Genomic DNA, 56,403 nt, shown 5'->3' on the forward strand with positions numbered 1-56,403 from the left:
GATCCAGGCGGCGCTCGACGCGGCCGTCAACAAGGTCTCCGCCGATCGGGGCGCGGCCTTCCCGACCAGGCTCGCGGTGATCGCGATGGGCCGCCTGGGCGGCCTGGAGAGCTCCTACGCGAGCGACGCCGACGTCATGTTCGTGCACGCCCCCCTGCCCGGAGTCACCGAGCGGGACGCCACGGACGCCGCCCAGGCGGTGGCCGAGGAGATCCGCAGGCTGCTCGCCCTGCCGGCTCCGGATCCGCCGCTCCAGGTCGACGCCGGTCTGCGTCCGGAGGGACGGCAGGGGCCGCTCGTCCGCACGATCGCGTCCTACAAGGCGTACTACGGCCGGTGGTCCGCGCCGTGGGAGGCCCAGGCACTGCTGCGGGCGCGGTTCTGCGCCGGGGACGCCGAGCTGGGCGCGGACTTCATGGACCTGATCGATTCGCTGCGATATCCGGCGGACGGCATCTCGGCCGACGCCGTGAGGCACATCCGCAAGCTCAAGGCGCGGATGGAGGCCGAACGGCTGCCGCGCGGCGCCGACCCGGCCCTCCACACCAAGCTCGGCAGGGGCGGGCTGTCCGACGTCGAATGGGTCGCCCAGCTCATCCAGCTCCGGCACGCGGGAGCCGTACCGTCCCTCCGGACGACCCGCACCCTCGAAGCCCTCCGCGCGGCGGCGGGAGCGGGCCTGCTGGACCCGGCCGATGAGGCGGTGCTGGCGGAGGCGTGGCGGTTCGCCTCCCGCGTCCGCGACGCCATCATGCTCGTGCGCGGCCGGGCCGCCGACAGCATCCCCGGGCTGGTCAAGGAGCGCGCGCTCATCTCGCAGGCGCTCGGCTACCCGCCGGACGGCTCGGAGGATTTCATCGAGGACTACCGCCGCGTGACCCGCCGGGCCCGCGCGGTCGCCGAACGCGTCTTCTACGAAGACTGAGCAGCCACTTCGCCGCTTCTGCCGCGAGGTGCCGCGCGGGTGGTTTGAGCCCTTCTGGTACGGCTTGCGCCGCCCGGCGAAAGCCGTACAGACCGTGATTGTGTGAAGCGTTGCGCTTGCAGCCTGTAACGGTGTATCAACTGGTGCGGGTGATCTCATTGATCTCGTATTACGCGGACCTCGCCATAGGTCTAGTTCTCGCCTTCCTGCTGCTGTCGCTGCTGGTCAGCGGCCTCAACGAGGGCATCGTCAGGCTGCTCGGAATTCGCAGCAAGTTTCTGTGGGCCTACCTTCGCGACACGCTGGACGGCGCGGAGACGGCGGACAAGGTCTCGGCGCCGCTCAAGGCCCTCGACCGGCTCCTCGGGATGCTCAAAGGCCTCGGGCGCAGGCTGCGGAATCCGCTCGTGGACCTGCTGCCGCCCCCGAGCGAGGGGCGCTCCCGGCTGCCCGCGACCGTGCTCGGGGTCTTCGCCAAGCTGCCGTTCGGCAAGGACCCCCGCCCCGACTTCATCGCGCAGCCGGCGCCCGCCGAGAGCCCGCCGCTCGCGCCCGCGCCGGACTCGGTCGCCGCCGAGGAGGTGACGACGCCCGTCACCGAGACGGATGCGTCCGCAGCCCCCGCCGACGGTGTCGTGCCTGATCAGGCTGTGCCCGACCAGCCTGTGCCGGCTCAGCGGGAGCCGGTCGACGACGTTCCGGCCGAGAGGCCGGTCGAGACCGTGGCGATGGGCGTGGCGACGGGCGCGGCGATGGGTACGGCGGCGCGGACCGGCGTCACGGCCCTGGCCGGCACCGCCGACCAGGCGGCCGACCCGGCCCATGGAGCCGACCAGGCCGACGCCGCAGAGGTGGCCGAGGTCGCGGAGGCGGCGGCGGCCGCCGCACAGGGCGACCCGGTGGAGGCGGCCGCGCCCCAGATCGTCCCGGCCGGGCAGGGCAAGTCGATGGCCGAGCTCCTCCACGAGCGGCTGCAGGAGATCGACCACACCAAGCGCGGCAAGACCAGCATCGCCGAGATCCCCCCGGCCCGGTTCGCCGTCGCGCTCCTGGAGATCGCCACCGAACACGGCGGCATCGAGGCGCTGATGAGGGACCTCGACACCCTCAAGAGCCCGCTCTACCGGCCGCTCAAGGCCGTCTGGGACAGGACGAACGACGACCTCGAAGCCTTCCGCAGGGGCGTCGAGGAGTGGTTCGACGGCGAGATGACGCGGCTCACCCTGCTGTACCGCCGCTACGTCCGGTGGGTCCTGGGCATGCTCGCCCTGGTCGTCACCCTCCTGTTCAGCATGGACGCCCTCGAATACGGCAAGACGCTGCTCAACGACAACGCCTACCGGAGCGAGGTGACGGCCTTCGCCCAGTCGGGCCCCGAGGCGCTCGCGCCGTTGAAGGCCCAGTGTGAGCCGGGCCAGGACCCGTACGCCTGCGTGACCGACGTGCTCAGCACGCCGGCCTTCGTCAAGATCTTCACGCATGCGCCGGTGAGCGTGGTCATGCGGGCCGACGCGAGCCCCGCCTGGCAATGGCACGGCGGCGACTGGTGGAGCCGCCTGGCCTCCCCGGGCCACTGGCCGGGGTTCCTGGCGACACTGGTGGCCCTGCTCTTCGGCGCCCCCTTCTGGTGGGACATCCTCCGCCGCATCACCGGGATCCGCTCCCGCGCCGGCGGCAACGCCAAGTAGGCCCCCGTCAGGCGCCGGTGACGCCGTCGGCCATCTCGCGGAGGATGTCGAGGTGGCCGTTGTGCCGGGCCGTCTCCTCGATCAGGTGCATGATGATCCAGCGCAGCGTGACGTGCCTGCCATCCCGGATCGGGCGCTTCGCGGTGGCCTCCAGGTCGTTGGCGGCCACGAGCTCGCGGTAGCGGGCGCACTGGGCCTCGTAGTCGTCCAGGAGTTCGTGGAGCGGGATGTCCACGCCGATGCGCATCTCCCGGTCGGGGTCGTCGTCCGTCCACGGACCCTCGTCCTCCTCGCCGAGGAAGACCACCTGGAACCAGGAGTACTCCACCCACCGGAGGTGGCTGACCAGGCCGGACATCGTCGTGAGCGGCGAGTCCGGCAGGGGAGCGCGGCGGGCGTTCTCCTCCGACACCCCGTCGCACTTCGCGTGCACGGTGGCCCGGACGTAGTCGAGGAAGGTCGTGAGCGTGGCCCGCTCGTCCCAGGTGGGCGGCGTGTCGGTTCGTGTCATGCGCCGCATCCTCCTGGGCGCCGACCGGCCGTGTCGAACGAATAAGTCCCCGGCGTGTCCCCGTCACAACCCCTGGGATTGATCGCTCATCTCGGCGCGGTGCTGCCCGGTTAGAGGCCGGACAACCTATCTCGTCACACGTCGTCGGCTCCGGCCGGGCGAATACGGCTCTTAACGTCTCCCGAAGACTCCCAGCCTTCTGGGACCTCGGACGGAACCAGAACGGTCCTGCGATTGCGGGGACCTCGCTGTCAGGTCCCCGTCTACTGTGTCAGCCGTCAACCTCGGCTCAAGCTCCGTCAAGCCGAAGCCGAGCTGGCTGTACAGCTCCAGCTGATCGAAGTATTCACGGTGTGAGGTGATCTTGCCGTCCTGGACGTGGGTGGCACATGTGGCGCGGAGAGCGACGCGGTGACCCGTTCCGACTATTTCCCGCCCATTCGGCAGGAGGAAAGGTCCCGTATGGGTGCCGGTATAGGTCCATTCCGTGATGGCCGGGTTATCGCAGTCGGAGAGCTCGAACCAGGCTGTGGCGTAAAAGTCGGGGAACCCCCTGAAGAATTGCTCATACATCCACGCGATCTGATCGTGTCCTTCTGCCACGCCTGACGGTGTCACGTACACAGCGTCGGTGCTGTAGCAGGAGAGGATTCCTGATAAGTCGTGAGCGTTGATCGCGTCGCCCAGTCGGTGCTTGAGGTCCCAGTAAGTGGTCATGGGATGCCTTCGGTCGATCGAACCTTTCTGACATTTCAACGTACTCAGCGAGGGGTTTGCCACTGGTCCCGGTGGCGTATTGCCGACGCAAAGGGCGTCCTCGATCTCCGTGCTCGCGCAGGGCCACGCATGACGGCGAGACGCGGCTCACGGACGACGATGGCGCCCGAGCCGGCCCGCGGAAGTTCGAACGCGCAATGCGGAAAGCCCGTGGCAAGGTGCGGGACCTTTCCACGGGCTTCCGTTTCCACGACTTGCGGCACTACCTCGCGTCGCTCCTGATCGTCGGCGCGCGGTACCGATCACACGTCGTAGTAGAGCTCGAACTCGTGCGGGTGCGGGCGGAGCCGGATCGGGTCGATCTCGTTCTCGCGCTTGTAGGCGATCCAGGTCTCGATCAGGTCGGGAGTGAAGACCCCGCCTTCGAGCAGGTACTCATGGTCGGCCTCAAGGGCGTCGAGGACCTCGGGCAGCGAACCCGGCACCTGCGGGACCTGGCGGGCCTCCTCCGGCGGAAGCTCGTAGAGGTCCTTGTCCACGGGCTCCGGCGGCTCGATCTTGTTGCGGATGCCGTCCAGACCGGCCATGAGCTGCGCGGCGAAGGCGAAGTACGGGTTGCACGACGGGTCCGGCACGCGGAACTCGATGCGCTTGGCCTTCGGGTTCGAGCCGGTGATCGGGATGCGGACGCAGGCCGAGCGGTTGCGCTGCGAGTACACCAGGTTGACCGGGGCCTCGTAGCCCGGCACGAGACGGTGGTAGGAGTTCACCGTCGGGTTCGTGAAGGCGAGCAGCGACGGGGCGTGCTTGAGCAGGCCGCCGATGTAGTAGCGCGCCGTGTCGGACAGGCCCGCGTAGCCGACCTCGTCGTAGAAGAGCGGCTCGCCGTCCTTCCAGAGCGACTGGTGGCAGTGCATGCCCGAGCCGTTGTCACCGAAGATCGGCTTCGGCATGAAGGTGACGGTGTGGCCGTACTCGATGGCCGTGCTCTTGATGATGTACTTGTACAGCATCAGATTGTCGGCGGTCTTGAGCAGTGTGCCGAACCTGAAGTCGATCTCGGCCTGGCCGGCGGTGCCCACCTCGTGGTGCTGCATCTCGGTCTCGATGCCGGCGTCGATCAGGTTGCGGACCATCTGCGAGCGCAGGTCGGTGAAGTGGTCCATCGGTGGGACCGGGAAGTAGCCGCCCTTGTACCGGGGCTTGTAGCCCAGGTTGCCGCCCTCGGAGGCCTTGCCCGTGTTCCAGGCGCCCTCGATCGAGTCGATGTAGTAGTAGCCCGCGTTCTGCCGGGTCTCGAAGCGCACGTCGTCGAAGATGTAGAACTCGGCCTCGGGACCGAAGTACACCGTGTCCGCGATGCCGGTTCCCTTGAGGTACTCCTCGGCCTTGCGGGCGACGTTGCGCGGGTCGCGGCTGTAGGCCTCGCCCGTCAGGGGGTCGTGCACGAAGAAGTTGATGTTCAGCGTCTTGTGCTGGCGGAACGGGTCCACGACGGCCGTCGAGGGGTCGGGCAGCAGGAGCATGTCCGACTCGTGGATGGCCTGGAAACCGCGGATCGACGAGCCATCGAACATGAGCCCGTCGGTGAAGACGCTCGGACCGAAGTTCTCAGCGGGAAAAGTGAAGTGGTGCGTCGTCCCCGGCAGGTCCGTGAACCTGACGTCAACGAACTGCACACCCTCGTCCCGGATGAACTTGAGGACGTCGTCGGCAGAGTTAAACACTCTCGAACCTCCCAGGGGCATGGCTAGCAGACCCGAACATAGGCCCATGCCGTTTCGACCCCATGTCTCGTTTGTTTCGCGCGTGTTAAGGGGAGTGCCCTCTCACACTAACCCCGGGTTCGATGTGAAACCGGCGTCCCAGGCGCTCGTTGACTGACTCTTGTCCCGCAATCTGTACGGCGTTCGCCCAGGTCAGGTGCCTGTCGTCGATCGGCATCCGGCGCGGTCGAGATCGTCGTGCCTCCGGTCGTACGGGTCGACCGGTCGTCCGGACGGTTCGACCTTCGAGGGCTCCCCCGGAAAGTCGGGATGGACGAATCCGTCATGGAAGTCGCAATTGATGCCCGACGTGAATCCGCGGGTCTCATCCACCCACACGACGGTCCTGCCGTTCTCCCGAAAGGCCGCGATCTTCGCCGTCTCGTGGGCGACCACCCGCTTCGTGCCGCCGGGGTCTCCCGGACGCCTGACGGCGTACACGAACAGGTAGTCCACCTTGATCGTGACGCCTTTACGGCCGTCGCCGTCCCGCCGCCGGGAAAAGGTCGTCTCCCCGTCGACCTTGATCACATCGCTGGCCGGCTCGGCGGTGCCGGGCTTGAGGCCGAACACCCACGAGCGGGTGCCGCCGTACCGCCCCTTGCCGAAGTGCCGGACGAACCACTTGCGCTGCTCAGGCTCCAGGAGCTTGATGAACTCCGCCGGCTTCTTGCCGCGCACGGTGTCCAGGTCGAGGTAGGCCGCGACGAGCATCTTCCGCACCCGCTTCAGCGCGGCGCCGACCTGCTTCCGGGTCAGCCCGCCCAGCGCCTCGGCCGCGGGCATGACCAGGCCCTTCTCTCCGTTCGCGTACTGCGCCGCCTTCGATCCGGCGAAAGGATCCCAGGTGGGCTGAACCGTGGGCTGAACCGTGGGCTGAACCGTGGGCTGAACCGGGGGGCCGGCTTCCTCGACGGGCGTCAGGACCGGGCCCGGGCGGGCGAACGCGGGAGCCATGCTGTGCTCCGCGACGGGCTCGTCGGCGTCGGCGAACCCGTCCAGCACGTCGGGACGCATGCTGATCAGCAGCCCCGCAGCCACGACCAGCCCGCACAGGGTCAGCACCACGATCGGCGCCTTGTCCCGCACTCCACCCCTCCTCCTGAGGCGCGCCGCCTCCACGCCGAGCCGCCTGATCTCGTCCTCGTCGAACTGGGCGACCAGCGCCTCGAAACGTCCGTCGATATCGTCAGGGTCCGCAGGCCGCACCGATCACTCCAAACGACTGAATAAATGTGAATATCCGGAAAAGGGGAGAGCCGTGCTAAATGATGTACGGCTTGGCCTCCGAGCGGAAGACCGGTGACTGGCCCCGATACGCTGATGGACTATGAGTGACCGGCAGCCGCGATGGACGCAGACCTGGATCGGAGGCTCCCGGGCCACCGGGGCCGACCTCGGCTATCCGGGTGAGCGGCTGGGATTGCCGGAGGAGGGCAGCGGCGCCGTGGCCGGGTTCGGCCGGAGGATCGGCGCGGTCCTCGTCGACTGGCTGGTGTGCACCTGGGCGATCGCCGCAGGCCTGCTGCGCGCCAGGGGACGGGACCAGGGCTGGGTGGGCCTCGCCGTCTTCGCCCTGGAGTACGTCCTGCTGGTCAGCACGCTCGGGATGACGCTCGGCATGCGGCTGTTCGGCATCCGCGTGGCCACGCTAGACGGCGGCCGTCCGGCGTTCGTTTCCGTGCTGATCCGCACGCTTCTGCTGTGCCTCGCCGTACCGGCCCTGATCTGGGACCGGGACCGCCGCGGCCTGCACGACCGCGCGTCCGGCACCGTGGTCGTCAACGGCTAGATCTGGTGTCTCAGGACGTTTGCTTCGTTCCCGTCACGACCGGGGCAGCGGCCCTGCTGGTGGCGCTCCTGGACTCGGCGGCCGCGTTCACCGGGAGCCCTGGGATCTCGGGCTCCCGCGTGAGCGGCTGTGCGTGGCGTCAGCGTGCGAACTTTTCGATGGCCTCCGGGGTGACGGGGGTGAAGAAGTTGACGAGGTTGCCGTCGGGGTCGCGGAACAACAGCGACCGGTTGCCCCAGGGCATCGTGGTGGGCTCGTTGACGAAGTCGGTGACGAAGCCGGTCAGGTTCTGGTGAACGCGGTCCACGTCGCCGACGAGGAACTCGGTGATCACGCTGTGGTTGTCCGCCGGGCGGGCAGAGCCCGGGGCGAACAGCGGGACGGTGCGGGTGCTGGCGATCGCGAGGGTTGCGCCCGCGGTCTTGAGTTCGGCGAAGTCCTCGGTGGCCCGTATCGCCTGCATCCCTGTAGCTCGCTCGTAGAACTCGACGAGGCGTGCGACGTCGCTGGTGATGATGCGGATCGAGACGAAGTCCATGGGAATCTCCTTGGCTGTGCTGGAGGCGTGCACGTCGCAGGCTAGGAGAAATAGTGGACAGAATCGGTCCCGTATTCGCGTTAGGCTGCGAACATGCCACGACCCACCGGCCGCGTGCTGACACTCCTGGAGCTGCTGCAGTCGGGCGGCACCCGGACTGTGGCCGAGCTCGCCGACCGTCTCGGCGTCGAAGGGCGCACTGTGCGGCGGTATGTGGACCAGCTGATCGACCTGGACGTGCCCGTGGAGTCGGTGCGCGGCCGCTACGGCGGGTACCGGCTAGCTTCCGGGTACCGCTTGCCTCCGCTCATGCTCAGCGACGACGAGGCGCTGGCCGTGCTGCTCGGCCTGGTCGCCGGCCGCCGGGCAGGGCTGACGACGACGGAGCGCACCGCAAACGAGACGGCGTCAGCGAAGATCCGGCGGGTGCTGCCCAAGCACATCGCCCGCCGGCTCGACACACTCCTGGAAGCTCTCGCCTTCACGGATCAGCCCGGCGAGTTGGACCACCCGGACGCCGGGCTCCTGCTCACCATCGCCGATGCGGTGCGCCACCGCCGACCGGTCTCGATCCGCTACACCGACCGCGACGGACGGCACAGCGAACGCACACTGCACGCGTACGGGATCGTCGCCCATGCGGGCCGGTGGTACGTCACGGGCACGGACCCTGAGATCGGCGAGGACCGGACCTTCCGGCTCGATCGCATCACAGACGCACGGACCCTGCCCGGCTCATTCGAAACGCCCGTGGGTCCCGATCCGGCACAGCGCGTGTTGTCAGGATTCGCCACGGCCGAGTACCGGCACGAGGTGACCTTGCGGATCCACGGGACAGTCGAGCAAATCCGCGCGCACCTCCCCGCCACCGTCGCGAGCCTGGAGGAGCACGAGTCCACGGCAGACAAGGACCCGGCGGCCGAGCACTGGCTGCGCGTCCAGCTACGGGCGCAGCAGCTCGACTGGTTGCCTCGGATACTCGCCTCACTCGACCGGCCGTTCGTCATCGAGCGCCCCGATGAACTACGCGACCTCGTCATCGCGTTCGCCGATCGCCTCACGTCCTACGCCCGCCAAGCCTGACAGCGAGGAACCAATGTCATGAGACGGCACAGCTAGACCGGCCGCCGGCACTGGAATATCGCGGTGCCGGGGATCAGCCGGCCGCGCAGCGGGCTCCAGCCGCCCCAGACGCCGTTGTGACCCTCTGGCCACTCGGGCTCCATCAGCCCGTCCAGGAGCAGCCCCGAGAAGACGATCGACCCGACCCAGTCGGCCATCGTCCGGTGATGCTCCACATAGGACGGCACGCCGCCGGAGAGCTCGACGTACGGCGACCGGTCGAAGTAGGAACGGTCGGCCGTCAGCCCGCGCGGCCCGGGGTCGTCGGGGAACGCCCACCGGATCGGATGGCTGACCGAGAAGACGAACCGCCCTCCCGGTCGAAGCACCCGCCGGACCTCGGCCAGCACCGCCCCGGCGTCCGCGACGAACGGCAGCGCCCCGAAGGCGGAGCACGCCAGGTCGAACGAGGCGTCCCGGAACGGCAGGACCTCGGCGTCGGCCTGCACCACGGGCAGGCGACGCTCACTGGAAAGATCGATGCGGCGGGAGTGCTGGAGCTGGCGGTACGACAGGTCGAAGGCGACGACGGTCGCACCCTGGCCGGTCAGCCACCGGCCGCACTGCCCGGCCCCGCAGCCGACCTCCAGGACGCGTTTGCCCTTCACCTCGCCCAGGAGTCGGGCGTCGGCCTCGTCCAGGCCCTCCGGGCACCAGACGAAGCCGTCGTCACGCAGGAACTCGCCGTGCTCGGCCTGGTACTCGTCGGCCGCGCCGTCCCACCAGCCGCGGTTGGCCCGTGACGTCTCCGTGCGGGAGACCGGCCGCCTGCCGACGTCCACTGTCCAGACCCCCGTGGTGGATAAGCAGTTGTCAGCGGGCCTTGGGGCCGCGCGGCATCCGGGCACCCCGAGGCAGCGGGCCCTTCGGCAACGGCACGGCCGGGGTCAGCGCCCGCATGCGGTTGTTGACCTCGGACACGGCCGGCTTCTTGAGGTTGCGGGGCAGCTTCATCAGATGCCGCTGGAGCTTCGCGAGAGGAATCTGGCCCTCGCCGTCACCGCACTGGATGTCGTACACCGGGACGTCGACCGCGACCCGCTGCACGCGCTTCTTCTCGGCGACGAGCATTCGCTGGACCCGGCTCGACGGCCCCTCGGAGATCAGGATGACCCCCGGGTAGCCGACGATCCGGAACACCAGGTCCTGGTCACGGTTGACCGCGACCGGCTTGTCCTCCACATGCCAGGTGCCCCGCAGGCCCTGCAGGATGGCGTACGTCGCGCCGGGCTGACCGTCCAGCATCGAGTACTGCGCGCGCTGGGCCAGCCGGCTGAAGACCAGCATGCCGACCAGCAGGGCGGCGAAGACGCCGAAGACGATCCAGCTCCAGCCGAAGATCACGCCCACCACGACGAACACGGCGAGTGTGCCCAGCGCCGATCCGTAGACGATCGGCATCCCCTTGGGATCGGCCTGTTTGATGATCTGGGCGACCATCCGGATCTGCTTGAGCCGTCCGGGAGTCGCTGGGTCTTTCGCCATGGTGTGAAGGATACAAATCCGGGGGCCGATTAATGAAAACGAGACCGACTAGAGCGTCTGGCGCGCGGCGATCGCCTGCTGGTAGAGCCGCCCGGCGCGGTAGGAGGACCGCACGAGCGGCCCGGACATGACGCCGGCGAACCCGATCTCCTCGGCCTCCCGCTGGAGCTCCACGAACTCCTCGGGCTTCACCCAGCGGTCCACCGGGTGGTGGCGCGGGGTGGGCCGGAGGTACTGCGTGATCGTTACGAGGTCGCATCCGGCCTCGTGCAGGTCGCGCAGGGCCTGGGTGATCTCCTCGCGCTCCTCGCCCATGCCGAGGATGAGGTTCGACTTGGTGACCAGCCCGGCCTCGCGGGCCATCGTGATCACCTCGAGCGAGCGCTCGTAGCGGAAGGCGGGCCGGATCCGCTTGAAGATCCGCGGTACGGTCTCGATGTTGTGCGCGAAGACCTCGGGCTTGGCGGAGAAGACCTCCTCCAACTGCTCCCGGTGGCCGTTGAAGTCCGGAACGAGCAGCTCGACGCCGCAGCCGGGGACCATCGTGTGGATCTGCCTGGCGGTCTCCGCGTACAGCCACGAGCCGCCGTCGCGCAGGTCGTCGCGGGCGACGCCGGTGACCGTGGCGTACCGCAGGCCCATCTGCAGGACCGACTCGGCGACGCGGCGCGGCTCGTCCCTGTCGTACTCGGCGGGCTTGCCGGTGTCGATCTGGCAGAAGTCGCAGCGGCGGGTGCACTGGTCGCCGCCGATGAGGAAGGTCGCCTCGCGGTCCTCCCAGCACTCGGAGATGTTGGGGCAGCCCGCCTCCTGGCAGACGGTGTGCAGCCCCGCGCCCTGGACCAGGGACTTGATCTCGTTGAAGTTGGGCCCGTTATGCAGCCGCGTCTTGATCCACGGCGGCTTCTTCTCGATGGGGGTCTGGCTGTTGCGCACCTCCAGGCGGAGGAGCTTTCGGCCTTCTGGTGCAACCGTCACACATTCAGCTTATTACCTGGGCTCAGGTGATCTGGGACAGCTCCCCCGGTCCGGAAAGGCGTCGTCAGGTCAGGTCTTCTTCGTACAGGTCGTACGGCTCGGCTCCGAGGGCCTCGGCCAGCCGCTTCTCCGCGAAGGGGATGACCTCCTCGACGGTGATGCGGCGGCCCGTCTCGGCGGACAGGGACGTCACGCCCGCGTCCGCCACGTCGGCGGGCATGATCCGGTTGTACCAGCTCAGGTCGTTCACGCAGTTCAGCGCGAAGCCATGCATGGTCACGCCACGGGACACCCGGATGCCGATGGTGCCCAGCCTGCGGTCGGGCAGGCCGTGAGCCGGGTCTCCCGGAACCCAGACCCCGCCGCGACCTTCGACGCGGCGGGCGACCAGCCCGAAGTCGGCGCAGACCTGGATCAGGACTTCTTCCAGCGTGCGGACGTAGGAGACGACGTCGTCGATCCGGATGATGGGGTAGCCGACGAGCTGCCCGGGGCCGTGCCAGGTGACCTTCCCGCCGCGGTCGACGTCGATGACCGGCGTGCCGTCGGCCGGCCGCTCACCGGGGAGGGTCCGCGTGCCCGCCGTGTAGACCGGCGCGTGCTCCAGCATGATGCACAGGTCGGAGATCTCGCCCGCCACCCGCCGGCTGTGCGCCACCCGCTGCGTCTTCCATGCCTGCTCGTACGGTACGTCGACGCCCATGCGGACGATGGCCAGCCCTTTCACGGTTCAAGGGTAGACGTCAGCTGGCGGGGCTCGATACGGAACTCCTTCACCTTGGCCCCGTCCCGCTCGACGCGGTAGGCGTAGCCCTCCGGATTGACGCTGACCGCCTGGATGAACTCGGTGCCGACGTAGTGGAGCGCCACGCCCTCGTCGGCGGCGTACCCGTCGGGCAGTTCGCCCGAGGCGACCGACGCGTGCAGGAGCCTGCGGCGCTGCGCGTCGGAGTTGTAGTGGACGCCGCAGGAGTAGGGCAGGAGGGCCAGGCCCTCGGCCCAGGGCCGCAGCGTGGGCCCGAAGGAGTCGGTGTTGCCGCCGACGTGCCAACACAGGGCTCCGGCGCTCTGGCCGGACAGGACGACGCCCGCCCGCCAGGCCTCGGCGAACGCCTCGTCGAGCCCGTGGAGCCGCCACAGCGCCGCGAGGTTGGCCACGCTCCCGCCGCTGACGTAGATGGCGTCCTGCTCCAGGATCCACTCTCCGGGGTCGTCGACGTTGGGCATTGGGAAGACCGTTAAGTGGCTCACCTCGACGTCCCACCGGGCGAACGCGCCGTACATCTTGAGCAGCCAGTCGGCGTCGTCGCCGGTCGCGGTCGCGAGGATGCCGAGCTTGGGCCGGTCCTCGCCGGTGAGATCGAGCACGTAGCGCAGCAGCGCCGTCGGCTCGATGAACCCGTACCGCTCCGTCTGCCGGAACGACCCCCCGCCGATGGCGACGATGTGCGACTGTCCAACCCGGCTCATTGTTCACTCCTGTGTCAGGACGAAGGACTCACTAGAGTACGGCGGCCAGCGCGTCTTCGAGGGCGGGATGGGCGAACCGGTGACCCGCGTCCAGCAGCCGCCGGGGCAGCACGCGCTGACCGGCCAGAACGCCCTCGGTGGCGAACTCCCCGAGCGCCAGGCGGAGGGCGAACGCCGGTGTGGCGATGGGCATCGTGGGCCGGTGCAGGGCTTTGCCGATGGCCCTGGTGTACTCGGCGTTGGTCACGGGCTCCGGCGCGGTGACGTTGACCGGGCCAGACATGGCCGACATTTCCTGATTGTTCAGGAGGAACCGGATCGCGGCCACCCAGTCCGGGAGCGAGATCCACGACACGTACTGCTTCCCGCTCCCCAGGACGGCGCCCGCCCCGAGCTTGAATATCGGGAGCACCTTGGCTAGCGCGCCGCCCCGGCCGCTGAGCACGATGCCCGTGCGAAGCCGTACGACCCGGATGCCGGCCTCCTCGGCGGGCGCGGCGGCCGCCTCCCACTCCCGCACGAGACCGGCGAGGAAGCCCGCGCCGGACGGGGAGGACTCGTCGACCGAGCGGTCGCCGGTGTCGCCGTAGAAGCCTACCGCCGATCCGGACAGCAGCACCCTGGGCTTGCCGGCCAGCGCGGCCAGCGCCTCCGCGAGGGTCCGGGTGCTGTTGACCCGGCTGTCCACCAGCTCGCGCTTGTACGACTCCGTCCACCGGCGGTCACCGATCCCCGCCCCGGCGAGATGGACGACGGCGTCCACCCCCTCCAGCACGGCCGGGTCCAGGACCCCTCTCGCAGGGTCCCAGAACGCCTCGTCCGGCCCCGCGGGCTCGCGCCGTACGAGCCTGAGGACCTGGTCCCCGTCGGCTCGCAGGGCGCGGACCAGGGCCGAGCCCAGAAGGCCGGAGGAACCGGTCACCACGATGGTCATGAGGCCACGCTAGTTGACCGCCCGCGAAGACGGCGGAAGCCGCCCCGCGTTGATGCGGGGCGGCTCCGTCGTCGACGCGGCCGTGTCTCCGGGGACGTCTCCGTCTACGGGACGTCTACGCGACGTCTCTGGGTCCTCTCCGGGTCGCTCCGCTTACGCGAGCCCGAGCTGGCCCTCGAAGCGGCCCTCCTCCAGACGGCGCTTGATCGTGGTGAGGAAGCGGGCGGCGTCCGCTCCGTCGACCAGGCGGTGGTCGTAGGTCAGCGCCAGGTAGACCATCGAGCGGACCGCGATGACCTCGCCCTCGGGGGTGTCCACCACGACCGGGCGCTTGACGACGGCGCCGGTGCCCAGCATGCCGACCTGCGGCTTGTTGAGGATCGGCGTGTCGAACAGGGCGCCGCGGCTGCCGGTGTTGGTCAGCGTGAACGTCCCGCCGCCGAGCTCGTCCGGGCCGATCTTGTTGGTGCGGGTGCGCTCCGCCAGGTCGGCGATCTTGCGGGAAAGTCCGGCGATGTTGAGGTCGCCCGCGTTCTTGATCACCGGGACGATGAGGCCGCGCTCGGTGTCCACCGCGATGCCGAGGTTCTCGACGTCGTGGTAGGTGACCTCGCTCGTCTCGTCGTTGATCACGGCGTTGAGCTTCGGGTGGATCTTGAGTGCCTCGACCGCCGCCAGCGCGAAGAACGGCATGAACGACAGCTTGACGCCCTCACGGGCCTCGAAAGCGCTCTTGGCCTTCGCGCGCAGGGTCGCGATGCGGGTCACGTCGACCTCGACGACGGTCGTGAGCTGCGCCGAGGTGTGCAGCGACTCCATCATGCGGTCGGCGATGACCTTGCGCAGGCGCGACATCTTCGCGGTGGTGCCCCGCAGCGTCGTGTCCACCTGGACCGGCTCGGGCGCCGCCACCTGGGCCGGCGCCTGGGCCGGCGCGGCCGCGGCCGGAGCCGGAGCGGAGGGAGCCTCCGGGGCCGGCGCGGCCGCCGCGGCGGCGGCCTGCTCGCGCTGGACCCGGGCCGCCTCGATGACGTCCTGCTTGCGGATGCGGCCGCCCACGCCGGTGCCGGTCAGCGAGTCGAGGTCGACGCCGTGCTCGGCGGCGAGCTTGCGGACAAGCGGCGTGACGTACGGGCTCTCGCCCGACGACGGCAGCGGCGCGGGCTCGCTGGCCGGCGTGGTGGCGATCGGCGAGACCTGGGCCGGAGCGGGAGCGGCGGCCTGGACGGGCGCCGGAGCCGGGGCGGGCGCCGGAGCGGGCGGCGTCACGACGGAGGGCGCGGGCTGCGGGATCGACGAGATCGGCGACGGCTGAGCGGGCGCCGGAGTCGGGGCCGGAGCGGCGGCCTGGACCGGAGCGGGCTCAGGCTCGGGCTCGGGCTCGGGAGCCGGCTCGGGGGCGGGAGCCTCGGCCGCGGCCGGAGTGGCGCCCGCGCCGTTCGAGTCGATCAGCGCGAGCTCGGCCCCGACCTCGACGGTCTCGTCCTCAGCGACGATGATCTTGGTCAGATAGCCCGCGGACGGCGAAGGGATCTCGGTGTCGACCTTGTCGGTCGAGACTTCGAGGAGCGGCTCGTCGGCCTCGACGTGCTCGCCTTCCTTCTTCAGCCAGCGGGTGACGGTGCCCTCGGTCACGCTCTCGCCGAGCTGGGGCATGGTTACGGAGACCGGCATGGTTCTCTTCTCTCGCGTTTCCTTGGAGGGCTTCAGTTGTGTACGTGGAGCGGCTTGCCGGCCAGGGCCAGCATCGCCTCGCCCAGAGCCTCGGACTGGGTCGGGTGCGGGTGGATCAGCTGCGCGACGTCGGTCGGCGTGGCCTCCCAGTTGAAGATCAGCTGAGCCTCCGCGATGAGCTCGCCGACGCGGCTGCCCACCATGTGCACGCCCAGGACCCGGCCGTCGCGCTCGGCGACGACCTTGACCTCGCCCTGAGTCTGGAGAATCTTGCTCCTGCCGTTCCCGGCCAGGTTGTACGAGAGCTCGACGACGTCGTGGCCGCGCTCGCGGGCGACGGCCGAGCTGATGCCGACCGACGCCACCTCCGGCTCGGAGTAGGTGATGCGCGGCACGCCGTCGTAGTCGATCGGAACCGGGTTCAGGCCGGCGATGTGCTCGGCGACCAGGATGCCCTCGGCGAAGCCGACGTGGGCGAGCTGGAGGGTGGGGATGAGGTCGCCCACCGCGTAGACGCCCGGCACGTTGGTCTGGCAGTACCCGTTGACCGGCACGTAGCCGCGGTCGACGGTGACGCCCGCCTCCTCGTAGCCCAGACCGGCCGAGACGGGGCCGCGGCCGACGGCGACGAGCATGAGCTCGGCGTCGAGGGTCTTGCCGTTCTCCAGGGTGACGACCACACCGGTGCCGGTGGTCTTGACGCTCTCGAAGCGGGCGCCCAGCTCGTACTTGATGCCCCGGCGGCGGAAGGCGCGCTCCAGGAGCTTGGAGTTGGACTCGTCCTCGAGCGGCAGCAGGTGCGGGAGCGCCTCGACGATGGTGACCTCGGCGCCGAAGGAGCGCCAGACGCTGGCGAACTCGACGCCGATCACGCCGCCGCCCAGGATCACGACCGAGGACGGCACGTGGTCGAGGACGAGAGCGTGGTCGCTGGAGATGACCTTCTCGCCGTCGATCTCCAGGCCGGGCAGCGACTTGGGCACCGAGCCGGTCGCCAGGACGACGTGGCGGCCCTCGAAGACCTGGTCGCCGACGACCACCCGGTTCGGGCCGGCGAGGCGGCCCTCGCCCTCCACCACGGTGATCTTCTTGCTCTTGATCAGGCCGGCGAGCCCCTTGTAGAGCCCGGTGACGACCTTGTCCTTGTAGGAGTGAACCCCGGGGACGTCGATGCCCTCGAAGCTGGCCCGCACGCCGAAGGTCTCGCTCTCGCGGGTCTGGTCGGCCAGCTCCGCCGCGTGCAGAAGGGCCTTCGTCGGGATGCAACCCCGGTGCAGGCAGGTCCCCCCGACCTTGTCCTTCTCGATGAGGACGACGTTCATGCCGAGCTCGGCCGCCCGGAGGGCGCAGGCGTAACCACCGCTACCGCCACCTAGGACGACGATGTCGAAGGGGCCGCTGCCTTCAGCCACTGGAATGCTCCTTGCTGGATTCACACGCCGCCGGATGGACCCGACAGCATCTTTTCACTTGTCTATGAGGTTCGGGTGCCTATGCAGTTCTGGGGTTCAGTTGTCCGCGTAGCGCTCGGCGATGCCGATCAGCGTGCGGGTGATCGCGCCGGTGCCGCCCTTGGGCGTGTAGCCGTGCGGCTCGCCCTTGTTGAAGCCGGGCCCCGCCATGTCAACGTGTGCCCAACGAATCCCGTCCGGAACGAATTCCCGCAGGAAGATACCGGCGGCGAGCATGCTGCCCCAGCGCTCGGGGTTGAGGTTGGCGATGTCCGCCACGGGGGAGTCGAGCCCCTTGCGGAGCTCCTCCGGGAGGGGCATGCCCCACGCGCCCTCGCCCTCGCCCCGCGCGATCTCGACGACCTCCTCGCGGAGCGCGTCGTCGTTGGCCATCACGCCCGCCGTGCGCCAGCCCAGCGCGACGATCTGGGCGCCCGTCAACGTCGCCACGTCGACGATCAGGTCCGGGTCGTCCTCCGCGGCGCGGGCGATGCCGTCGATCAGCACCAGACGGCCCTCGGCGTCGGTGTCGAGCACCTCCACCGTCTTGCCGCTGTAGGTGTGGAGCACGTCCGAGGGGCGCTGCGCCGTACCGGAGGGCATGTTCTCGGCGAGGCAGAGGTAGCCGACGGCGTTGACGGCGAGGCCGAGCCGGGCGACGCCGAGCAGCGCGCCGAGAACGGCTCCCGCGCCGCCCATGTCGGACTTCATCCAGTCCATGGACGCGGCGGGCTTGAGTGACAGGCCGCCGGAGTCGAAGGTGATGCCCTTGCCCACGAACGCGATTGTCCGCGCGGCGCCGGGGTGGCTGTAGGCGAGGCGGACCAGGCGGGGCGGGTTGGCCGAGCCCTGGCCGACGCCGACGATGCCGCCGAAGCCGCGCTCCTTGAGCTCGACCTCGTCGAGGACCTCGACCGACAGGCCGGCCTCGCCGCCTGCCTCCTGGGCGATCTCGGCGAACCGGGCGGGCCACAGGTCGGAGGGCGGCGTGTTCACCAGGTCGCGGACCAGTGTGACCGATTCGGCGACCGTCGCGGCGCGCTGGACGGCCTCCTCGGCCCCCGGCGCCCTGGACAGCACGACGAGCTCGCCGACCGGTTGCCTGCCGTCGCCGTTGGTCCGGTAGCGCGTGAAACCGTACGCGCCGAGCAGGCCGCCGATCGCGACGGCCCCGGCCTCCTCGGCCGTCGTGGCCGGCAGGGCGATCACGGCCGACGCCGTGCCGGCGAGCGACCGGATGGCGACTCCGGCGGCTCGGCGCAGGGTCTCCAGGTCGTAGCCGTCCTCAGGGCTGTCGCCCAGGCCGACGGCGACCACCACCGGGGCGGGCAGCGCGCCGAACGTCGGGATCTTCGCGATCTCCTCCGCCTTGCCGGTGAAGCCCACCGCGGTAAGGGACTCGGCGAGCTTGCCGTTCAGGGCCTGATCGAGGTCGTCGGCGCCGGGAGCCGTCCGCGGGCCCTCCGGAGAGGTATGGATGCCGACGACAAGGGCACCGGTCTCGATGGAGACCGTGTCAGATGCATTGACGCGCACTGTGGTCACGTGAGCCGATGCTAGCTGGGCTCCATCCCCTACGCATAAACGAGGGGTCATCCTACCAATCAGTAACCATAATGGTGCCAATAGCGCTAGCACCATATGTACTCTTTCCCGATATGGTGCTAATGTCGCTAGCATCATGTTGCTGAAGCTTGATCTCAACGATCCCCGGCCCCTGCATGAGCAGGTGACCGCCGCCATCCGGCGGGCCATCGCGGACGGGCAGGTCGCCCCCGGGGAGCGGCTGCCCCCCGCGCGTGACCTCGCCGACGCGCTGGGCGTCAACGCCAACACGGTGCTGCGCTCCCTGCGCGACCTGCGGGACGAGGGGCTGCTGGAGTTCCGCCGTGGGCGCGGCGTGTCCGTCCTGCGGCGGCCCGACGCCCGCGAGGCCCTCAAGGAGAAGGCGCGCGACCTGCTCGACCAGGCCGCCCGGTACGGCTACCGCCCCGGCGACGTCGTCGAAATCATCACGGAACTCTCACGAATTGGAGGCCCGGAATGAGGTTCCGGACCCGTTTTGTACTGGCCGCCTCATCCTGGAGCGCCCTCGTGTCCGCCGCGCTCGTGGCGGTGCCTTCGGCCTTCCGGGACCGCCTGCCCGACCCGGTCGCGTCGCACTGGGGGCCGTCGGGCGCACCCGATGGCGCCATGTCCTTCGGAGGATTCGTCACCTTCCATGTTGTTTTGTGGGCCGCCATCGCCGGGGTCTGCCTGAGCATCGCCGTACGTGCCGGGGCGTTGCGGCGGCGGTACGCCCGCGGGCGGATCGGAGCGGCTCTCGGGGCGGGCGCCTGCCTAGCACTCGGACTCCAGGCGTTGTCCCTGAACGCCAACCTGGACCGGGCCCGGTGGGAGCAGGCGGGAACGGTCGGCTGGCGGGTCGTCCCCCTCATCGCCGCCGCCCTCCTCGCCGGATGGATCGGCCACCTCGCCGCCCGGCCCGGGCCCGACGAGCGCCCGGAAGGCGGCGAACCGCCGCTGGCGCTGCACCTCGATCCCGGTCAGCGGGCGGTGTGGGTGTCGTCGGTGTCCGCCCCTTGGGCGAGCGCGATGGCCATCGTGGGGCTGGTCGCCGCCGGCGCGATCGCGCTGGGCGCGGTCCTCGGACTGCCGGGCGCCCTGTGGATCACGGCGGCGGCGCTCGTCGTCATCGGGCTGGCCGGGCTGGCCCTGTCCTCGGTGCGCGTGAAGGTCAGTCCCGAGGGCCTGCGGATATCGTTCGGCCCGCTGCGGTGGCCCTCCCGGCACGTGCCGCTGGAGAAGATCGAGAAGGCGTGGGTGGAGCGGCGCCGCCCCTCGGAGGTCGGCGGCTGGGGCTTCCGCGGCCTCCCGGGGAGGGCCACGATCATGCTGCGGGGAGGGGAATGCCTGGTCGTCCGCTACACCTCCGGGGGCGAGCTCGGCATCAGCATCGACGACGCCACCACAGGAGCCGCCCTCCTCACCGCCCTGAAAACCCCCGCCCCCCCTCCCGCGTGATCATGCATAACTTCCCGGGCTTTGTGGCTGACCTGCGCAGCCTCCGGCCGTGATCATGCGCGCATTCCCCAGGAAGCCACGCCACCAGCGAAAGCAGACCCGTCTCGCCCTTCAGCCGAACCGCGTCAGGACGGGCAAACTCGTCGCGGCGGCCCGGCTCGGCGTCCCGCTCGTCGTGCTGGCCGCCGCAGGGGTGAGCGTCGCGGTGGGCGCGCTGAGCCTCGTGGGCTGGGCCGTACTCCTGGTCGTCGTGGCGGCGCTCTGGATCCCGTACGGCTCACGCGGGCGCGCCGGCGGCTCGCCCTGATCTGTCCGGTCCGTACGGCTCTCGCCGCCGCCGTCATCGGTCCACGGGTCAGAATCGGGTCCAGCGGGTCAGAGGAGCGCGCAGACGAGCAGGGCAGCCGTCGTGGCGGTCTCGACGAGCGCGCCGAGCACGTCGCCGGTGATCCCGCCAAGCCGTCGTACGGCACGGCGGCGCACCAGGGCGGCGGCCCCGAGTCCCGCCGCCATCGCCAGGAGCAGCACGAGCACGGTGCTGAGGGGCGTGCTCAGGGACGTGCTCAGGAACGTGCCCGCCGGCGTTACGTCGAGCCCGCCGATCAGGGATCTGCCGGGGAGATGGACGTTGTCCTGAGTCGATATGGGGAGCGATGTCCGGCCCCCTCCTGGCCATGGCTGGAGGGCCCAGAGTGCCGTGGCGGATCCGAGCAGGGCCACGGCCAGGGCCGCCAGGGCGGTCGCGGTGATGGCACGGCTTCGCCGTACCGTGCCCGCCACGAGCGCGCCGAGACCGCCGGGACGGGCGGCGGGGACGCCGTCGCGGCAGGCCCATGTGACGGCGAGCCGGCCGGTGGCGCACGCGGCCACGAGAGCGGCGGGGGCGAGGGCGGGGGCCGCCGACAGCGCCGCGATCTGGGAGAGCAGCGTGAAGACCAGCGTCACGACGCCGAACGGGCCGATGTCGGAGCGTTTCATGATGTCCAGGGCGGCCGTGGCGGGCTTGCCGCTGCCCAGCCCGTCGGCCAGGTCGGCCAGGCCGTCGAGATGGAGACCACGCGTCAGCCATGCCAAGGTCCCGACGGCCAGCACGGCGGCCAATAGAGCGGAGCCCGACAACCAGTGGACGGTCACCAGGACGGCGGCCGGCACGAGCCCCAGGATCACGCCGACGAACGGCGCCAGCACCATGCCGCGGCCCGCGACACGGCGATCCACCCCGCCATCCGTGTCGCCGGGCCTGATCGGAAACACGGTGAACATCCCGATGGCGAACCGCCACGCGGCGCGGAGACCACTTAACGGGGACGTTCCGGACACAGCCGAGGATCGTACCGGCGCGGGTTCGGATCGGCAGCGGCGTCACCCGCCCCGGAACCACGCCCGCCCCATCCTCCGGTGAACCTTGACGCGGCGTGGCGGCGGCTCTGACGTGGCATGTCCCGGACCGAACGGAGGGCCGTACCGGCGCGGGTTCAGATCGGCAGCGACGTCACCCGTCCCGCGACCACCAGCGCCACATCCTCGGACTCGCGGGCGAGCCGCTGGTTGAGACGCCCCAGCGCGTCGCGGAACAGCCGCCCGCTGGCGGTCGCCGGGACGACTCCGAGGCCCACCTCGTCGCTGACCGCCACAACCGGGCCGGGTGCGCGCCGCCAGGCGTCCACCAGCTCGTCGCATCGCCGGGCCACTCGATCGAGCGGGGACATGTGATCGAGTGGGGGCGCGCCGCCGTCATCCGATGTCGGGATCGGAGTGTCGCCGGGGTCGCCGGGCCACGCGCCGCACTCGTCGAACACGGCGGCCAGCCAGGTGCCCAGGCCGTCGATCAGGAGCGTCCCGGGCGGATCGCGGAGGAGGGAGGTCAGATCGACGGTCTCCACGGTTCGCCAGTGCGCCGGGCGGCGGTCCCGGTGGGCCTTCACCCTGGCCAGCCACGACGGGTCGTCTCTTCCAGACGGCCCGGTCGCCACGTATGTCACGTCAGGGTCGGCCGCCAACCGCAGCTCGGCCTCCTCCGACTTGCCGGATCGGGAACCGCCGAGCAGCAAAGTCCGCCGGGCACGGCGTCCGAGGGGCTCTACGGGCTCCAGGTTGGGGGCCGCCGTGAGAACGGTCCCGTCCGGTACGGCTCTCGCCTGCCAGAACCCCAGCCTCCGGGCGAGCTCGCCCTCCGAGGGCACGCGGTGATCGAGATGGACGGCGATCACCTGCGTGCGCGACGTCACGAGGCCGCGGCGCCGGAGGTCGCCGAGGCGTTCCGGCCGGTCGAGCAGGTCGATGAGCACCAGGTCGTACGGCTCCGCGGCGTACGGCTCCACGGCGTACGGCATGGTCTCGCGGGCGATGGGACGGCCCCGGCTGGCCCGGAGAGCGCCGGGATCGTCTCGGCCGGGGGTGGCCTGGAGGGCGCCGGGATCGTCTCGGCCGGGGGCGGCGCCAGGAGCATACGGGGCGACGCCGTCGCACTCATCCGGCCGGGAGAGGACCCGGGGCGGGGTCGCGGCGTGACTGGGAGCGGCCCGTACGACCCCGTGCGTGGCGTAGAGCAGCCGCCCTCCGGCAGGGTCGGTGATCTCGCACCCGTCGGGGCCGTGCCGTAAGACGTATCCCCCCGGAAGGCCGGGTCCGCTGGGAAGGCCGGGTCCCCGGAGAATGCCGGGTCCCCCGGGAATGCCGGGCCCGTCGGGAATGCCGGGCCCGTCGGGAGGCTCGGGCATGGCTGGGATGGCGGCCATGTGGGGTGGCTCGTCGGCGGGCGACAGCCGTACCTGGCCATTCAGGACGAGAGACGTCGGGCGGCGGTGTCCGGGTGGAAGCCGTCCGCAGGAGGCACACGGGCAGCCGGGGGCGGGCCAGCCGTCCGGCCCGGCGGCGCCCTCCAGGAAGACCTCCACGTCACCTCCACGATCGTCCGGCCAGAGACGCCCGACATTAACGCGTTGCCCTGACATCCGCGGCGCGGGGTTATGGGTATGCGAAGGGACGGCGAACCGAAGCCCGTACGCATGATCACGAAAGGTGGAGGCGCAGGTCGCGGCCCTCGTGCTGGAAGGCGTGCATGATCACGATGCGGGATGGCGCAGGTGACGAGGCCCGCGCGGGAAGGTGTGCATGATCACGCGGGGGTGGGGTGGCGGATGTAGGGTAGCCCGGTCCGGTGGCGGGCAATGACGTGGATGAAACCGCTCACAAGGGGTGCATGGGCATGACGTGGCGTTGGCGTTATGAGGATGCGAACGGTGGCGAGGTGACGGATCGTCCGCTGCCGCGCGAGATCTTCTCCAACCAGGCCGACGCCGAGTCCTGGCTTGGGGAGACGTGGCGCGACCTGCTCGAATCCGGCGTCGAGCAGGTCACGCTGATGGAGGACGAGCGCGTCGAATACTCCGGGATGTCGCTGCGCCCCGAATGAGCCCACAAATGAGCCCACAAATGAGCCCCGGAATGAGCCTCGGAATGGGCCCCGAATGGGCCCCGAATGAGTGACGGGCGTTACGGGCGCCGGGCGGGGCTGATCGTCCTCGCGGGGTCGCGCTCGATCACGGGAGCGAGCACGTCGTCGATCCGCCGCAGAGTCTCCGCGTCGAGTTTCACGCCCGCGGCCTTGACGTTGTCCCGCACCTGATCCGGGCGTGACGCGCCGACGATGGCGGACGACACGTTGGGGTTCTGCAGCACCCAGGCCACGGCGAGCTGGGCCATCGTGAGCCCGTGGTCGGCCGCGACGGGCTTGAGGTCCTCGACTCGCCGCAGCACGTCGTCGTCCATCAGCCGGCTGATGAAGCCGGCGCCGGCCTCGTGGGTGGCCCGCGACCCGGCGGGCGCCGGCTGCCCAGGAAGGTACTTGCCGGTGAGGACGCCCTGCGCGATGGGCGAGAACACGACCTGGCCGACCCCCTCCTTCTCGCACAGCGGCACGACCTCGGCCTCGATGACCCGCCACAGCATGCTGTACTGCGGCTGGTTGGAGACGATCCGGTCGAAGCCCATCTCGTCGGCGATCTTCAGAGCCCGCGCGATCTGGTCGGCCGTCCATTCGCTGACCCCGACGTAGAGCACCTTGCCCTGCCGTACGAGATCGTCGAAGGCGCGGAGAGTCTCCTCCAGAGGTGTCTCCACGTCGAAGCGGTGGGCCTGGTAGAGGTCGACGTAGTCGGTCTGGAGCCGGCGAAGCGAGCCGTTGACGGACTCGACGATGTGCTTGCGGGACAGGCCGCGGTCGTTGTGGCCCGGCCCCGTGGGCCAGAAGACCTTGGTGAAGATCTCCAGCGACTCGCGTCGCACGCCCTTCAGCGCCCGCCCGAGCACCTCCTCGGCCCGGGTTCCCGCGTAGACGTCCGCGGTGTCGAACGTGGTGATGCCCTCGTCCAGGGCCGTCCGCACGCACTCGCGCGCGGCGTCCTCCTCCACTTGGGAGCCGTGAGTGATCCAGTTGCCGTAGCTGATCTCGCTGACCATGAGGCCGCTGCGGCCGAGATGGCGGAATTCCATGATTCCGACCCTAGGACATCCCGGTTACATGTGACTGTGGTCATGTTGGGCGCCACTTTTCATGGCACCGCCCATGTGGAGCGCCATGATCCCGGGCGGGTAGACCACGAGCGGCCGCATCATCCCCTCGTCCTGGTGCTCCAGCAGATGACAGTGGTACGCGAAGCGTCCGGTCGCGCCCTCGAACCGCCCCGCGACGGTGACGACCTCGTTCTCCCCGACGAGGATGACGTCCTTCGCTCCCTGCTCACCGGGCGTGAGGACGCCCGCCTGCTTGTACGCCATGGGCTTCAGGGTCGTCCCGAGCGTGGCGTCGAAGCCGCTGACGTCGTAGATGTCGCGGGAGATGGCCTGGAAACGCATCAGATGGATGTGCATCGGGTGCGGGAAGTCGGTGGCGTTGATGAACGTCCACAGCTCCCAGGCGCCCAGCTCGGCGAAGTAATTCACCACGTCGTCCGGCCCGTTGGCGATCCGCCGGTAGGTGAGGACGTTGCCGTCGGCCGTCTTGAGCTGGACGACGCCCTCGCTGGGAATCTTCACGGAGTCGGGGTGCACCTTCTCCATCTCCCACATCTCCGAGTGCCTGCCGCCGCCGACCTTGGTCAGCACGATCCGGTGGGTCCGGTCCGGCGGGAGGCTGTCGTGCGTGGTCCGTACGAACGAAGGCGAGACGACGGCCGGCAGCCTGAACGCGTCACCCCCCTCGGCCGCTTGGCCGCCCACCCGGAACTGCATCACCTCCGGGTGCGGCATGCCCGGCGCGGGCAGGCCGGGCGTGCCGTCGGCGGCCGTGTTCACCAGGCGGAGCCGTCTCCCCGCGTGGCCGCCGAAGTCGATCAGCACGTCCGCGCGCTCGCCCGAGGAGAGGGTGAGGAACTCCAGCGGCACGGGGGCCGGGAGAAGGCCGCCGTCCGTCCCGATCTGCTTCACGGCGCCCGTCACCGTCTTCCCGGTCGCCTCGTCGATCAGCGCCAGCCGGAACGTCCGCGAGTTGGCCGCGTTCAGCACGCGGAACCTGTACCACCGGGGCTCCACGTCCAGATAGGGCCAGATGATCCCGTTGACCAGCGTGTACGGGCCCTCGAACGGCCGGGTGACCCGCTGGATCTCGTTCCGGAAGGTCACCTTGTGCAGCAGCCGGCCGGTGAGCCGCCCCGCGGCGTCCGTCTCCAGGTTGCGGTCGCACAGGATCAGCGGCATCTCGTACGGCCCGCTGGGGAGGCCCAGCGCGTCCTCCTCGTCGTCCCGGATCCAGTACATGCCGAACAGCCCGGCGAAGATCGTCCAGGTCGAGGTGTGCATCGTGTGGTCGTGGTACCACAGAGCGGCCGACGGTTGCCGGTTCAGGTACTCCGAGATCTGCACCTCTCCCGCCACGTGGCCGTTCTCCGACCAGCCGTCCTGCCCGCCGCCGGTGACCGCGCCGTGCAGATGGACGACGAGCCACGGTGGGATGCCCGCCACGTCCGCCCTGGGCACGGCGCCGCCCCGGCCGGGGAGCGTGTTCGGCGGCGTGATCGTGCCGACCGGCGCGTACACCTGCACCGCCGTGACCGGCACGTTCTCGCCCTCGATCCGGTTGGTCCAGTAGACGCGCAACCGCCGGCCCCGCCGCACCTCGATCGTCGGGCCGGGGACGTGCCCCTCGTAGGCCCACAGCGTGGTCGGCGGGAGCTGGGAGTGGAGCCGCCTGGCCACCGACCGCATCTCGATCGTCAGGTCGCCCTCCGGTCTGATCACGGGCGGCACGCGGAGCGCGTCGGCGAACGGCGTCAGCGTGGCCGTCACCGGCTGGTCCACGCCCGCGAGGTCCGGTACGTCGCCTCCCGAGGGGCCCTGCCCGGCCCGCCGTCCTCCGGCGCTCTCCCGCGCGGCCTCCGGGGCCGCTCCGGCTTCCTGGGACGCTCCGGCCCGCTGCGCCGCTCCGGCCTTCTGCTCTGTTCCGGCCTCCTTCGCGTGGGCCTCTCCGGCCCAGGCGGGTGTCCCCGTGGCGGACGCCGAGCCCGTGACGGCCATGGCCGCGGCCAGGCCCAGGAACCTCCGTCTGCTGGTCTCCATCGTTCAGCCCCTTGTCGAGATCGTTTCGCGCCCCAGCGATCCGACGGCGATCCCGGACGGTAGCGGCCGAAGCCCGCAAGATCATCGGGACACCCCGGTGCGAGGCCGCCGTTGGCCGAAGCTTGACCTTGGGATGGGGGCTTCCGCTCATCCGCCACGGCTGTGGGCCCGGATCGCGATAAAGTGCCCGCCGTGCGCCGGTTGATCACCTCTCATCCCGTACGGCTGGCCCTCGCGGCAGCGCTCGCCTTAGCCGCCGGCGTCGCCCTGGGAGTGGCCGTCATGCGGCGCCGTACGGCCTCCCGGCCCGCGGCGGGTTTCCGGGGGGCGGCGGATTTCGGGCGGCCGGAGGGCGTCCAGCGGTCGGCGAGCTCCGTTCTCCCCGGCGGGCTCCCGGAGACGCCTGGACGCGATCACCAGGCCGCCCGGCAGGCCGAGCCGGGGACCACACCTCCCGAACCTCCGGAACCTTACGCGGAGCCCGTGCTGGGGCTGCCCACGGCCGAGGACCTGAAGCGCTACGACCGGCCGGAAGGCGGAGCGCTGATCGCCCGGCTGGTCGCCGCCCGGGCGGGCCGGGAGCCGCTCTCGGAGCGCTTCGCCGCTCTCGACGCCACTACCCGCAGACGGACGATCCGCTGGGCCCAAGTCGCCATCGCGCTCGGCGTGCTGTTCCTCGCCTCCCAGGCACTGGACTCCGCGACGTTCGGCGGCGACTCCATGAGCTGGCTCGGGCTGGGCACCGGGCCAGAGTCCTCTTATCCGGATTCGCCGGAATCTGAGGCCGAGTCCTCGGAAGACGCCTATTACGGACACGACCTCCCGGGGCAGGTGCCGTACGCCGGAAACTGCGGCGACCCGGCGGCCGGGCTCTGCGACGACGACGACATGAACGACGACGTGGGCGAGGACGGCGACTCGGGCGGGTGGTCGCTCTCGGGGCCGGAGCCGATCCCCTTCTCGTACGCCGAGGTGCCTGACCCGGCGGAATCCGGTGACCCGGTGAATCCGGCCGGCTCGACCGACGTGGCCGCGGCGCCCTCACCGGCTGCCGAGATCGCTCAGTCCGATCCGGGATGTGAACCGCCAAAGGCGGGGAAGAAGCCGGTGGTCCGGCCGATCGATCCGCGTGTCACCGCGGCGGTCAACAGGCAGTGGCGGCGCATCGAGAAGTGGCTGAAGGCCCACGCGCCCGAGACGTACAAGCGGCTCACCCGCCCCGCGAGCGCCCGGGAGATCGCCGAGGTGGAGGCGAAGACGGGGCTGCGCGTTCCCGACTCGCTGCGGGCATCCCTGCTGCGCCACGACGGCGGGCCGGGCGGCTCCGGCCTGGCGCTTCCGCCGTTCTACACAATGGTGGGAGCGGCGGACATCGCCGCCTACTGGAAGATGTCCTGCCCGGTGAGCCGCGACTGGGTGCCCTTCGCGGTCCCGGGGGACGGTGGTTTCCTGTTCGCCGACTCCCGGACCGGCGAGATCGGCGAATACTTCCCCGAAAACGGGCCGCCCACCCATGCCCAGTGGCCGTCGTATTACCGCATGCTCAAGACCATCGCCGACGCGCTCGTTACGGGCGCCCCCGTCCTGCACGGGTCCACCCCCACAGTGTCCGACGGCAGTCTGAGCTGGGAATTCCCCGACGAGTGACGAAGCCCCGCCCGTTGCCGGGCGGGGCGCCGTACGACCTGGGGGAGCGGGCCGGTCAGCTCTTGGAGGGAACCGGCTTGCCGCCGGGCAGCACGGTCGGCTTCGGGAAGCGCAGGCGGCGGATCTGCGAGGACCGCATGGCCGCGTAGAACCCGATGCCCTTGAGGCTCTCGTCTGGGAACTTCTCGGCGACTTCCTTCCTCACACGCCCGGCCACGTAGAACGAGCTGACCAGGACGAGCACCATCACCACCGGCAGCGACAGGGTGTAGACGAGCAGCACCACCGACCGGACGGGGACCGGGAACGGCACCATCGACACCAGCATGATGACGAAGACGGCCGGCAGGAAGTACTGCCCTGGCAGGCGGCGGGAGTCGACCCAGTCGCGGGCGAACTTGCGCGCCGGGCCGCGGTCACGCGGCTGAAGGTACCGCTCGTCGCCGCGCAGCATGCCCTCACGCTGGCGGACCCGGGTCGCTCGGTCGCGCTCGCGCTGGAGGCGGTAGGCCTCCTTGCGGTTGGTGGGAGCCGTCACGGGGGAGCGGCGGCGGCCCTGCGCCTCACTCCGCTTGGGGGTGGGACGGCCCTTGCCCGGAGTCCCCTGGGGCTTAGGATCGTCTACAGGGACGGGGGAGTCGGCCGTAGGGGTCTGGGAACGACGTCGGAACACGTCGCCCAGCCTACCGGGCGTGCAACTTAGTGACGCCCTCGCGCGTTATGCGTAGGGTGAACCCAGGCGGCGACGCCGCCTAAAAGGGGCTGGAACGGCTGGGGTTACCCACGCACAACCTTTAAGAAGGGGACGGCCGACGCGCATGAGCGTGATGAAGAGACTTTCGATGATCTTCAAGTCGAAGGCCAACAAGGCCTTGGACAAGATGGAGGATCCGCGGGAGACCCTGGACTATTCGTACCAGCGGCAGTTGGAGCTGCTGCAGAAGGTCCGCCGGGGCGTGGCCGACGTGGCCACCAGCCGCAAGCGGGTGGAGCTGCAGATCAACCAGCTTGAGAGTCAGGCCGGGAAGCTTGAGAACCAGGGCAGGCAGGCGCTCTCCGCCGGCCGTGAGGACCTGGCACGCGAGGCGCTGACCCGGCGTAACGGCCTGAACACGCAGATCGCCGACCTTCGGATCCAGTACAACAATCTTCAGGGCGAGGAGGAGAAGCTCACCCTCGCCAGCCAGCGGCTCCAGGCCAAGGTCGACTCCTTCCGCACGAAGAAGGAGACCATCAAGGCCACCTACACGGCCGCCGAGGCGCAGACCCGGATCAACGAGGCGTTCTCCGGCATCTCCGAGGAGATGGGCGACGTCGGCCTCGCGATTCAGCGCGCCGAGGACAAGACCGCCCAGATGCAGGCGCGCGCCGGAGCGATCGACGAGCTGCTCGCCAGCGGCGCGCTCGACGACTTCACCGGCCAGCGCGACGACATCCAGGCGGAGCTCGACCGCATGGGCGGCGGCACCGACGTGGAGCTGGAGCTCGCCAGGATGAAGGCCGAGCTGGGCCAGGGCCCCGCGCCGAAGAGCGCGATCGAGGCCGGGCAGCCGGGCCAGGCGGCCCAGCCGTCGTCGCAGCCCACCCAGCAGTACCGTCAGCCGGGGGAGGGCCTGTGATCGTCAGAATCATGGGTGAGGGACAGGTCGAGATCGGCGCCGCCGACATCGAGGTCCTCAACGCGCTCGACAGCGAGCTCGAGGCCGCCATCGAGTCCGACGACGAGGCCGCCTTCCGCACCAAGCTGCACGCGCTGCTGGATAAGGTCCGCCAGGTGGGCAGCGCCCTCCCGGACGACTCGCTGGAGCCGTCCGAGCTGATCCTGCCGCCCGCCGACGCTTCGATCGAGGAAGTGCGGGAGATGCTCGGGGACACCGGGCTCATCCCTGGCTGATGGCCCGCACAAGGTTCGCCCCCGATCGCGGCCTCACGGTCCGGATGACCGTGACGATGTTCCTGCTCGGCCTGCTGTATGTCGCGTTCGTGGCCGCGCTGATCGCCGCCGGTGTGCGGGCGGTGACGGTGCTGGTGATCGCCGCGGGCCTCCTGCTGGTGCAGTACTTCCTGTCCGACCGGATCGCGCTGTTCGCGATGCACGGGCGGGAGGTCTCCCCGCAGGAGGCTCCCGAGCTGCACGGCATCGTCGACAGGCTCGCCGCGATGGCGAACATGCCCAAGCCCCGCGTGGCGATCGCCGACTCCGACGTCCCCAACGCTTTCGCCACCGGGCGCGACCAGAAGCACTCGGTCGTCTGCGTGACCACGGGCCTGCTGCGCAGGCTCGACGGGCCGGAGCTCGAAGGCGTCATAGCCCACGAGATGTCGCACGTCGCGCACCGGGACGTGGCGGTGATGACCATCGCCTCGTTCCTGGGCATCGTCGCCGGGCTGATGACCCGGGTCGCGCTCTACTCCGGTCTCGCTGGGGGAGGCCGCAGGGACAACAACAACGGCCCGCCCGTCGGCCTGATCATCCTCGCGGTCTCGGCCATCGTGTACGCGATCAGCTTCCTGCTCACGCGGGCGCTGTCGCGTTACCGCGAGCTGGCCGCCGACCGGGCGGGTGCGCTGCTGACCCAGCGGCCGTCGGCCCTCGCGAGCGCCCTGACGAAGGTGAGCGGGGAGATCGCCCGCATCCCGACGAGGGACCTGCGCGAGGCACAGCCGTTCAACGCCTTCTACTTCGCCCCGGCACTGTCGGGCGATAGCGTCGCGGCGCTGTTCTCCACCCATCCGCCGCTGGAGCGGCGCCTGGAGCAGCTCGCCAGGATCTCGGCCATGCTGGGCCGCTGAAAGGGCCGCTGAAAGGGCCGCTGAAAGGGCCGCTTAAGGGTTGGCAAAGGGCGGCAAGGGGCTGAAAAGGGACACCGAAGGACGCTGAGGGGACGGTTATGGGCTGGTTCGACGCGCTTCTGGGGCGTACGAAGGCGGCGAAGCCGGATCTCGACGCGCTGTTCGCCCTGCCGTCGGCGGCGGTGACGCTGCAGGCGGCGACGGGTTTCACCCCGACCGGCGTGGGTTCGGTCTCCTTCCGGGCAGCGGAGGGCGGCGCGTTCGCCCAGCTCGAAAAGGACATCGAGGCCCTGCTGGGGAAGGCCGAGGTCTCCCAGGACTCCTACGGCTACACCTGGCTGCTGGTCCGCAACCCTGACGTGTCGGGGCTCGTGACGGACCTCCACGCGGCCAACTCCTCGCTGGAGGCGGCGGGCTTCGGGCCGTCCCTGCTCTGCTCGCTCGTGACCTTCGCCGACTCGTCGGGCCGCAAGCTGGCGATCGTCTACCTCTACAAGCAGGGCACCTTCTACCCGTTCGCCCCGGCGGGAGGCACCCGCCGGGACAACGCCCTGGAGTTGCAGGTGCGTGGCGTCCTAACCGACGAGCTCAAGATCGAGCCCGACCTCTCGCGCTGGTTCCCCGTCTGGGGCGCTCCCGGTCTCTGACCCCCCCACCACCCCACCCCCCACCGGCGGTGATCATGCACAGGTTCCCCGGCATGCGGCAGACCTCCGTCACCACCGATCGTGATCATGCATGCTTTCCTCGTCATGATGGGCTTGCTGGGCAAACATCCCCCGTGATCATGCTGCGGATATTGCATGATCACCGAGCGCTTTGGTCCAGCTCAACCGTTGCGGACGGGAACCTGCGCATGATCACGAAATGCGTGGTCCCAGCTCACCCGCCGCACACGGGAGTCTGTGCATGATCACCGCGGGAGGGGGTGGGGCGGAGGCGTTGCGGCCGGGGGATCCCACGCGCGTGGGCCGCTATCAGCTCACCGCGCGTCTCGGCGAGGGCGGCCAGGGCACCGTCTACCTCGGCACCGCGCCGTCCGGATCGCCGGTGGCGGTCAAGGTGCTCCGCTCCGACCTCGCGGGGAACGGCGAGGCTCGGGATCGCTTTGTCCGGGAGGTCTCCGTCGCCCGGCGGGTGGCCGCGTTCTGCACGGCCCAGGTCATCGAGACGGGCGTCGACGCCCATCGCCCCTTCATCGCCAGCGAGTACATCGACGGCCCAACCCTGGCCGCCGTCGTCGAACGCGACGGGCCACGGCACGGTCCGGCCCTGCACCGCCTGGCCGTCGGCACCGTGACCGCCCTGGCCGCGATCCACCAGGCGGGCGTCGTGCATCGGGACTTCAAGCCGTCCAACGTGCTGCTCGGCCAGGACGGGCCGCGCGTCATCGACTTCGGCATCGCCCGCGCGCTGGACCGCGCCTCGACGCTGACCTCGGTGGCGGTCGGCACGCCCGCTTACATGACGCCCGAGCAGCTTTCCGGCGAGCAGGCCGGAACCGCCGCCGACATGTTCGCCTGGGCCTGCACGATGGTCTACGCCGCCACAGGGGAGCCGCCCTTCGGCAGCGACAGCCTCCCGGCCGTCTTCAACCGCATCGTGAACGCCGAGCCCGACCTCGGTTCGATCGAGGAGCCCCTTCGCGGCCTGGTCACCCAGTGCCTCGCCAAGGACCCGTCCGCCCGCCCCACGTCCGGCGAGATCCTCCTCCGCCTCCTCGGCCACGCCCCCGCCGCGTCGCCCGGTGACGCCGTGCGGCCCCTCACGGGCATGCCGCCCGGTGCCGCGCTTCAGGAGCAGGTCGGTCTCCCGGGCCGCTCACTTCCCCAGGACGACGGCCTCCTCCAGGAGGGTACGGCTGCCGCCTCGCCGGGCACCGCCGTACATGCGGTCTCGAATGGCGCCGCGGATGCCGTCCCGACACGGCCGGGCAGGCGGGCCGGCCACGAGAATGCGGGCGACGCGGCGAGCCACAGTCTGGGAGGCCGGGGGGCGAGGCGGCTGCCGCATGTCTTGCCGGTGCCGGTGGTCGTGCTGGCGGTCGTGCTGGCTCTCGCGGGAGGCGGGTTCCTGCTCGTCAACACTCGGGATCCGGCGCCGGCTGCCCCCTCAGACGGCCGCGCTCTGCCGGGCACCTCCATCGTCCTGGAGGAGAAGGCGGACGACCCCATCAAGGTCACGTCCTACGCCGTCGGGGACGACGTCTATCTGCGGGACCGGGACGTACGGACCACAGACACAGGGGGCGGGGACTCGCGGACCGGGGGCTCAGGCGGCGGGGACGTGCGGGCGGGGGGCTCGCGGGCCGGAGACATGGCGGGCGGGAACGGCTTCGCGAAGGCGCCGGGATATTTCGAGGTCCAGGTCGAGGACGGCGGTGCGAGGGCGGTGGGGATCGACACCGGGTACGCCTCGTCAGGCCACGCCGCCGTGTCGGTCATCGACCGCGTGACGGGGAGGCCCCGCACGATCGAGACCGTGAAGGCGCCGCTGTACGTCTCGTCTCCCGCGTGGTCGCCGGACCACTCGAAGATCCTGCTGACGGCGCTCAGGCCCGTTGCGGGGGACAGGCCCGACGGAGCCGGGTTCGTCATCGTGGACGTGGTGGCATGGACGGCGACGTTCGTCAAGGTCACAGACCCGGACGTGGGGGAGTGGTCGTATTTCTGGCGCGGAGACGGGCGGGCCGTGGCGACGTGGGCGACCACGGCCGCCGGGGAGGGCATCCGCTTCTATGCCCTGGACGGCGCCGCGCTCACCACGCTGACGAACGTCGGCACGCCGATCGAGATCGCCGGTGACATCGTGTCCCCCTCGGGAGGCCTGCTGCTGACCAGGTGCCCGAAGACGTCCGCCCAGGTCTGCGCCTGGACGGCCGACGGCGCCGAGCGTGCCCGCGTGCCGTTCCCGTCCGAACGGCTGATCGGCTGGTACGACGAGGACCACATCGCGGGGTGGCGCCGCGCGGGCGACGGCTGCGAGATCGTGGTCGCCGCTCTCGACGGCACGGTCGTCCGGCGCCTCGCCACCGCGTCCACCGACGCCTACAAGGAGGTCGCCCTCCGCTACACGCGGACGGCGCGATGAGCGACGATAGGCCACGATGAGCGACATGACGACCAAGGAATGGACCCACATCGAGTACGCCGACGCGACCGGCCGGGAGATCGCCCGGATGGCGGAAGCCGTGCGAGGCCATGACCCGGCGACGCCTGTGCCCACCTGCCCGGGGTGGGACCTCGCTGAGCTGGTCGCCCACACCGGGGCGGTCCACCGGTGGGCGGCAGCCATGGTCCGCGACCTCGCCCCGCGCCGCTACGACAGGCAGGCGATGGACCACGGCCTTCCCAGCCGCTTCGAGGACTACCCGGCCTGGCTGGAGGAGGGAGCCGTACTGCTGGTGGAGGCGCTGAAGGAACAGGACCCCGATGCGGAGATGTGGTCGTGGGCGGGTGACCGGCACGCGCGCTTCTGGTCACGGCGTCAGCTCCACGAGACCGTCATCCACCGGGCCGACGTGGAGCTCGCCGTCGGCGCCGAGCCCTCGATCGCCGAGTCCTTGGTCGATGACCAGTCCTTGGTCGACGAGGACGTGGCGGCCGACGGCGTCAGCGAGTTGCTCGACGTTCTCCCTTACGCGAGCTGGCGGCCGCTCCTGGCCGAGCTCAGGGGCGACGGCGAGACGATCTCCTGGCAGCCCGGCACGGGGACGGGCTGGCTCATCCGCCTGACCCCTGACGGCTTCTCCTACGAGCGGTCCAGTGCCCCCGGCCAGTCCACGGTCCGTACGGCCACCGCCCGCGACGTGCTCCTGATGGCCTGGGGAAGGCGTCGCCCCCAGGACCGCCCCGAGGACTACGTCATTGAGGGCGACTCCACCCTCCTCCGGTGGTGGGCCGAGCGTTCCGCCATCTGATCAGAGATCAGATCAGGGGAGCGCCAGCATGCGGTCGAGGGCGACCTTGGCCCAGTGGGTGGTGTCCGGGTCGACCGTGATCTGGTTGACGACCTCCCCGGCGGCGAGCGACTCCAGCGCCCAGACCAGGTGCGGCAGGTCGATCCGATTCATCGTCGAGCAGTAGCACACGGTCCGGTCGAGGAACGTGATCGACTTGTCGGGGAACATCTGCCCGAGGCGCTTGACCAGGTTCAGCTCGGTGCCGATGGCCCAGGACGAGCCGGCGGGAGCCTCTTCCAGCGTGCGGATGATGTACTCGGTCGAGCCCACGTAGTCGGCCTTGGTGACGACCTCGTGGCGGCACTCGGGGTGGACGAGGACGTTCACACCCGGGATGCGGGCGCGGACCTCGTCGACGCATTCCGCCGTGAACCGGCCGTGCACCGAGCAGTGGCCCTTCCACAGGATCATCTTGGCGTTCTCGAGCTGCTCCCGGGTGAGGCCGCCGTTCGGCCGGTGCGGGTTGTAGACCACGCAGTCGTCCAGGGACAGGCCCATCTCCAGCACGGCGGTGTTGCGGCCGAGATGCTGGTCGGGCAGGAACAGGACCTTCTGGCCCTGCTCGAAGGCCCACTCCAGGGCCCTCTTCGCGTTCGACGAGGTGCAGACCGCGCCGCCGTGGCGGCCGCAGAACGCCTTGATGTCGGCGCTGGAGTTCATGTAGGTGATGGGAACGACCTGGTCGGCGATCCCGGCGTCCTCCAGGGCGTCCCAGCAGTCCTCAACCTGGGTGAAGGTGGCCATGTCGGCCATCGAGCAGCCCGCCGCGAGATCGGGCAGGACGACCTTCTGGGAGTCGCCGGTCAGGATGTCGGCCGACTCGGCCATGAAGTGGACGCCGCAGAACACGATGTACTCCGCGCCGGGCCGCGCGGCCGCCTCGCGGGCCAGTTTGAACGAGTCTCCGGTCACGTCGGCGAACTGGATGACCTCGTCGCGCTGGTAGTGGTGACCGAGCACGAACAGCCGGTCGCCGAGCCGCTCCTTGGCCGCCCTGGCGCGCTCCACCAGCGCCGGGTCGGACGCGGAGGGAAGCTCGCCGGGACAGTCGACTCCGCGCTCACTGTGCGGGTCGGTGCCCCGGCCGAGGATGAAGAGCGGAAGCCCGGTCTCGGTGATCGTCACGACCACACCCCCTTCGGGGACTTATCGTCGAATTGACGACTAATAATTACACACCCCTCACACCACCTATTCCGCCCCCCTTCCGCCCAGCCCATGGCGGCGGCCCTTCCAAGGTCAACCGGTCCCGCGCCATAAGCAGGAATGTGTAGCGATCGGCGGGTGTTGGTAGCGTCTAGGTAGGACGTCGGAATCAATCGACCGCTCCGGGTGGGCGGTTGGCGCAGACGCGGGAGTCATCAGATGACGGTTGAGAGCAGCGAGACCACACAGCAGGGCCTGGTCCTGACTGATGCGGCCGCCGCCAAGGTCAAGAGCCTGCTGGAGCAGCAGGGCGAGGAAGGACTGCAGCTGCGCGTGGCCGTGCAGCCGGGTGGTTGTTCCGGCCTGCGCTACCAGCTCTTCTTCGACGACCGCTCCATGGACGGCGACGTCGTTTCGGACTTCGGCGGTGTGAGCGTCGTCACTGACCGGATGAGCGCGCCGTACCTGACCGGAGCCACGGTGGACTTCGTGGACACCATCGAGAAGCAGGGCTTCACGATCGACAACCCGAACGCCACGGGTTCGTGCGCCTGCGGCGACTCGTTCAACTAAGGCTCGGAGCAAGGGCTCGGAGAGGGCTGCCGGCAAGGCTGTCCTGAGCTTGGCAGACCGCCCCGTACGGGTTTCCCGTGCGGGGCGTCGTCATGTCGAGACGGTACGCTCGACGGGTTCGCCAAGATTGCCTTCCCATCCCCAGATGCTGACAACGAGGAGAATGACCCCGTGCGCATCGCCGTCACCGGCTCCATCGCGACCGACCATCTGATGACCTTCCCCGGCCGCTTCGGCGACCAGTTGATCGCCGAACAGCTCGACCGGGTGTCGCTGTCGTTCCTCGTCGACGATCTGCAGATCCGCCGCGGCGGATGCGCGGCCAACATCGCCTTCGGGATGGGGTGCCTGGGGCTGAGCCCGGTGCTGGTGGGCGCCGTGGGCACCGACTTCGCCGACTACCGCTCGTGGCTGGAACGGCACGGCGTCGACTGCGCGTCGGTTCACGTGTCCGAGTTGCACCACACCGCACGGTTCCTCTGCACGACGGATGATGACCACAACCAGATCGCGTCGTTCTACACGGGCGCGATGGCCGACGCGCGGGAGATCGAGCTCGGTCCGATCGCGGAGCGGCTGGGCGGGCTCGACCTGGTCCTGATCAGCCCGAACGACCCGGCGGCGATGCTGCGGCACACCGACGAGGCGCGGAACCGGGGCATCCCGTTCGCGGCCGACCCGTCGCAGCAGCTGGCGCGGATGCCGGACGACCAGATCCGCCTGCTGGTGGAGGGCGCGGCCTACCTGTTCAGCAACGACTACGAGCTCGGGATGATCGAGCAGAAGACGGGCTGGTCCAACGAGGAGATCCTCGACCGGGTCGGCGTCCGCGTCACCACGCTCGGCCCGAAGGGCGCGCGGATCGACCGCAAGGGCGAGCCGTCCCTGCATATCTCGCCCGCCCCGGAGCTGGGCAAGGCCGACCCGACCGGCGTCGGCGACGCGTTCCGGGCCGGTTTCCTGTCGGGTCTCGCGTGGGGCCTGTCACTGGAGCGCTGCGGCCAGATCGGGAACCTCACGGCGACCCACGTCCTGGAGCGGGTCGGCGGCCAGGAGTACGAGCTGGGCCAGCGCGTCTTCCTGGAGCGCTTCGCCGGAGCGTACGGCCAGGCGGCGGCGGACGAGGTGGCCCCGCACGTCAGGTGCCACTACGCCTGACGCGGTTCAGCCTGACGCGGGTTCACAGAGGTGCTGATCAGCCTGTGACAGGGATCAGCCGGGCGCGGGGATGGGCCAGGGATGGGTGGGGCTCAGTAGTTGCGCCGCACGTGGATCGACCAGCCACCCTGGGGCAGGTCATAGCTCCCCACGTGCTCGTGCGACTTGAGCCTGCACCAGGCGGGGATGTCGGTGAAGGCGGCGGGGTCGTCGGCGAGGACGGCGACCACGTCGCGCATCGGCACGTGGTTGATCCGCTCGGCCAGCATGATGATCGGGATGGGGCACTTGCGGCCCAGCGCGTCGATCGTCAGCGCGGGCGTCTCCTCGGGCCCGCGCGGCTCCGGCTGCTCTCGGGGCTGCCGGGGGTCGCGGGATTCGAGGGGTGGAGTCTCCGGCGCCTTCCCGCCGCCACCCGACCGCCTGCGCCACATCAGTGAACCCCCAAACTCGACCGGATCCGCCGCACGATGTCCGGGAGGACGGCGAGAAAGCGATCGATGTCGCCCTCGGACACGCCACGGGGCAGCGATACCCGGACATTCCCGTGCGTAAGCACGCCCATTGCCTCCAGAACATGCGATGGCCGAAGCGTACTAGCCGTGCAGGAGCTTCCGGACGAGATCGCGAAGCCCGCCTTGTCCAACTCTGTCAGGAGCGCCTCACCCTCGACGTAGAGGCAGGAGAAGGTCACGATGTGCGGCAGCCTCCGGACCGGGTCGCCGATGACCTCGACGTCGGGCACCAGCCGGGGCACCTCGGCGCGGATCCGGTCCACCAGCGCGGACATGCGCGGTCCCTCGGCGGCCTCCTCGGCCGCCCTGGCGCGGAGCGCGGCGGCGGCGGCCACGATGGCGGGCACGTTCTCGAAGCCCGGCACCCGGCGGCGCTCCCGCTCGTCCTCCGGGTACGGCGAGCGCCAGCGGATGCCCTTGCGGATCGCCAGCACGCCGACCCCGGCGGGGCCGCCCCACTTGTGGGCGCTGGCGGTGAGCACCGACCAGCCCCGGGGGATCGGCAGGCGGCCGGCGGACTGGGCGGCGTCCACCAGCAGCGGCACCCCTGCCGCCTGGCACGCCTCGGCGGCTTCCTCGACCGGCTGGAGCGTCCCGACCTCGTGGTTCGCCGACTGGAGGCAGGCGAGAGCCGTACCGGGCCGGGAGACCGCCTCGGCGAACGCGCCCGCGTCGGCCTGTCCGGTGCGGCCGACGCCGACGATCTCCACCTCGCCGCCGTCGCGTTCGTGGACCGCCGCGGCCTGCAGGACGCTGGAGTGCTCGACCGCGCTCGCCACCAGGTGGCGGCCCACCCGGCGGCGGCCCTGAAGGGCGCCCAGGACGCCCAGGTGAACGGCCTGGGTCCCCGAGGAGGTGAAGGCCACCTCGTCCGGCCTGGCGCCGAGAACGTCGGCTACCTCCGCTCTTGCCTGCTCCAGTAACATCTGGGCGCGGCGGGCCGTGCCGTACAGCCGCGCGGGGTCGGCCCAGCCGGCGTCGAGCGCGGCCATCAGGGCGTCGCGAGCCGCGGGATGGAGAGGTTCGGTCGAAGCCGCGTCCAAGTAGGCCACGGTTAGGACACTAACGGGGGCTGGTCAGAGGGGCGCCGCCGGTCCGCGCTAATGTGTCCCCCAGCGTGAACTCAACAAGTAAAGGGGCAACCGGCGGAAAGGTTGTGCCGGTTGAACCCGAGCGTCAAATCTGAAAAACCGCCCAAGAGAGGGACTCTTGGGCTTCATCTGTGGGGTAGGCGATCCGTGAGTCCGACCCGCCGTACGACACGGCGACCGTTGGCCCGCCGCCGGTTGACCGGCGTCGCCGCCGTGGCGCTGCTGGTGGTGGCGTCCGCGACGGCGTGTAGCAAAGAGGCCGCCGACCAGTGGTCCCGTGCCGGCATGCCGGAAGGCGTTACCAAGCAGGCGACCATCGTCCATACGCTCTGGGTCGGGTCGTGGATCGCGGCTCTCGCCACCGGCGTCGTCGTGTGGGGCCTGATCCTGTGGGCGGTCCTGTTCCACCGCAAGAAGCAGAGCTCGGCCGACCACCTGCCCCCGCAGGTGCGCTACAACCTGCCGATCGAGATCCTCTACACGGTCGTCCCGGTCATCATGGTCGCGGTGTTCTTCTTCTTCACCGCGCGGGACGAGACCGAGATCATGAAGGTCACCGGAACCGCCCCGATCAAGGTGGCCGTCGAGGGCTACCAGTGGAGCTGGCGGTTCACCACCGAGTACCAGGGCCAGAAGGCGGTGGCGGCGGGCGTCCCGGTCGACCTGAGCAAGCAGAGCGTGGAGACCCCGCAGGGTCCGCAGCTCGTGCTGCCGGTCAACAGCGAGGTGCAGTTCGATCTGCACTCGCCTGACGTCATCCACTCGTTCTGGGTGCCGGCCTTCGCCTTCAAGATGGACGTGTTCCCCGGGAACGTGCACAACAGGTTCCAGATCACGACGCTCGATCGGGCGGGCGTCTTCACCGGCCGCTGCGCCGAGCTCTGCGGTACCGACCACAGCAGGATGCTGTTCTCCGTGAAGCTCGTCCCGCAGGCGGAATTCGACCAGTACATCAAGAGCCAGGCGGGGAGTGCGCAGTGACCGCCATCCAGGAACCGGCACGCGTCGTCGCGCGGCCGTACACCAAGGGCACGGTCATCGCCAAGTGGCTGTCCTCGACCGACCACAAGGTGATCGGGCACCTTTACCTGATCACGTCGTTCGTGTTCTTCCTGATCGGCGGCGTCATGGCGCTGGTCATGCGAGCCGAGCTGGCCCAGCCGGGCCTGCAGTTCGTGTCGAACGAGCAGTTCAACCAGCTGTTCACCATGCACGGCACGATCATGCTGCTGATGTTCGCCACGCCGCTGTTCGCGGGCTTCGCCAATGAGCTGATGCCGCTGCAGATCGGCGCGCCCGACGTGGCGTTCCCGCGGCTCAACATGGTGAGCTACTGGCTCTACCTGTTCGGCAGCACGATCGCGGTCGCGGGCTTCCTCACGCCTGGTGGCGCCGCGTCGTTCGGCTGGACGGCCTACGCCCCGCTGTCGAACGCGGTGACCTCGCCCGGCCTCGGCGGCGACATGTGGATCATGGGTCTGGCGCTGTCGGGCCTCGGCACCATCCTCGGCGCGGTCAACTTCATCACGACGATCATCACCATGCGGGCCCCGGGCATGACGATGTTCCGGATGCCGATGTTCACCTGGAACATCCTGCTCACCAGCATCCTGGTGCTGCTGGCCTTCCCGGTGCTGGCGGCCGCGCTGCTCGCCCTGGAGGCCGACCGGAAGCTCGGCGCGCACATCTTCGACTCGCCGACCGGCGGTCCGATGCTGTGGCAGCACCTGTTCTGGTTCTTCGGCCACCCCGAGGTGTACATCATCGCGCTGCCGTTCTTCGGCATCATCACCGAGGTGCTGCCCGTCTTCAGCCGTAAGCCGGTCTTCGGCTACATCGGCCTCGTGGGCGCGACCATCGCGATCGCCGGCCTGTCGGTGACCGTCTGGGCGCACCACATGTTCGTCACCGGCCAGGTGCTCCTGCCGTTCTTCTCGTTCATGACGTTCCTGATCGCGGTCCCGACCGGAGTGAAGTTCTTCAACTGGATCGGCACGATGTGGCGCGGCCACCTGTCTTTCGAGACGCCGATGCTGTTCGCGGTCGGCTTCCTGGTGACCTTCCTGTTCGGCGGCCTCACGGGCGTCATCCTCGCCTCGCCGCCGCTGGACTTCCAGATCAGCGACAGCTACTTCGTCGTGGCCCACTTCCACTACGTGGTCTTCGGCACCGTGGTGTTCGCGATGTTCGCGGGCTTCTACTTCTGGTGGCCCAAGTTCACCGGCAAGATGCTCAACGACAAGCTGGGCAAGGTCCACTTCTGGACGCTGTTCTTCGGCTTCCACCTGACCTTCCTGGTGCAGCACTGGCTGGGTGTCAGCGGCTTCCCGCGGCGGTACGCCGACTACGGGCCGTCCGACGGCTTCACCGGCCTGAACATGATCTCGTCGGCGGGCGCGTTCCTGCTGGGTCTCTCGACGCTGCCGTTCGTCTACAACGTGTGGCGGACGTGGAAGACCGCCCCGAAGGTCACCGTCGACGACCCCTGGGGCTACGGCGGTTCGCTCGAGTGGGCCACCTCGTGCCCGCCCCCGCGGCACAACTTCATCACGCTGCCGCGGATCCGCTCCGAGCGTCCCGCGTTCGACCTCAAGTACCCGCACCTCGCGGTCAAGCCTGAACTGGAGGCCTGATGAAGATCCAGGGGTGGATGTTCCTGCTCTGCGGCATCTTCTTCGCCGCCGCGGACGCCGTGTACTGGTTCTGGTCGAAGGAACCGACCGGCACCACGGCCATGGCGATCTCCGTCGGGCTGGCGTTCATGATCGGTTACTACCTGCTGTTCACGGCGCGCCGGATCGGCGACCAGCCGGAGGACAACAAGGAGGCCGAGGTCAGCGACGGCGCCGGGGAGATCGGCTTTTTCAGCCCGCACAGCTGGTGGCCGCTGTTCGTGTGCCTGTCGGCCGCGCTGACGTTCTTCGGCTTCACCATCGGCTGGTGGCTCTTCTTCATCGGGCTGTTCGCCACGATCATGAGCGCCATCGGCTTCGTCTTCCAGTACTACCGGGGCAACTTCTCGCACTGAGTGAGCGCTCTGAGTGAGCGCTCTGGGACGGCTCTGAGACAGCGCGTCGCGGCCGGTCGGCGGATCTCGCCGACCGGCCGCGGCGTTTTTACGTTCACCCGCGGGGCGGATTTTTGCCGGGAGCGGGCTTCTCCCGGGCTCGGACCCAGCGTGATCGGGGAATAACCCAGAGAAACCGATCAGGCGGGGGGAGACCGACGTGCGAGCTGGTGCAGGGGCGCTGGCCCTTCTCATGGCGGCGGGATGTTCCGCCACGTCGACGGACCAGGACGGCGACGGGCCCGCGGCCAAGGCGGCGATCACCATTACCCCGATGGACGGGGCGCGGGAGCTGCCTCCGGAGCTGCCCATCACGGTCGGCGCCGTCGGCGGGGCGCTCAAAAGTGTCACCGTACGGGCCGGAGGGCAGCCTGTGACGGGCGTTTACAGCGCCGACCACACCCAGTGGCGGAGCGACCGTCCGATGGCTCCTGGCGTCTCCTACAGCGTCACCGCCGTGGCCGCCGCACCCGGCGGGGGGACCGTCCAGAGGTCCAGCGCGTTCACCACGAAGAGGGGCACCACGACCTTCGGGATCGAGACGCTGCTGCCCAGCAAGCAGGACACCGGCCTCACCGTGGGCGTGGGCATGCCGATCATGCTGACGTTCGACAAGAAGATCACCGACCGTGTCTCCGTCGAGCGCAACCTGTTCGTCCAGGCGTCCAAGCCCGTCGAGGGGGCCTGGCATTGGTACGACGACCGCAACGTCGTCTTCCGGCCGAAGGAGTACTGGCCGCCCTACACCACGGTCCGGTTCACGGCCCGCCTCTCGGGCGTCCGCGGCGCCGAGGGGATGTACGGCAAGCAGGACTACGTCCGCGACTTCACGATCGGGCGGTCCCAGATCAGCCAGGCCGACACCCAGACCCACTACATGAAGATCAGGCGCGACGGGAAGGTCATCCAGAACTTCCCGATCAGCGCCGGCATGGGCGGCGTGTGGAGGCACTACACGACCAGCGGCGTCCATCTGGCGATGTCCCGCGAGGACGTCACCGTGATGACGTCTCCCGACGCCGGCCCCGGCGACGCGGGGTACTACCAGACGACCGTCTACGACACCGTCCGGATCTCGAACAGCGGTGAATACGTCCACGGGGCCCCGTGGTCGGTGGGGGACCAGGGCAACTCCAATGTGAGCCACGGCTGCATCAACGTCAGCCCGTCGAACGCCAAGTGGTTCCTCAAGAACACCCTGATCGGCGACCCCGTCATCGTCAGGGGGACGCCGCGCAAGCTCGAGCCGACCAACGGCTGGGGCCACTGGCAGGAGTCGTGGGGCGACTGGCTAAAGTGGAGCCGTCTCCGCGGCGACATCTCCCAGCCGCTGTAGGGCTCGAAAGCTGTAGGCGCCGCGCAAAAGCTGTAGGCGCGCAAAAGCGAAGCGGCCCGGGCGGGGAAGAGAGATCCCGCCCGGGCCGCTTCTGTGTGCGTTGCCTGCCGGCTCAGTGGAGCTGCTTGTGGTCCCCGCCGGAGCCGACGGCGGCGTGCTCCTCTTCGTGGTGACCCGCGTCATGAGCGTGGCCGTCCCCGTCGAACGGGACGCGGTCCGTGCCGTACGCCTCGCTCATCTTGGCCCGGAGCCGGCCCAGCGCGGTGCGGGCGGACTTGGGCGGGATGCCCTCGCCGTCCACCCCGCTCTCGATGACCGGGATCAGCTCCTTGCCGCGCATGTGGTCGGCGATGTCCTGCGCCGCAGGCGTGTGGACCTCGATGTACTCGCCGTTCGGCATCCGCTTGATGACGCCCGACTCCACGCCGTGGGACAGCACCTCGGCGTCCTTGCGCTGGAGGCCGATGCAGATCCGGTAGGCGATGAGGTAGGCGATCGCCGGGCCGATGAAGATCGCGAACCGGCCGAAGATCGTCGTCGAGTACAGGCTGACCTTGAAGTTCGCCGAGATCTCGTCGTTCGCGCCCAGCAGCCACAGGATGCCGTAGAACGCGATCCCCGAGATGCCGATCGCGGTGCGGTGCGGATTGTTCCGCGGCCGGTCGGCGATGTGGTGCTCCCGGCGGTCGCCGGTGATCCACTGCTCGGCGAACGGGTAGAGCGCGAGGCCGGTCATGATGATGCCCATCGGGACCAGTGCCGGGATCAGCACGCTCAGCGCGACCGTGTGGCCCCAGAAATTGATCTCCCAGGAAGGCATCAGGCGCAGCGCGCCCTCCAGGAAGCCCATGTAGAAGTCGGGCTGCGACCCGGCCGAGATGTCCGCCGGCGTGTACGGCCCGAACAGCCAGATCGGGTTGATCTGGGCGAAGGTTCCGAGCAGCGCGATCACGGCGAACGTGAACAGGAAGAACGCGCCCGCCTTGGCCATGAAGGCCGGGTAGAACGGCGCGCCCACCACGTTCGTCTCGGCGCGGCCCGTGCCCGGCATCTGCGTGTGCTTCTGCACCCACATGAGGATCATGTGGGCGGAGATGAGCGCCAGCAGGATGCCCGGGATCAGCAGGATGTGGATCGTGAAGAACCGCGAGATCACGTCGTGGCCGGGGTACTCGCCGCCGAACAGGAAGAACGTGATGTAGGTCCCGACGATCGGGATGGCCATCATGACACCCTCGGTGATCCGCAGACCGGCGCCGGAGAGCAGGTCGTCGGGGAGGGAGTAGCCGGTGAGGCCCTCCAGCAGCGCCAGCGTGAGCAGGCCCACGCCGATGAGCCAGTTCAGCTCGCGCGGCTTGCGGTACGCGCCGGTGAAGAACACGCGGAGCATGTGGACCGTCATGCCGGCGACGAACAGCAGCGCCGCCCAGTGGTGGATCTGCCGGATCAGCAGACCGCCCCGCACGTCGAAGCTGATGTTCAGGGCGGAGGCGTACGCCTCGGACATCCTGACGCCGACCAGCGGCTGGTAGGAGCCCGAGTAGGTGACCTCGCCCATGCTCGGCTTGAACCAGAGCGTCAGGAACGTGCCGGTCAGCAGCAGGATGATGAACGAGTAGAGCGCGATCTCACCCAGCAGGAACGACCAGTGGTCGGGGAAGACCTTCCTCAGGTTGCGCTTGAGGAAGCGCCCCGCGCCGAGGCGGTCGTCGAGGAAGGTGGATGTGTCCGCGATGGCCTTGGGAGGAGTGTTCATCAGGCCTTCTTCTCCCTTGCTTCCGCCTCGGCGTCGCCGCGCTCCCAGAAGCTGGGGCCCACGGGGACGTTGAAGTCGGACTTGGCGACGAGGTAGCCCTCGCCGTCGATCCCGATGGGGAGCTGCGGCAGCGGCCGCGCGGCGGGGCCGAAGATGACCTTCGCTCCGTCGGCCGCGTCGAACGTCGACTGGTGGCACGGGCAGAGGATGTGGTGCGTCGTCTGCTCGTACAGCGCGGCGGGGCAGCCCACGTGAGTGCAGATCTTGGAGTACGCGACGATGCCGTCGTGCGTCCAGTTCAGGTTCGTGCCGGACTTGATCTCCTCCGGGCGGAACTTGAGGAGGATCAGCGTGGCCTTGGCCAGCGCGTTCAGGTCCTCCTCGTAGCCCTCGGGCACGACCGACAGGATGCCGCCGGGCGAGTTGAAGTCGGCGGCGCGGATCGGCTGGCCCGTGCCCTCGACGACGAGGCGGCGTGGCTTGCCGTCCTTGGTCGGGGCGCCCCAGACGGTGTGCCTGAGCGAGGTGCCGGGCAGCGGGCCGAGGTCCTTCAGCAGCACCAGCGGGGCCAGGCCCAGCGGCGCGGCGGCCAGCAGGAGCGTACGGCGCAGCAGCTTGTGCTTGACGAAGCCGCTCTCGTTGGCGCCCTCCAGGAACGTCTCCTTGACGTACTCCCGGGTGGCCGAGTCGGAGGCCATCGGGTGGCGCTCCTGCACGAGGTAGTACTTCGGCATGATCCGCCGCACCCACAGCGTTATGCCGCTCGCGAGCGACAGCAGGGCGACGCTGAGCGTGCCGCCCAGCGCGTAGTTGGAGACGGCGGTCTTGTCGATCGTGCCGACCTGGAAGGCGACGTAGGCGGCGATGAACGCCGCGCCCGCCAGGAAGGTGATCGTGAACAGCAGCGCGACGAGCCTCTCGGCCCTGCGGGCGCTCGCCGGGTCCTGGTAGACGACCCCGGGCACACCCTTGACCTCGTGGACGTCCTCGTCGGCGAGGAACGCGGCTCCGGCCTCGCGGCGGTTGTCGCCACTGAGGATGGGGCCGTTGGAGGAAGGGGTTCCGATGACGCGCGCCGGGACGCGGCTCTCCGGCTGATCGATGTGGTTATCTGTCATGCCTTCGCCCGTCGCTTCTTCGCGGTGATCCAGATGGCGGCGAGGATGAGGAGGCTGATGCCCGCGATCCACGCCACAAGACCCTCGGTCACGGGGCCGATCCGGCCCAGGCCCGAACCACCCGGGTCGACCTGCGACCGCACGTGAGTGATGTAGGCGATCATGTCGCGCTTCTGCTCGGGAGTGATCGTGGAGTCGTTGAAGACCGGCATCGCCTGCGGGCCGGTGATCATCGCCTCGTAGATCTGCGTCGGCGTCGCCGGGTTGAGCGGCGGGGCGTACTTGCCGTAGGTGAGCGCGCCGCCCGCGCCGACGAAGTTGTGGCACTGGATGCAGTTCGCGCGGAACAGTTCGCCGCCCTTGGCTGGGTCACCCTTCGCGGGATCCACCTGCTCGGCGCTCGGGACCGTCGGGCCGCCGCCCAGGGACTGGACGTAGGCGGCCAGGTCCTTGATCGCCTGAGGGGTCACCCAGTCGGCGAGCGGCTTGCGGGGGGCCTGCGGGCCCGCGTCCGCGGCCGGCATGCGGCCGGAGCTGACCTGGAAGTCCACGGCCGCCGCGCCGACGCCCACGAGAGTGGGAGCCTTACCGCTGCCCTCGGCGTTCAAGCCGTGGCAGCTCGCGCAGTGGGCCACGAACAGGCTCTTGCCCTGCGCCACGTCGTCGGCCTTACCGGACGCGATCGCCGCGTCCGCGCTGCTGCCGTTCGGCGCGGCGACGGCGTATCCCCCGCCGAGCAGGCCCAGGGCGAGCGCCACGACGGCGAATCGCGCGAGGGGATGGCGCCGTCGGGCGGTGATGGAGTTCACCGAAATTCCCGTTCCGATCATTTGATGATGTAGATGGTCGCGAAAAGGCCGATCCAGACCACGTCGACGAAGTGCCAGTAGTAGGACACGACGATCGCGCTGGTCTGCTGCTCATAGGTCAAGCGCTTCGCGGCGTACGTGCGTCCCAGGATGAACAGGAACGCGATCAGACCACCGGTCACGTGCATGCCGTGGAAGCCCGTGGTCAGGTAGAACACCGAGTCGTACGGGGAGTGCGAAAGGACGTGGTGCTCCTTTGCGAGGTTCCCGTACTCCCAGAGCTGCCCGCCCACGAAGAAGGCGCCCATGAGGAAGCTAACGATGTACCAGAACCGGAGCTTCCCGACCTGGCCCTTTTCCACTGCCCACACGCCCAGCTGGCACGTCACACTCGACAGGACCAGAACGGTCGTGTTGAAGGTCGCGAACGGAACGTTGAGGTCCGCCTCGGGCCACGGACCGTGCTCCGCAAGGGTGACCGACCGGATGGTGAAGTACATCGCGAACAGCGCCGCGAAGAACATGAGCTCAGAGGACAACCACACGATGGTCCCGACCTGAACCAGGTTGGGCCGGCTGGACCCGTGCGGTCTCGTCGTCGTAGTAATTGCGGATGCTGTCGCCACGGGCAGCATTATTGCGGCTCTCCAGGTCGGGTCGCCCCACGACCCCCCGTTAGGGCTCCATCCGGCCACCAAAACGGGCACACCGCACCATTCACCCCGGGGCTGCGCGCCTGGCGCTCGCGCCGGTAGCATCACGATGACCATACCCCGCGATTCGACAGTGAGCGTGAAATGAGGGTTCTCGTCTACAGCGACGACGCAGGCACCCGTGAGAAGGTGCGGCTGGCCATCGGGCGGCGCCCCGCCGCGGACGTGCCCCTCGTCGACATCGTCGAGTGCGCGACGCAGCCGGCGGTGATCAAGCTGCTCGACGCCGGTGACATCGACGTCGCCATCCTGGACGGCGAGGCCGTCCCGGCAGGAGGCATGGGGATCAGCAGGCAGGCCAAGGACGAGGTCCACAACTGCCCGCCGATCCTGCTGCTCATCGCGCGCCGCGACGACCGCTGGCTCGCCAATTGGTCCCGCGCCGACGCCGTGGTCGCCCAGCCGCTCGACCCGGTCGTCCTCGCCGAGGCGGTCGCCGACCTGATGCGCCGCCGCCTCAGCGTCTCCGGGACCGGTGTCCCAGCCCATGTTCCAGCCCATGTACCAGCCCAGAACCACTGACATCCGACCTCTGTAGCCGACACCCGACTCCACGTCCCCGACACCGCGGAGCCCACCATGGACACGCGCACGACCTGGCCCTCGCTGCTGAACGCACTGCTCTCCGGCGAACACCTGACGTCCGACGAGGCGTCGTGGGCCATGGGCGAGATCATGTCCGGTGCGGCGACGCCGTCGCAGATCACGGCCTTCGTGGTCGCGCTGCGGGCGAAGGGCGAGACGGTGGCCGAGGTGACCGGCCTGGCCCGGACCATGCTCGACATCGCGACCCCGCTGTCGGTCGAGGGGCCGGTCGTCGACATCGTCGGCACGGGCGGAGACCGGGCGCACACCGTCAACGTGTCCACCATGGCCGCGATCGTCGCGGCGGCCGCCGGGGCCCGGGTGGTCAAGCACGGCAACCGGGCCGCCTCGTCCCTGTGCGGCGCGGCAGACGTGCTGGAGCACCTCGGCGTCGTCCTCGACCTGGCCCCGGAGTCGACGGCCCGGGTCGCCGTGGAGGCGGGCATCGCCTTCTGCTTCGCGCCGGTCTATCACCCCGCCCTGCGGTTCGCCGGCCCGACCCGCAAGGAGATCGGTGTCCCGACGATCTTCAACTTCCTCGGACCGCTGACCAACCCGGCGCGGCCGTCCGCCCAGGCGATCGGCGTCTACGACGCGCGGATGCTGCCGGTGGTCGCCGGCGTATTCGCCGAGCGCGGCGTGTCCGCCCTGGTGTTCCGGGGTGAGGACGGCCTCGACGAGCTGTCGACGGTGGCTCCCTCCACGGTCTTCGTCGTCCGCGAGGGCACCGCGACGCAGACGACGTTCGACCCGGCCGATATCGGGATCCCGCGCTCGCGGCCGGACGACCTGCGCGGCGGCGACGTGGTGTTCAACGCGGCAGCCGTACACGACCTGGTGCGGGGGAAGACCGGTCCGGTGCGCGACGCGGTGCTGCTGAACGCCGCCGCCGCCCTGGTCGCCTTCGACGGCCCCGGGGACGATCTCGTCTCCGAGATCGGTACGGCCTTCGCCCGCGCGGTGGACGCCGTCGACTCCGGCAAGGCGGCCGAGACGCTCGACCGGTGGGTCGAGGTCAGCAGGTCCTATAAGGCATAGGAAGGCCTGCCAGGGCTGGAAAGAGCTCGCAAGGCTGGTGAGGGCTGGGGAGAGCATCCCTCCCGCCCACAGACGGCGGCGCTCGCCCCGCGCCGGGGAGACGCCGTACGCCCCGGCCCGGGAGCCGCCCGTCCGTCCGCGGACGGATCCGGCGTCCTCCTGCGAGGGGACGCCTCAGGTGTGGCGGGAGACGTACCGTGCCCGCATGACAGTCCGCATGACAGCCCCTATGGCGGCCCGCGTGTCGCGCCTCTTCCTGCTCCTGGCCCGTTTTGTGACCGTCCGGCGTGCCCGTGTGCCGGATCGCCCCTCCCACGGTGATCCGGTGGCGACGGAACGGCTGCGCATCGCGTCGGAGTTGCATGACGTCGTGGCCCATGACCTGAGCGTGATGACCCTCGGCGTGGGAGCGGGCCGTGTGATCATGGACAAGGACCCGGAACGGGCCCGGCAGACGTTCCGCGAGGCGGAGGAGTCGGGCCGCCAGGTGCTCACCGACCTGAAGCGGATGGTGGCCCTGCTCCGCGTGGACGGCATGGCACGGGGACCCCAGCCCCGCCTCGACGAGATGGACCGCCTGCTCGACGGCTTCAGGGCCCGCGGCATGGTCGTCTCGTTCGCCGAGGAGGGGGCCAGGGGCACGGGATCCACCCTTGAGCTGTCGGCCTACCGGATCGTCGAGGAGGCCCTCGGCAACGCCGTCCGATACGGCAGGGCCCGCGAGGGGTCGGTGACGCTCCGGTGGTTCCCCGCCATCCTGGAGGTCGTCGTCCAGGACGACGGCCTGCCCCGCGACCGCCTGGTCGGCACGTGGGAGCGGGCGGCGCTGTTCGGCGGGTCGGTTTCGGCGCACGCGAGGCCGGGCGGGTTCGAGGTGCGCGTCCGGCTCATCCGCCCGAGCTGACCGCTGTGCCGTCCTGTGCCGTCCTGTGACTCCTGGGGCGGCGTGACCTGGTCATGGGCATGACTGATGCTCGGGTGGGGCTCCGGTCCGACGGTGTCGCCGGTGCCGGTGCCGGTGCCGGTGCCGGAGGCGCGGCTCGAGCCCGACGGTGGCTGGTGCTGGAGGTGTGGGCCCGGCCTGACCGCATGTCACCTGCTCTTCCGGTCTGACCGCATGTCACCTGCTCTTCCGGCCTGATCGCTTGACCCTCGCGGTCCAGCTCAGTCGGACTCGTCGAGGCCGATCGAGAAGGCCGCCTCCAGGTCATGCCGCGAGTACGTCCGGAAGGCGATGTGCGTCTCCGTGTGGTTGACGCCGGGGACCTTGTTGAGGCGGCCGGGGACGATCTCGGCGATCTCCTCGTAGCGCTGGACCCGCACCATCGCCAGCAGGTCGAACTCCCCGGTGATCGAGTAGACCTCGCTGACGCCGTCGAGCTCGGCGATCATCTGCGCGACCTCGGGTATCCGATCGACGTCCGCCTTGATGTGCACGATCGCGGTGACCATTCGCGTCCTCTCCTGCCTCTCGCCACTACGGCTCTAGACATTAGTGCCCTCCCGTCATCTTTGCCCCATCGCGTCGCCGAGCGCGGCGCCTCGCCGCCCGGTCGCCCCGCGCGCGGCTATCCCTGGCGAGGCGGGCCCTGCGGGCCCCGTGAGCCCACCTGCCGCGTGATCATGCACATGTTCCCGCAAAAACCGTCCCACCTGGTGCTTCGTGCGGCGTGATCATGCATGACGAAGGTGCGCCCGACGGACGGACACCGCATGATCACAAACAGTGCCGGCGCTGGTCAGACCGCGTACGGCGGAATCCATGCATGATCACGATCCGGGGAACCCCATGGGAACCCCACGTCCCGAGCTTCCCGGGAAACCCTGCATGATCACGGCGGCGGTGGGGCGCCGGACGCGCTCTTCGCGGGCGGATCTCGCCGGTCGGGGCGCCGTGTCATCGCAGTGGCCTTCCCTCACGCGGCTGGCGGGTCTGCAGGCCCTGGTAGGCCCGGTCGATCCGCTCCCGCAGGCGGCCCGCGCCGTACGCCGGGAGGCTCCACCCGCCGTCGGCCGCGCCCTCGATCTGGACCAGGCGGACGCCGGGGGACTCCAGCCAGCGCAGGACGCACTCGGTCTCCTCCGCGCTGGCGGACGGCGTGGGGCCCGGCCCCGGCGTGACCGTCTCGGCCGTTGCCACCAGGGCCTCCACGTACGGCGTGGGGTGTGCGCCTCGCGGCATCACCCCGGCGGCGGCGAGCCTGCCGTACCGGATGACGTGGATGTCCCAGCCGCCGTCGAAGGCGGGGCTCGCGGCCACCATGTGCGGGATGGCCGTGAGGGATCTCAGCCGCTGCATGCGGGCCGCCGCCCTGACGTAGGCCGCCAGCCGGTCCCGGTCGACGGCGGCCTCCTCGTACCGCTGCTCGGCCGACAGGCGCAGCATGCGCGCCTCCATCGCGGAGAAGACGACCTCGGCGTCGCGCTCCATGGCGTGCCTGGCGTTGTGGACGTGCCGCGCGTAGCCCTCCTCGGTCTCTCTGCCCTCACAAGGGGCCCCGCAGCGGCCCAGCTCGGCCAGCGTGCAGGCGCTCCGCCTGGTCCTGGGGGAGAGGCGCTCGGTGCACTGCCGCAGCGGCAGCGCCTCGTGCATGGCCGCCCTGGCGTCGTCGGCCGTGCGGCTGCTGCCGAAAGGGCCGAGATAGGTCGCGCCGTCGTCCTTGACCTCCCGGACGACGCTGAGCCGGGGGAACGGCTCGTCGGTCAGTTTGAGCCAGACGGCCCGCTCGGGGAACCGCGAGCGCTTGTTGTAGCGCGGTTTCGCCGAGCCGATCATCCGTAGCTCCCGGATCTCGGCCTCCAGCCCGGTGGCGCACACGATCGTGCGCACCCGCTCGGCGATGCCGACCATCTCGCGGATGCGGGAGCGGGTCTCGCTCGCCGTGAAATAGCTCCGGACGCGGTTGCGCAGGTTGGAGCTCTTCCCGATGTAGAGCGCCTCGCCCTTGGCGTCCTCGAAGAGGTAGACACCGGGCGCGCTGGGGACGCCCTCGGCGAGGTGGCGCTTGCGCTGCTGCTCGGGCGTGGGCGCCCGGACGAAGCTCCGCAGCTCCTCCAGGGTCTGCACGCCGAGCGATCCGACCCGTCCGATCAGGCCGTGCAGGACGTCGACGGTGGCCTTGGCGTCGGCCAGCGCCCGGTGACACGGCTCCGTGGCGCTGCGGAAGATCCTCGCCAGCGTGCCGAGCTTGCAGTTGGGCGTCTCGTCGCGGGTGAGCACCCGCCGGGCCAGGTCGGCGGTGTCGACCACGGGATTGGCCGGCGGGGGATATCCGTTCGCCGCGCAGGCCGCCCTGATGAAGGCCATGTCGAACGGCGCGTTGTGCGCGACCAGGGCCGCCCCCTGGATGAACTCCAGAAAGCTCGGAAGGACCTCGGGGAACTTCGGCGCGGCGACCACCATCGCGTCGGTGATGCCGGTGAGGACCGAGATGAACGGCGGGATCGGGCTGCCCGGATCGACCAGGGTCGCGAACTCGCCCAGCACCTCGCCGCAGCGCACCTTCACCGCGCCGATCTCGGTGATCGCGTGCTCGTGGGCAGATCCCCCCGTAGTCTCCAGGTCGAAGACCACGAACGTCACGTCCCGCAGGGGAGTGCCGAGCTCGTCCAGCGTGCCCTGTACCGCGTCCACGGCCAAGACCATAGAGATGCCGACCGACATTTGCGCCGCCGGGCTCCTCCGCACCCGCCCGGCGATCAGCGCGGTCAGACGATCAGCGCGGCCCGGTGACCAGCGCCGCCCGGTGACCAGAGCCGCCCGGTGACCGGTGCGGCCCGGTGACCAGCGCCGCCCGCGTCGGCCGCCCGCCCGGGTCGCCTCTTACCCGCGCTGCCGGACCCGCCCGCGCCGCGGGCGCGAGGCCCGTGCGCCGGCACGGGCGTCGCGCGCCGCGTGGTTTTAAGGGTGGTTCATTAAGGGTGGTTCATTGAGGGCGGTCCATGCAGGGCGGTGGATCAGCGGGCGGTGCGGCGGGCGGCGATGGTGTCGAAGTCGGGGATGCGGCTCGCGATCGGGTCGCCGGTGAAGTCGCCCACCCAGCCGTCGTCGTCATGGAAGAAGCGGATGGCGGTGAAGTCCGGCTCGGTGCCCATGTCGAACCAGTGGGTGGTGTTCTTCGGAACGCTGAGCAGGTCTCCGGCCTCGCACAGCACCGCGTGGACCTTGCCCCCGGCGTGCAGGTAGAAGATCCCGGAGCCGTCGACGAAGAAGCGCACCTCGTCGTCGTCGTGCGTGTGCTCGTTCAGGAACTTCTGCCGGGCCGCCGCGGCCTTCTCCGGCCACTCGGGGCTGTCGTCGGGGTGAAGCTGGGCGACGTCGACGAAGGTGTAGCCCTCCTCGGCGACGACGCGGGCCACCTCATCGCGGTAGGCCTCCAGGATGCGCTCCTGGCCGGCTCCCGCCTCCAGGTCGTCCACGACATCCCAGTGCCGCAGCCGTACGTCGATCTCCTTCAGCGCGGCCGCGATCTCGTTCGCGTCCTCGGTCTCCAGGAGGGTCTGGGGAACCTCGCCATCGGTGTAGACGGTCAGAAAAGTCATGTTCTGATTGTGCGCCGTCTGCACCCTTATCAGCAATTCCGATCATACTAGTCTGAAAAGTGGACATTAATCCCTTGGGTGCCTATCATCCCCATGTGATCCACGCAAGACTCTTCGGTGCCGTCCTCGGAGCGCTGGTGCTCGCCGGCTGCTCCCAGGGAAGTCCTACCACCACCACCGGCGCTACCAGCAGCAACGCCGCCACCACCGCTCCTTCTTCCGCGTCCAGCCCGGCGGCGGCCGTTCCGGCCAAGTTCGCCGGCGGCGGGGTCAAGATATCCCTCGTCAGGCAGCTCTCCTCGGGCGACTACTTCGAGCAGTGGCTCGCAGGAGCACAGGCCGAGGCCAAGGCGCTGAACGTGAGCCTCGACGTCTCCAGCGGCGACGGGAACAACGACAAGCAGGCGCTCAACCTGGAGCAGGCCATCGGCCAGAAGCCCGACGCGATCATCGTCGACCACGGGTTCGCCGAGACCGTGCAGCCCACGATCAAGAAGGCCGTGGCCGCGGGCATCCCGCTCGTCGCCTACGACGTCGACCCCGGCTCGCCGGAGGCCGTGGCGCTGACCCAGGACGACCACCAGATCGCCGGGCAGGCGCTCGGCGCGCTCAAGGCCGACACCGGGGGCAATGCGGACGTCGTCTACGTGTACGTCGCGGGCTTCGCCCCGCTGGACCGCCGCAACGAGACGTGGGCGCAGTTCAAGAAGGACAACCCGGGTATCAAGCAGGTGGCCCAGATCGGCGTCGTCAACAACTCCACCGCCGCCGCGGTGGCCGACCAGGCCAAGGCCGCGCTGACCGCCAACCCCGGCGTGAAGGCGGTCTTCGCGCCGTACGACGAGTTCGCCAAGGGCGCGACGCTCGCGATCAAGGAGCTCGGCCTGCAGGACAAGGTCAAGGTCTACGGCGCGGACGTCTCCACCGCCGACATCGGCGTCATGACGGAGCCCCGCAGCCCCTGGGTCGCCACATCCGCCGCCGACGCCTCGAACGTCGGGCGCATCGCCGTGCGCGCCGCCGCGCTCCTGGTCGCCGGTCAGCCGGTGGACCACGCGCTCAAGGTGCCGCCGGCGCTCATCACGCAGAAGCAGCTCCACGACGGCGGCATCACCAGCGTCCAGCAGCTCACCCAGGCCGTCCCGGCCCTCCTGACCCCCGACGTGGCACGGGTGCCCTGGGTCGCTCCATGAGCGAGGCCGCCGAGCCGGTGGTATCGGTCTCGGGGCTGTCCAAGAGGTACGGCGCCACCTGGGCGCTGCACGACGTGACGCTCGACATCCATCCCGGCGAGATCGTCGGGCTGATCGGGACCAACGGAGCGGGCAAGTCCACGCTGATCAAGGTGCTCTCGGGCGCGACCCAGGCCACCTCGGGCACGGTCACGCTCGCAGGGCGGACGTTCCAGCCGGGCGGGCCTCTCGACGCGATCGCCGCGGGCGTGCAGACCGTGCACCAGAACATCGACGACGGAGTGGTCTTCGGGACGACCGTGGCCGAGAACCTCACCCTCGACTCGCTGAGCCGCCGGGGCTCGGGCTGGTTCACCACCCGGGCGCGGACCAGAGCCGAGGCCCGGGAGATCGCCGCCTCCGTACGGCTCGCCGCCCCGCTCGACGCCCCGGTGGAGACGCTGTCCGCCAGCGAGCGTCAGCGGATCGTCATCGCCCGCGCGGTGTCGAGGCGGCCCCGGCTGCTCATCCTCGACGAGCCGACCTCGACGCTCTCGTCCGTGGAGGCGGACCTGCTCCTGGACACGGTCAGGCAGATGGCCGCCGCCGGGGTGGCCGTGCTGTACGTCTCGCACCGGCTGGCCGAGATCGAGGACCTCTGCCGGCGGGTGGTCGTCCTCCGAGACGGCCGGGTGCGGCGGACGCTCACCGCGCCCTTCGACCGCAGGGAGGTCGTCGAGGCGATGCTCGGAG

Annotated in this window: 55 protein-coding genes (2 of these 55 only partly in view); 26 read left to right on the top strand and 29 right to left on the bottom strand. The window is 69.9% G+C overall.

Features of this window, described 5'->3' with window-relative positions; genetic code table 11:
• Together N5079_RS07405 and N5079_RS07410 are read left to right on the top strand one after the other, a co-directional pair.
• A protein-coding gene (locus tag N5079_RS07405) for a bifunctional [glutamine synthetase] adenylyltransferase/[glutamine synthetase]-adenylyl-L-tyrosine phosphorylase (protein ID WP_261582825.1) crosses the window boundary here: on the top strand, positions 1-925 show its 3' end. 2,147 nt of this gene lie to the left of the window's left edge; the window shows 925 of its 3,072 coding nt (coding positions 2,148-3,072); its start codon lies beyond the left edge, outside the window; the stop codon is at positions 923-925.
• Between the two features lie 149 nt (positions 926-1,074).
• Positions 1,075-2,613 (top strand): hypothetical protein, encoded by a 1,539-nt coding sequence (locus N5079_RS07410; protein ID WP_261582826.1) that lies wholly within the window; start codon positions 1,075-1,077, stop codon positions 2,611-2,613.
• 7 nt (positions 2,614-2,620) lie between these two features.
• On the opposite strand, the gene N5079_RS07415 is transcribed toward N5079_RS07410, so the two are convergent.
• The 4 genes from N5079_RS07415 to N5079_RS07430 form a co-directional block, all read right to left on the bottom strand.
• Positions 2,621-3,124 (bottom strand): DinB family protein, encoded by a 504-nt coding sequence (locus N5079_RS07415; protein WP_261582827.1) that lies wholly within the window; start codon positions 3,122-3,124, stop codon positions 2,621-2,623.
• Positions 3,125-3,295: 171 nt separating this feature from the next.
• Positions 3,296-3,841, bottom strand: coding sequence for an ester cyclase (locus tag N5079_RS07420; RefSeq protein ID WP_261582828.1), 546 nt, complete (start codon positions 3,839-3,841; stop codon positions 3,296-3,298).
• Positions 3,842-4,143: 302 nt separating this feature from the next.
• Positions 4,144-5,568 carry a type I glutamate--ammonia ligase gene (glnA, locus tag N5079_RS07425; RefSeq protein ID WP_315967794.1) on the bottom strand — a complete coding sequence of 475 codons (1,425 nt, stop codon included), beginning with the start codon at positions 5,566-5,568 and terminating at the stop codon, positions 4,144-4,146.
• Between the two features lie 192 nt (positions 5,569-5,760).
• Positions 5,761-6,816 (bottom strand): PT domain-containing protein, encoded by a 1,056-nt coding sequence (locus tag N5079_RS07430; protein WP_261582830.1) that lies wholly within the window; start codon positions 6,814-6,816, stop codon positions 5,761-5,763.
• A 121-nt stretch (positions 6,817-6,937) separates the two neighbouring features.
• Here N5079_RS07430 and N5079_RS07435 point away from each other — a divergent pair, with 121 nt between their 5' ends.
• Positions 6,938-7,399 (top strand): RDD family protein, encoded by a 462-nt coding sequence (locus N5079_RS07435; RefSeq protein ID WP_261582831.1) that lies wholly within the window; start codon positions 6,938-6,940, stop codon positions 7,397-7,399.
• Positions 7,400-7,538: 139 nt separating this feature from the next.
• Here N5079_RS07435 and N5079_RS07440 read toward each other — a convergent pair whose 3' ends face one another.
• Positions 7,539-7,937, bottom strand: a complete 399-nt coding sequence (locus N5079_RS07440; protein WP_261582832.1) for a VOC family protein — start codon at positions 7,935-7,937, stop codon at positions 7,539-7,541.
• Positions 7,938-8,030: 93 nt separating this feature from the next.
• Between N5079_RS07440 and N5079_RS07445 the strand changes: the two genes are divergently transcribed.
• Complete coding sequence (locus N5079_RS07445; protein ID WP_261582833.1) at positions 8,031-9,020, top strand: helix-turn-helix transcriptional regulator; 990 nt, start codon at positions 8,031-8,033, stop codon at positions 9,018-9,020.
• 32 nt (positions 9,021-9,052) lie between these two features.
• Here N5079_RS07445 and N5079_RS07450 read toward each other — a convergent pair whose 3' ends face one another.
• The 9 genes from N5079_RS07450 to N5079_RS07490 all read right to left on the bottom strand — a co-directional run bounded on the left by N5079_RS07450 (position 9,053) and on the right by N5079_RS07490 (position 18,596).
• Positions 9,053-9,841, bottom strand: coding sequence for a class I SAM-dependent methyltransferase (locus N5079_RS07450; RefSeq protein WP_261582834.1), 789 nt, complete (start codon positions 9,839-9,841; stop codon positions 9,053-9,055).
• Positions 9,842-9,872: 31 nt separating this feature from the next.
• Complete coding sequence (locus tag N5079_RS07455) at positions 9,873-10,544, bottom strand: DUF4191 domain-containing protein (protein WP_261582835.1); 672 nt, start codon at positions 10,542-10,544, stop codon at positions 9,873-9,875.
• Between the two features lie 48 nt (positions 10,545-10,592).
• On the bottom strand, positions 10,593-11,522 hold the full coding sequence (lipA, locus tag N5079_RS07460) for a lipoyl synthase (RefSeq protein WP_261582836.1): 930 nt from the start codon (positions 11,520-11,522) through the stop codon (positions 10,593-10,595).
• A gap of 64 nt (positions 11,523-11,586) precedes the next feature.
• Positions 11,587-12,249, bottom strand: coding sequence for a lipoyl(octanoyl) transferase LipB (gene lipB / locus N5079_RS07465; protein ID WP_261582837.1), 663 nt, complete (start codon positions 12,247-12,249; stop codon positions 11,587-11,589).
• Positions 12,246-12,992, bottom strand: a complete 747-nt coding sequence (locus N5079_RS07470; protein WP_261582838.1) for a peptidase E — start codon at positions 12,990-12,992, stop codon at positions 12,246-12,248. Before N5079_RS07470 ends, lipB begins: the two co-directional genes overlap by 4 nt.
• A 31-nt stretch (positions 12,993-13,023) precedes the next feature.
• On the bottom strand, positions 13,024-13,926 hold the full coding sequence (locus N5079_RS07475; RefSeq protein WP_261582839.1) for a TIGR01777 family oxidoreductase: 903 nt from the start codon (positions 13,924-13,926) through the stop codon (positions 13,024-13,026).
• Between the two features lie 153 nt (positions 13,927-14,079).
• Complete coding sequence (gene sucB / locus N5079_RS07480) at positions 14,080-15,600, bottom strand: 2-oxoglutarate dehydrogenase, E2 component, dihydrolipoamide succinyltransferase (protein WP_261582840.1); 1,521 nt, start codon at positions 15,598-15,600, stop codon at positions 14,080-14,082.
• 32 nt (positions 15,601-15,632) lie between these two features.
• Entirely contained in the window at positions 15,633-17,012 is a 1,380-nt protein-coding gene (gene lpdA, locus N5079_RS07485) for a dihydrolipoyl dehydrogenase (protein WP_261582841.1), read from the bottom strand.
• Positions 17,013-17,108: 96 nt separating this feature from the next.
• Positions 17,109-18,596, bottom strand: coding sequence for a leucyl aminopeptidase (locus tag N5079_RS07490; RefSeq protein ID WP_261582842.1), 1,488 nt, complete (start codon positions 18,594-18,596; stop codon positions 17,109-17,111).
• A 136-nt stretch (positions 18,597-18,732) separates the two neighbouring features.
• On the opposite strand from N5079_RS07490, the gene N5079_RS07495 reads away from it, so the two are divergent.
• The 3 genes from N5079_RS07495 to N5079_RS07505 are packed head-to-tail and all read left to right on the top strand — an operon-like array spanning position 18,733 to position 20,382.
• Positions 18,733-19,098, top strand: a complete 366-nt coding sequence (locus N5079_RS07495; RefSeq protein ID WP_261582843.1) for a GntR family transcriptional regulator — start codon at positions 18,733-18,735, stop codon at positions 19,096-19,098.
• A 47-nt stretch (positions 19,099-19,145) separates the two neighbouring features.
• Entirely contained in the window at positions 19,146-20,075 is a 930-nt protein-coding gene (locus N5079_RS07500) for a hypothetical protein (protein ID WP_261582844.1), read from the top strand.
• A gap of 49 nt (positions 20,076-20,124) precedes the next feature.
• Entirely contained in the window at positions 20,125-20,382 is a 258-nt protein-coding gene (locus tag N5079_RS07505) for a hypothetical protein (protein ID WP_261582845.1), read from the top strand.
• 68 nt (positions 20,383-20,450) lie between these two features.
• On the opposite strand, the gene N5079_RS07510 is transcribed toward N5079_RS07505, so the two are convergent.
• Positions 20,451-21,395 (bottom strand): adenosylcobinamide-GDP ribazoletransferase, encoded by a 945-nt coding sequence (locus N5079_RS07510; protein ID WP_315967795.1) that lies wholly within the window; start codon positions 21,393-21,395, stop codon positions 20,451-20,453.
• 155 nt (positions 21,396-21,550) lie between these two features.
• Positions 21,551-22,972: a bifunctional adenosylcobinamide kinase/adenosylcobinamide-phosphate guanylyltransferase gene (locus N5079_RS07515; RefSeq protein ID WP_261582846.1), complete on the bottom strand. Its 1,422-nt coding sequence runs from the start codon at positions 22,970-22,972 to the stop codon at positions 21,551-21,553.
• A gap of 263 nt (positions 22,973-23,235) precedes the next feature.
• Here N5079_RS07515 and N5079_RS07520 point away from each other — a divergent pair, with 263 nt between their 5' ends.
• Positions 23,236-23,490, top strand: coding sequence for a hypothetical protein (locus N5079_RS07520; RefSeq protein ID WP_410007756.1), 255 nt, complete (start codon positions 23,236-23,238; stop codon positions 23,488-23,490).
• Between the two features lie 80 nt (positions 23,491-23,570).
• Here N5079_RS07520 and N5079_RS07525 read toward each other — a convergent pair whose 3' ends face one another.
• Positions 23,571-24,569 carry an aldo/keto reductase family protein gene (locus N5079_RS07525; RefSeq protein ID WP_261582847.1) on the bottom strand — a complete coding sequence of 333 codons (999 nt, stop codon included), beginning with the start codon at positions 24,567-24,569 and terminating at the stop codon, positions 23,571-23,573.
• Positions 24,570-24,593: 24 nt separating this feature from the next.
• Entirely contained in the window at positions 24,594-26,630 is a 2,037-nt protein-coding gene (locus N5079_RS07530; RefSeq protein ID WP_261582848.1) for a multicopper oxidase family protein, read from the bottom strand.
• Between the two features lie 192 nt (positions 26,631-26,822).
• On the opposite strand from N5079_RS07530, the gene N5079_RS07535 reads away from it, so the two are divergent.
• Positions 26,823-28,277 (top strand): SMI1/KNR4 family protein, encoded by a 1,455-nt coding sequence (locus N5079_RS07535; protein ID WP_261582849.1) that lies wholly within the window; start codon positions 26,823-26,825, stop codon positions 28,275-28,277.
• Positions 28,278-28,332: 55 nt separating this feature from the next.
• On the opposite strand, the gene N5079_RS07540 is transcribed toward N5079_RS07535, so the two are convergent.
• The gene (locus N5079_RS07540; protein ID WP_261582850.1) at positions 28,333-28,950 is read right to left on the bottom strand and encodes a DUF3043 domain-containing protein; all 618 of its coding nucleotides are present in this window, start codon (positions 28,948-28,950) and stop codon (positions 28,333-28,335) included.
• Positions 28,951-29,095: 145 nt separating this feature from the next.
• On the opposite strand from N5079_RS07540, the gene N5079_RS07545 reads away from it, so the two are divergent.
• The 6 genes from N5079_RS07545 to N5079_RS07570 all read left to right on the top strand — a co-directional run bounded on the left by N5079_RS07545 (position 29,096) and on the right by N5079_RS07570 (position 34,989).
• On the top strand, positions 29,096-29,896 hold the full coding sequence (locus tag N5079_RS07545; RefSeq protein WP_261582851.1) for a PspA/IM30 family protein: 801 nt from the start codon (positions 29,096-29,098) through the stop codon (positions 29,894-29,896).
• Positions 29,893-30,171 (top strand): PspA-associated protein PspAA, encoded by a 279-nt coding sequence (pspAA, locus tag N5079_RS07550; protein ID WP_261582852.1) that lies wholly within the window; start codon positions 29,893-29,895, stop codon positions 30,169-30,171. Before N5079_RS07545 ends, pspAA begins: the two co-directional genes overlap by 4 nt.
• Positions 30,171-31,070 (top strand): zinc metalloprotease HtpX, encoded by a 900-nt coding sequence (gene htpX, locus N5079_RS07555; RefSeq protein WP_261582853.1) that lies wholly within the window; start codon positions 30,171-30,173, stop codon positions 31,068-31,070. Before pspAA ends, htpX begins: the two co-directional genes overlap by 1 nt.
• Before the next feature lie 98 nt (positions 31,071-31,168).
• On the top strand, positions 31,169-31,717 hold the full coding sequence (pspAB, locus tag N5079_RS07560) for a PspA-associated protein PspAB (RefSeq protein WP_261582854.1): 549 nt from the start codon (positions 31,169-31,171) through the stop codon (positions 31,715-31,717).
• Between the two features lie 262 nt (positions 31,718-31,979).
• On the top strand, positions 31,980-34,160 hold the full coding sequence (locus N5079_RS07565; protein WP_261582855.1) for a serine/threonine-protein kinase: 2,181 nt from the start codon (positions 31,980-31,982) through the stop codon (positions 34,158-34,160).
• 25 nt (positions 34,161-34,185) lie between these two features.
• Entirely contained in the window at positions 34,186-34,989 is an 804-nt protein-coding gene (locus N5079_RS07570) for a maleylpyruvate isomerase family mycothiol-dependent enzyme (protein ID WP_261582856.1), read from the top strand.
• 12 nt (positions 34,990-35,001) lie between these two features.
• Here N5079_RS07570 and nadA read toward each other — a convergent pair whose 3' ends face one another.
• Positions 35,002-36,156, bottom strand: coding sequence for a quinolinate synthase NadA (nadA, locus tag N5079_RS07575; RefSeq protein WP_261582857.1), 1,155 nt, complete (start codon positions 36,154-36,156; stop codon positions 35,002-35,004).
• A 240-nt stretch (positions 36,157-36,396) separates the two neighbouring features.
• Here nadA and erpA point away from each other — a divergent pair, with 240 nt between their 5' ends.
• Together erpA and N5079_RS07585 are read left to right on the top strand one after the other, a co-directional pair.
• Positions 36,397-36,750 carry an iron-sulfur cluster insertion protein ErpA gene (erpA, locus tag N5079_RS07580; protein ID WP_261582858.1) on the top strand — a complete coding sequence of 118 codons (354 nt, stop codon included), beginning with the start codon at positions 36,397-36,399 and terminating at the stop codon, positions 36,748-36,750.
• Positions 36,751-36,921: 171 nt separating this feature from the next.
• Positions 36,922-37,908 carry a carbohydrate kinase family protein gene (locus N5079_RS07585; protein ID WP_261582859.1) on the top strand — a complete coding sequence of 329 codons (987 nt, stop codon included), beginning with the start codon at positions 36,922-36,924 and terminating at the stop codon, positions 37,906-37,908.
• 92 nt (positions 37,909-38,000) lie between these two features.
• Here N5079_RS07585 and N5079_RS07590 read toward each other — a convergent pair whose 3' ends face one another.
• A complete protein-coding gene (locus N5079_RS07590) occupies positions 38,001-38,342 on the bottom strand; it encodes a sulfurtransferase TusA family protein (RefSeq protein ID WP_261582860.1) in 342 nt (113 codons plus the stop codon).
• Positions 38,342-39,475, bottom strand: coding sequence for a cysteine desulfurase family protein (locus N5079_RS07595; protein ID WP_261582861.1), 1,134 nt, complete (start codon positions 39,473-39,475; stop codon positions 38,342-38,344). The genes N5079_RS07590 and N5079_RS07595 overlap by 1 nt, the downstream gene beginning before the upstream one ends.
• 186 nt (positions 39,476-39,661) lie before the next feature.
• On the opposite strand from N5079_RS07595, the gene coxB reads away from it, so the two are divergent.
• The 4 genes from coxB to N5079_RS07615 all read left to right on the top strand — a co-directional run bounded on the left by coxB (position 39,662) and on the right by N5079_RS07615 (position 43,917).
• Entirely contained in the window at positions 39,662-40,495 is an 834-nt protein-coding gene (gene coxB, locus N5079_RS07600; protein ID WP_261582862.1) for a cytochrome c oxidase subunit II, read from the top strand.
• The gene (ctaD, locus tag N5079_RS07605) at positions 40,492-42,147 is read left to right on the top strand and encodes a cytochrome c oxidase subunit I (protein ID WP_261582863.1); all 1,656 of its coding nucleotides are present in this window, start codon (positions 40,492-40,494) and stop codon (positions 42,145-42,147) included. The genes coxB and ctaD overlap by 4 nt, the downstream gene beginning before the upstream one ends.
• A complete protein-coding gene (locus N5079_RS07610) occupies positions 42,147-42,542 on the top strand; it encodes a cytochrome c oxidase subunit 4 (protein WP_261582864.1) in 396 nt (131 codons plus the stop codon). Before ctaD ends, N5079_RS07610 begins: the two co-directional genes overlap by 1 nt.
• A gap of 199 nt (positions 42,543-42,741) precedes the next feature.
• Positions 42,742-43,917: an Ig-like domain-containing protein gene (locus N5079_RS07615; protein WP_261582865.1), complete on the top strand. Its 1,176-nt coding sequence runs from the start codon at positions 42,742-42,744 to the stop codon at positions 43,915-43,917.
• A 112-nt stretch (positions 43,918-44,029) separates the two neighbouring features.
• Here N5079_RS07615 and N5079_RS07620 read toward each other — a convergent pair whose 3' ends face one another.
• The 4 genes from N5079_RS07620 to N5079_RS07635 are packed head-to-tail and all read right to left on the bottom strand — an operon-like array spanning position 44,030 to position 48,235.
• Positions 44,030-45,673, bottom strand: coding sequence for a cytochrome b (locus N5079_RS07620; protein WP_261582866.1), 1,644 nt, complete (start codon positions 45,671-45,673; stop codon positions 44,030-44,032).
• A complete protein-coding gene (locus N5079_RS07625) occupies positions 45,673-46,791 on the bottom strand; it encodes a ubiquinol-cytochrome c reductase iron-sulfur subunit (RefSeq protein WP_261582867.1) in 1,119 nt (372 codons plus the stop codon). The genes N5079_RS07620 and N5079_RS07625 overlap by 1 nt, the downstream gene beginning before the upstream one ends.
• Positions 46,788-47,600: a c-type cytochrome gene (locus N5079_RS07630; protein WP_261582868.1), complete on the bottom strand. Its 813-nt coding sequence runs from the start codon at positions 47,598-47,600 to the stop codon at positions 46,788-46,790. The genes N5079_RS07625 and N5079_RS07630 overlap by 4 nt, the downstream gene beginning before the upstream one ends.
• Positions 47,601-47,617: 17 nt before the next feature.
• Positions 47,618-48,235, bottom strand: coding sequence for a heme-copper oxidase subunit III (locus tag N5079_RS07635; protein WP_261582869.1), 618 nt, complete (start codon positions 48,233-48,235; stop codon positions 47,618-47,620).
• A 162-nt stretch (positions 48,236-48,397) separates the two neighbouring features.
• On the opposite strand from N5079_RS07635, the gene N5079_RS07640 reads away from it, so the two are divergent.
• The 3 genes from N5079_RS07640 to N5079_RS07650 all read left to right on the top strand — a co-directional run bounded on the left by N5079_RS07640 (position 48,398) and on the right by N5079_RS07650 (position 50,840).
• The gene (locus tag N5079_RS07640; protein ID WP_261582870.1) at positions 48,398-48,835 is read left to right on the top strand and encodes a hypothetical protein; all 438 of its coding nucleotides are present in this window, start codon (positions 48,398-48,400) and stop codon (positions 48,833-48,835) included.
• 57 nt (positions 48,836-48,892) lie between these two features.
• A complete protein-coding gene (gene trpD / locus N5079_RS07645; protein ID WP_261582871.1) occupies positions 48,893-49,936 on the top strand; it encodes an anthranilate phosphoribosyltransferase in 1,044 nt (347 codons plus the stop codon).
• A 205-nt stretch (positions 49,937-50,141) separates the two neighbouring features.
• The gene (locus N5079_RS07650; protein WP_261582872.1) at positions 50,142-50,840 is read left to right on the top strand and encodes a sensor histidine kinase; all 699 of its coding nucleotides are present in this window, start codon (positions 50,142-50,144) and stop codon (positions 50,838-50,840) included.
• A gap of 260 nt (positions 50,841-51,100) precedes the next feature.
• Here the strand turns inward: N5079_RS07650 and N5079_RS07655 are convergent, their stop codons facing one another.
• The 3 genes from N5079_RS07655 to N5079_RS07665 form a co-directional block, all read right to left on the bottom strand.
• Positions 51,101-51,388 (bottom strand): Lrp/AsnC family transcriptional regulator, encoded by a 288-nt coding sequence (locus tag N5079_RS07655; RefSeq protein WP_261582873.1) that lies wholly within the window; start codon positions 51,386-51,388, stop codon positions 51,101-51,103.
• 445 nt (positions 51,389-51,833) lie between these two features.
• Positions 51,834-53,582 (bottom strand): DEDD exonuclease domain-containing protein, encoded by a 1,749-nt coding sequence (locus N5079_RS07660; protein WP_410007757.1) that lies wholly within the window; start codon positions 53,580-53,582, stop codon positions 51,834-51,836.
• Between the two features lie 311 nt (positions 53,583-53,893).
• Positions 53,894-54,478, bottom strand: coding sequence for a 1,2-dihydroxy-3-keto-5-methylthiopentene dioxygenase (locus N5079_RS07665; RefSeq protein ID WP_261582875.1), 585 nt, complete (start codon positions 54,476-54,478; stop codon positions 53,894-53,896).
• Positions 54,479-54,573: 95 nt separating this feature from the next.
• Here N5079_RS07665 and N5079_RS07670 point away from each other — a divergent pair, with 95 nt between their 5' ends.
• Positions 54,574-55,671 (top strand): substrate-binding domain-containing protein, encoded by a 1,098-nt coding sequence (locus N5079_RS07670; protein ID WP_261582876.1) that lies wholly within the window; start codon positions 54,574-54,576, stop codon positions 55,669-55,671.
• Positions 55,668-56,403, top strand: partial view of a sugar ABC transporter ATP-binding protein gene (locus N5079_RS07675; RefSeq protein ID WP_261582877.1) — the beginning only. 824 nt of this gene lie beyond the right edge of the window; the window shows 736 of its 1,560 coding nt (coding positions 1-736); the start codon lies at positions 55,668-55,670; its stop codon lies beyond the right edge, outside the window. The genes N5079_RS07670 and N5079_RS07675 overlap by 4 nt, the downstream gene beginning before the upstream one ends.

Source organism: Planotetraspora sp. A-T 1434 (assembly GCF_025420585.1).
Taxonomy (GTDB): domain Bacteria; phylum Actinomycetota; class Actinomycetes; order Streptosporangiales; family Streptosporangiaceae; genus JAOEGB01.

Excerpts from the sequence above, each read along its gene's own strand:
- N5079_RS07620 (WP_261582866.1), bottom strand. The coding sequence starts at position 45,673 with ATGAACACTCCTCCCAAGGCCATCGCGGACACATCCACCTTCCTCGAC.
- N5079_RS07415 (WP_261582827.1), bottom strand. The coding sequence starts at position 3,124 with ATGACACGAACCGACACGCCGCCCACCTGGGACGAGCGGGCCACGCTC.
- N5079_RS07455 (WP_261582835.1), bottom strand. The coding sequence starts at position 10,544 with ATGGCGAAAGACCCAGCGACTCCCGGACGGCTCAAGCAGATCCGGATG.
- N5079_RS07650 (WP_261582872.1), top strand. The coding sequence starts at position 50,142 with ATGACAGTCCGCATGACAGCCCCTATGGCGGCCCGCGTGTCGCGCCTC.
- N5079_RS07610 (WP_261582864.1), top strand. The coding sequence starts at position 42,147 with ATGAAGATCCAGGGGTGGATGTTCCTGCTCTGCGGCATCTTCTTCGCC.
- trpD (WP_261582871.1), top strand. The coding sequence starts at position 48,893 with ATGGACACGCGCACGACCTGGCCCTCGCTGCTGAACGCACTGCTCTCC.
- N5079_RS07665 (WP_261582875.1), bottom strand. The coding sequence starts at position 54,478 with ATGACTTTTCTGACCGTCTACACCGATGGCGAGGTTCCCCAGACCCTC.
- N5079_RS07635 (WP_261582869.1), bottom strand. The coding sequence starts at position 48,235 with ATGCTGCCCGTGGCGACAGCATCCGCAATTACTACGACGACGAGACCG.
- N5079_RS07565 (WP_261582855.1), top strand. The coding sequence starts at position 31,980 with ATGATCACCGCGGGAGGGGGTGGGGCGGAGGCGTTGCGGCCGGGGGAT.
- N5079_RS07470 (WP_261582838.1), bottom strand. The coding sequence starts at position 12,992 with ATGAGCCGGGTTGGACAGTCGCACATCGTCGCCATCGGCGGGGGGTCG.
- N5079_RS07435 (WP_261582831.1), top strand. The coding sequence starts at position 6,938 with ATGAGTGACCGGCAGCCGCGATGGACGCAGACCTGGATCGGAGGCTCC.
- N5079_RS07495 (WP_261582843.1), top strand. The coding sequence starts at position 18,733 with ATGTTGCTGAAGCTTGATCTCAACGATCCCCGGCCCCTGCATGAGCAG.
- N5079_RS07530 (WP_261582848.1), bottom strand. The coding sequence starts at position 26,630 with ATGGAGACCAGCAGACGGAGGTTCCTGGGCCTGGCCGCGGCCATGGCC.
- erpA (WP_261582858.1), top strand. The coding sequence starts at position 36,397 with ATGACGGTTGAGAGCAGCGAGACCACACAGCAGGGCCTGGTCCTGACT.
- N5079_RS07420 (WP_261582828.1), bottom strand. The coding sequence starts at position 3,841 with ATGACCACTTACTGGGACCTCAAGCACCGACTGGGCGACGCGATCAAC.
- N5079_RS07570 (WP_261582856.1), top strand. The coding sequence starts at position 34,186 with ATGACGACCAAGGAATGGACCCACATCGAGTACGCCGACGCGACCGGC.
- N5079_RS07660 (WP_410007757.1), bottom strand. The coding sequence starts at position 53,582 with ATGGTCTTGGCCGTGGACGCGGTACAGGGCACGCTGGACGAGCTCGGC.
- N5079_RS07640 (WP_261582870.1), top strand. The coding sequence starts at position 48,398 with ATGAGGGTTCTCGTCTACAGCGACGACGCAGGCACCCGTGAGAAGGTG.
- N5079_RS07475 (WP_261582839.1), bottom strand. The coding sequence starts at position 13,926 with ATGACCATCGTGGTGACCGGTTCCTCCGGCCTTCTGGGCTCGGCCCTG.
- N5079_RS07655 (WP_261582873.1), bottom strand. The coding sequence starts at position 51,388 with ATGGTCACCGCGATCGTGCACATCAAGGCGGACGTCGATCGGATACCC.
- pspAB (WP_261582854.1), top strand. The coding sequence starts at position 31,169 with ATGGGCTGGTTCGACGCGCTTCTGGGGCGTACGAAGGCGGCGAAGCCG.
- N5079_RS07440 (WP_261582832.1), bottom strand. The coding sequence starts at position 7,937 with ATGGACTTCGTCTCGATCCGCATCATCACCAGCGACGTCGCACGCCTC.
- N5079_RS07525 (WP_261582847.1), bottom strand. The coding sequence starts at position 24,569 with ATGGAATTCCGCCATCTCGGCCGCAGCGGCCTCATGGTCAGCGAGATC.
- N5079_RS07445 (WP_261582833.1), top strand. The coding sequence starts at position 8,031 with ATGCCACGACCCACCGGCCGCGTGCTGACACTCCTGGAGCTGCTGCAG.
- N5079_RS07590 (WP_261582860.1), bottom strand. The coding sequence starts at position 38,342 with ATGTGGCGCAGGCGGTCGGGTGGCGGCGGGAAGGCGCCGGAGACTCCA.
- N5079_RS07545 (WP_261582851.1), top strand. The coding sequence starts at position 29,096 with ATGAGCGTGATGAAGAGACTTTCGATGATCTTCAAGTCGAAGGCCAAC.
- sucB (WP_261582840.1), bottom strand. The coding sequence starts at position 15,600 with ATGCCGGTCTCCGTAACCATGCCCCAGCTCGGCGAGAGCGTGACCGAG.
- htpX (WP_261582853.1), top strand. The coding sequence starts at position 30,171 with ATGGCCCGCACAAGGTTCGCCCCCGATCGCGGCCTCACGGTCCGGATG.
- N5079_RS07625 (WP_261582867.1), bottom strand. The coding sequence starts at position 46,791 with ATGACAGATAACCACATCGATCAGCCGGAGAGCCGCGTCCCGGCGCGC.